Source organism: Bacillus sp. L75 (genome assembly GCF_003676355.1).
Classification (GTDB): domain Bacteria; phylum Bacillota; class Bacilli; order Bacillales; family Bacillaceae; genus Bacillus; species Bacillus velezensis.
This window is the reverse complement of the sequence record NZ_ML064902.1, coordinates 57,672-115,342: the sequence shown is the minus strand read 5'-3', so window position 1 is coordinate 115,342 and position 57,671 is coordinate 57,672. Positions and strand designations below refer to the sequence as shown.

Annotated in this window: 57 protein-coding genes (2 of these 57 cut by a window edge); 38 read left to right on the top strand and 19 right to left on the bottom strand. The window is 43.7% G+C overall.

Translation table 11 applies throughout. The annotated features are described in order from the left end of the window. On the top strand, positions 1-430 hold the 3' portion of the coding sequence (locus tag D5S11_RS04075) for a prohibitin family protein (protein WP_042635232.1). It extends 401 nt beyond the left edge of the window; only the last 430 of its 831 coding nucleotides appear in the window; the start codon falls outside the window, past its left edge; its stop codon occupies positions 428-430. Positions 431-457: 27 nt separating this feature from the next. Here the strand turns inward: D5S11_RS04075 and D5S11_RS04070 are convergent, their stop codons facing one another. Beyond that, entirely contained in the window at positions 458-907 is a 450-nt protein-coding gene (locus D5S11_RS04070) for a YndM family protein (protein ID WP_003154009.1), read from the bottom strand. A gap of 153 nt (positions 908-1,060) precedes the next feature. Here D5S11_RS04070 and D5S11_RS04065 point away from each other — a divergent pair, with 153 nt between their 5' ends. Then, positions 1,061-1,489: a hypothetical protein gene (locus D5S11_RS04065; protein WP_003154006.1), complete on the top strand. Its 429-nt coding sequence runs from the start codon at positions 1,061-1,063 to the stop codon at positions 1,487-1,489. A gap of 338 nt (positions 1,490-1,827) precedes the next feature. Here the strand turns inward: D5S11_RS04065 and lexA are convergent, their stop codons facing one another. Then, a complete protein-coding gene (gene lexA / locus D5S11_RS04060; RefSeq protein ID WP_003154004.1) occupies positions 1,828-2,448 on the bottom strand; it encodes a transcriptional repressor LexA in 621 nt (206 codons plus the stop codon). A gap of 156 nt (positions 2,449-2,604) precedes the next feature. On the opposite strand from lexA, the gene yneA reads away from it, so the two are divergent. From yneA to D5S11_RS04030, 6 genes are all read left to right on the top strand, one after another. Beyond that, positions 2,605-2,916, top strand: coding sequence for a cell division suppressor protein YneA (yneA, locus tag D5S11_RS04055; RefSeq protein WP_003154001.1), 312 nt, complete (start codon positions 2,605-2,607; stop codon positions 2,914-2,916). A gap of 15 nt (positions 2,917-2,931) precedes the next feature. Further along, positions 2,932-3,582, top strand: coding sequence for a YneB family resolvase-like protein (locus D5S11_RS04050; protein ID WP_007611724.1), 651 nt, complete (start codon positions 2,932-2,934; stop codon positions 3,580-3,582). A gap of 68 nt (positions 3,583-3,650) precedes the next feature. Further along, positions 3,651-3,884, top strand: a complete 234-nt coding sequence (locus tag D5S11_RS04045) for a DUF896 domain-containing protein (RefSeq protein ID WP_003153997.1) — start codon at positions 3,651-3,653, stop codon at positions 3,882-3,884. A 166-nt stretch (positions 3,885-4,050) separates the two neighbouring features. After that, a complete protein-coding gene (gene tkt, locus D5S11_RS04040) occupies positions 4,051-6,054 on the top strand; it encodes a transketolase (protein WP_032865999.1) in 2,004 nt (667 codons plus the stop codon). Between the two features lie 151 nt (positions 6,055-6,205). Further along, positions 6,206-6,652 (top strand): sporulation inhibitor of replication protein SirA, encoded by a 447-nt coding sequence (gene sirA / locus D5S11_RS04035; RefSeq protein ID WP_108724952.1) that lies wholly within the window; start codon positions 6,206-6,208, stop codon positions 6,650-6,652. Between the two features lie 85 nt (positions 6,653-6,737). Further along, positions 6,738-6,956 (top strand): YneF family protein, encoded by a 219-nt coding sequence (locus D5S11_RS04030; protein ID WP_003153994.1) that lies wholly within the window; start codon positions 6,738-6,740, stop codon positions 6,954-6,956. Between the two features lie 73 nt (positions 6,957-7,029). Here D5S11_RS04030 and D5S11_RS04025 read toward each other — a convergent pair whose 3' ends face one another. Beyond that, complete coding sequence (locus tag D5S11_RS04025) at positions 7,030-7,203, bottom strand: aspartyl-phosphate phosphatase Spo0E family protein (RefSeq protein WP_012117647.1); 174 nt, start codon at positions 7,201-7,203, stop codon at positions 7,030-7,032. A 201-nt stretch (positions 7,204-7,404) separates the two neighbouring features. Between D5S11_RS04025 and D5S11_RS04020 the strand changes: the two genes are divergently transcribed. From D5S11_RS04020 to D5S11_RS04010, 3 genes are all read left to right on the top strand, one after another. Further along, on the top strand, positions 7,405-8,112 hold the full coding sequence (locus tag D5S11_RS04020; RefSeq protein ID WP_088056486.1) for a cytochrome c biogenesis protein CcdA: 708 nt from the start codon (positions 7,405-7,407) through the stop codon (positions 8,110-8,112). Positions 8,113-8,196: 84 nt separating this feature from the next. Then, a complete protein-coding gene (locus tag D5S11_RS04015) occupies positions 8,197-8,559 on the top strand; it encodes a response regulator (protein ID WP_007410327.1) in 363 nt (120 codons plus the stop codon). 79 nt (positions 8,560-8,638) lie between these two features. Next, positions 8,639-9,130 (top strand): CcdC family protein, encoded by a 492-nt coding sequence (locus D5S11_RS04010; RefSeq protein WP_007611735.1) that lies wholly within the window; start codon positions 8,639-8,641, stop codon positions 9,128-9,130. A gap of 27 nt (positions 9,131-9,157) precedes the next feature. Here the strand turns inward: D5S11_RS04010 and D5S11_RS04005 are convergent, their stop codons facing one another. The 4 genes from D5S11_RS04005 to sspO all read right to left on the bottom strand — a co-directional run bounded on the left by D5S11_RS04005 (position 9,158) and on the right by sspO (position 10,607). Continuing rightward, positions 9,158-9,586 (bottom strand): DUF2621 domain-containing protein, encoded by a 429-nt coding sequence (locus D5S11_RS04005; protein ID WP_007410325.1) that lies wholly within the window; start codon positions 9,584-9,586, stop codon positions 9,158-9,160. 233 nt (positions 9,587-9,819) lie between these two features. Beyond that, a complete protein-coding gene (locus D5S11_RS04000; protein WP_007410324.1) occupies positions 9,820-10,191 on the bottom strand; it encodes an Hsp20/alpha crystallin family protein in 372 nt (123 codons plus the stop codon). Between the two features lie 93 nt (positions 10,192-10,284). After that, positions 10,285-10,431, bottom strand: coding sequence for a small acid-soluble spore protein P (locus tag D5S11_RS03995; protein WP_003153984.1), 147 nt, complete (start codon positions 10,429-10,431; stop codon positions 10,285-10,287). A 29-nt stretch (positions 10,432-10,460) separates the two neighbouring features. Beyond that, positions 10,461-10,607, bottom strand: coding sequence for a small acid-soluble spore protein SspO (gene sspO / locus D5S11_RS03990; protein WP_003153982.1), 147 nt, complete (start codon positions 10,605-10,607; stop codon positions 10,461-10,463). 231 nt (positions 10,608-10,838) lie between these two features. On the opposite strand from sspO, the gene acnA reads away from it, so the two are divergent. The 7 genes from acnA to D5S11_RS03955 all read left to right on the top strand — a co-directional run bounded on the left by acnA (position 10,839) and on the right by D5S11_RS03955 (position 15,636). Then, on the top strand, positions 10,839-13,565 hold the full coding sequence (gene acnA / locus D5S11_RS03985) for an aconitate hydratase AcnA (protein ID WP_007410323.1): 2,727 nt from the start codon (positions 10,839-10,841) through the stop codon (positions 13,563-13,565). Positions 13,566-13,626: 61 nt separating this feature from the next. Then, positions 13,627-14,136 carry a TlpA family protein disulfide reductase gene (locus D5S11_RS03980; protein WP_007410322.1) on the top strand — a complete coding sequence of 170 codons (510 nt, stop codon included), beginning with the start codon at positions 13,627-13,629 and terminating at the stop codon, positions 14,134-14,136. A 79-nt stretch (positions 14,137-14,215) separates the two neighbouring features. Then, positions 14,216-14,341 carry an FbpB family small basic protein gene (locus tag D5S11_RS03975; protein WP_012117651.1) on the top strand — a complete coding sequence of 42 codons (126 nt, stop codon included), beginning with the start codon at positions 14,216-14,218 and terminating at the stop codon, positions 14,339-14,341. A 63-nt stretch (positions 14,342-14,404) separates the two neighbouring features. After that, complete coding sequence (locus D5S11_RS03970) at positions 14,405-14,551, top strand: acid-soluble spore protein N (protein WP_003153977.1); 147 nt, start codon at positions 14,405-14,407, stop codon at positions 14,549-14,551. A gap of 24 nt (positions 14,552-14,575) precedes the next feature. Beyond that, the gene (tlp, locus tag D5S11_RS03965) at positions 14,576-14,818 is read left to right on the top strand and encodes a small acid-soluble spore protein Tlp (RefSeq protein WP_007410320.1); all 243 of its coding nucleotides are present in this window, start codon (positions 14,576-14,578) and stop codon (positions 14,816-14,818) included. A gap of 86 nt (positions 14,819-14,904) precedes the next feature. After that, positions 14,905-15,321, top strand: coding sequence for a YbgC/FadM family acyl-CoA thioesterase (locus D5S11_RS03960; protein WP_003153973.1), 417 nt, complete (start codon positions 14,905-14,907; stop codon positions 15,319-15,321). A gap of 15 nt (positions 15,322-15,336) precedes the next feature. Then, complete coding sequence (locus D5S11_RS03955) at positions 15,337-15,636, top strand: hypothetical protein (RefSeq protein WP_007410319.1); 300 nt, start codon at positions 15,337-15,339, stop codon at positions 15,634-15,636. 34 nt (positions 15,637-15,670) lie between these two features. On the opposite strand, the gene D5S11_RS03950 is transcribed toward D5S11_RS03955, so the two are convergent. Together D5S11_RS03950 and plsY are read right to left on the bottom strand one after the other, a co-directional pair. Next, complete coding sequence (locus tag D5S11_RS03950) at positions 15,671-15,958, bottom strand: HesB/YadR/YfhF family protein (RefSeq protein WP_007410318.1); 288 nt, start codon at positions 15,956-15,958, stop codon at positions 15,671-15,673. Between the two features lie 88 nt (positions 15,959-16,046). Further along, on the bottom strand, positions 16,047-16,628 hold the full coding sequence (plsY, locus tag D5S11_RS03945) for a glycerol-3-phosphate 1-O-acyltransferase PlsY (protein WP_108724951.1): 582 nt from the start codon (positions 16,626-16,628) through the stop codon (positions 16,047-16,049). Between the two features lie 151 nt (positions 16,629-16,779). Here plsY and D5S11_RS03940 point away from each other — a divergent pair, with 151 nt between their 5' ends. From D5S11_RS03940 to parC, 3 genes are all read left to right on the top strand, one after another. Next, positions 16,780-17,187, top strand: a complete 408-nt coding sequence (locus D5S11_RS03940) for a CoA-binding protein (protein ID WP_108724950.1) — start codon at positions 16,780-16,782, stop codon at positions 17,185-17,187. A gap of 423 nt (positions 17,188-17,610) precedes the next feature. Then, entirely contained in the window at positions 17,611-19,578 is a 1,968-nt protein-coding gene (gene parE, locus D5S11_RS03935) for a DNA topoisomerase IV subunit B (protein WP_007611767.1), read from the top strand. Between the two features lie 2 nt (positions 19,579-19,580). Then, positions 19,581-22,004: a DNA topoisomerase IV subunit A gene (parC, locus tag D5S11_RS03930; protein ID WP_012117653.1), complete on the top strand. Its 2,424-nt coding sequence runs from the start codon at positions 19,581-19,583 to the stop codon at positions 22,002-22,004. A 52-nt stretch (positions 22,005-22,056) separates the two neighbouring features. On the opposite strand, the gene D5S11_RS20335 is transcribed toward parC, so the two are convergent. Beyond that, on the bottom strand, positions 22,057-22,182 hold the full coding sequence (locus tag D5S11_RS20335; RefSeq protein ID WP_003153957.1) for a hypothetical protein: 126 nt from the start codon (positions 22,180-22,182) through the stop codon (positions 22,057-22,059). A 24-nt stretch (positions 22,183-22,206) separates the two neighbouring features. Continuing rightward, complete coding sequence (locus D5S11_RS03925) at positions 22,207-22,560, bottom strand: hypothetical protein (RefSeq protein ID WP_003153956.1); 354 nt, start codon at positions 22,558-22,560, stop codon at positions 22,207-22,209. 376 nt (positions 22,561-22,936) lie between these two features. Between D5S11_RS03925 and D5S11_RS03920 the strand changes: the two genes are divergently transcribed. The 16 genes from D5S11_RS03920 to D5S11_RS03845 all read left to right on the top strand — a co-directional run bounded on the left by D5S11_RS03920 (position 22,937) and on the right by D5S11_RS03845 (position 37,893). Then, positions 22,937-24,355, top strand: coding sequence for an alanine/glycine:cation symporter family protein (locus tag D5S11_RS03920; protein WP_007410311.1), 1,419 nt, complete (start codon positions 22,937-22,939; stop codon positions 24,353-24,355). A gap of 199 nt (positions 24,356-24,554) precedes the next feature. Further along, entirely contained in the window at positions 24,555-25,511 is a 957-nt protein-coding gene (locus tag D5S11_RS03915; RefSeq protein ID WP_032871576.1) for a sugar kinase, read from the top strand. A gap of 29 nt (positions 25,512-25,540) precedes the next feature. Continuing rightward, on the top strand, positions 25,541-26,560 hold the full coding sequence (locus tag D5S11_RS03910; protein WP_007410161.1) for a zinc-binding alcohol dehydrogenase family protein: 1,020 nt from the start codon (positions 25,541-25,543) through the stop codon (positions 26,558-26,560). A gap of 13 nt (positions 26,561-26,573) precedes the next feature. After that, positions 26,574-27,209, top strand: a complete 636-nt coding sequence (locus D5S11_RS03905; RefSeq protein WP_012117658.1) for a bifunctional 2-keto-4-hydroxyglutarate aldolase/2-keto-3-deoxy-6-phosphogluconate aldolase — start codon at positions 26,574-26,576, stop codon at positions 27,207-27,209. 1 nt (position 27,210) lies between these two features. Then, entirely contained in the window at positions 27,211-28,287 is a 1,077-nt protein-coding gene (gene uxuA, locus D5S11_RS03900) for a mannonate dehydratase (RefSeq protein WP_106080048.1), read from the top strand. Beyond that, positions 28,284-29,120 carry an SDR family oxidoreductase gene (locus D5S11_RS03895; protein ID WP_106080049.1) on the top strand — a complete coding sequence of 279 codons (837 nt, stop codon included), beginning with the start codon at positions 28,284-28,286 and terminating at the stop codon, positions 29,118-29,120. The genes uxuA and D5S11_RS03895 overlap by 4 nt, the downstream gene beginning before the upstream one ends. An 83-nt stretch (positions 29,121-29,203) precedes the next feature. Continuing rightward, the gene (locus D5S11_RS03890) at positions 29,204-30,205 is read left to right on the top strand and encodes a substrate-binding domain-containing protein (protein WP_007410157.1); all 1,002 of its coding nucleotides are present in this window, start codon (positions 29,204-29,206) and stop codon (positions 30,203-30,205) included. Positions 30,206-30,282: 77 nt separating this feature from the next. Next, entirely contained in the window at positions 30,283-31,554 is a 1,272-nt protein-coding gene (locus D5S11_RS03885; protein ID WP_108724949.1) for an MFS transporter, read from the top strand. A 118-nt stretch (positions 31,555-31,672) separates the two neighbouring features. Further along, positions 31,673-32,488 (top strand): hypothetical protein, encoded by an 816-nt coding sequence (locus tag D5S11_RS03880; RefSeq protein WP_108724948.1) that lies wholly within the window; start codon positions 31,673-31,675, stop codon positions 32,486-32,488. Continuing rightward, on the top strand, positions 32,485-33,093 hold the full coding sequence (locus tag D5S11_RS03875; RefSeq protein WP_007410154.1) for a DUF4166 domain-containing protein: 609 nt from the start codon (positions 32,485-32,487) through the stop codon (positions 33,091-33,093). Before D5S11_RS03880 ends, D5S11_RS03875 begins: the two co-directional genes overlap by 4 nt. Then, positions 33,087-34,724 (top strand): YndJ family protein, encoded by a 1,638-nt coding sequence (locus tag D5S11_RS03870; RefSeq protein WP_108724947.1) that lies wholly within the window; start codon positions 33,087-33,089, stop codon positions 34,722-34,724. Before D5S11_RS03875 ends, D5S11_RS03870 begins: the two co-directional genes overlap by 7 nt. A 163-nt stretch (positions 34,725-34,887) precedes the next feature. Further along, positions 34,888-35,367 carry a hypothetical protein gene (locus tag D5S11_RS03865; RefSeq protein ID WP_108724946.1) on the top strand — a complete coding sequence of 160 codons (480 nt, stop codon included), beginning with the start codon at positions 34,888-34,890 and terminating at the stop codon, positions 35,365-35,367. Between the two features lie 46 nt (positions 35,368-35,413). Next, on the top strand, positions 35,414-36,310 hold the full coding sequence (locus tag D5S11_RS03860; RefSeq protein ID WP_128424597.1) for a hypothetical protein: 897 nt from the start codon (positions 35,414-35,416) through the stop codon (positions 36,308-36,310). A gap of 65 nt (positions 36,311-36,375) precedes the next feature. Beyond that, the gene (locus tag D5S11_RS03855) at positions 36,376-37,053 is read left to right on the top strand and encodes a DUF1430 domain-containing protein (protein ID WP_159082277.1); all 678 of its coding nucleotides are present in this window, start codon (positions 36,376-36,378) and stop codon (positions 37,051-37,053) included. Further along, positions 37,050-37,670 carry an ATP-binding cassette domain-containing protein gene (locus D5S11_RS03850; RefSeq protein WP_106080051.1) on the top strand — a complete coding sequence of 207 codons (621 nt, stop codon included), beginning with the start codon at positions 37,050-37,052 and terminating at the stop codon, positions 37,668-37,670. Before D5S11_RS03855 ends, D5S11_RS03850 begins: the two co-directional genes overlap by 4 nt. 13 nt (positions 37,671-37,683) lie before the next feature. After that, positions 37,684-37,893: a bacteriocin-like WGxF protein gene (locus D5S11_RS03845; RefSeq protein ID WP_108724943.1), complete on the top strand. Its 210-nt coding sequence runs from the start codon at positions 37,684-37,686 to the stop codon at positions 37,891-37,893. An 828-nt stretch (positions 37,894-38,721) separates the two neighbouring features. On the opposite strand, the gene D5S11_RS03835 is transcribed toward D5S11_RS03845, so the two are convergent. Next, positions 38,722-39,858: an alpha/beta hydrolase gene (locus tag D5S11_RS03835; protein WP_007410149.1), complete on the bottom strand. Its 1,137-nt coding sequence runs from the start codon at positions 39,856-39,858 to the stop codon at positions 38,722-38,724. 259 nt (positions 39,859-40,117) lie between these two features. After that, positions 40,118-41,617, bottom strand: coding sequence for a cellulase family glycosylhydrolase (locus D5S11_RS03830; RefSeq protein ID WP_020955890.1), 1,500 nt, complete (start codon positions 41,615-41,617; stop codon positions 40,118-40,120). A gap of 459 nt (positions 41,618-42,076) precedes the next feature. Here D5S11_RS03830 and D5S11_RS03825 point away from each other — a divergent pair, with 459 nt between their 5' ends. Beyond that, complete coding sequence (locus tag D5S11_RS03825) at positions 42,077-42,388, top strand: magnetosome magnetite crystal formation protein family (protein WP_020955892.1); 312 nt, start codon at positions 42,077-42,079, stop codon at positions 42,386-42,388. Positions 42,389-42,438: 50 nt separating this feature from the next. On the opposite strand, the gene D5S11_RS03820 is transcribed toward D5S11_RS03825, so the two are convergent. From D5S11_RS03820 to D5S11_RS03795, 6 genes are all read right to left on the bottom strand, one after another. Beyond that, the gene (locus D5S11_RS03820; RefSeq protein ID WP_047935766.1) at positions 42,439-43,839 is read right to left on the bottom strand and encodes a sensor histidine kinase; all 1,401 of its coding nucleotides are present in this window, start codon (positions 43,837-43,839) and stop codon (positions 42,439-42,441) included. Between the two features lie 2 nt (positions 43,840-43,841). Next, positions 43,842-44,549, bottom strand: a complete 708-nt coding sequence (locus D5S11_RS03815) for a response regulator transcription factor (RefSeq protein ID WP_020955894.1) — start codon at positions 44,547-44,549, stop codon at positions 43,842-43,844. A 143-nt stretch (positions 44,550-44,692) separates the two neighbouring features. Then, on the bottom strand, positions 44,693-45,964 hold the full coding sequence (gene xynC / locus D5S11_RS03810; RefSeq protein ID WP_020955895.1) for a glucuronoarabinoxylan endo-1,4-beta-xylanase XynC: 1,272 nt from the start codon (positions 45,962-45,964) through the stop codon (positions 44,693-44,695). A gap of 61 nt (positions 45,965-46,025) precedes the next feature. Continuing rightward, the gene (locus D5S11_RS03805; RefSeq protein ID WP_041482494.1) at positions 46,026-47,564 is read right to left on the bottom strand and encodes a glycoside hydrolase family 43 protein; all 1,539 of its coding nucleotides are present in this window, start codon (positions 47,562-47,564) and stop codon (positions 46,026-46,028) included. Positions 47,565-47,734: 170 nt separating this feature from the next. Next, a complete protein-coding gene (gene bamC, locus D5S11_RS03800) occupies positions 47,735-55,594 on the bottom strand; it encodes a bacillomycin D non-ribosomal peptide synthetase BamC (RefSeq protein WP_108724942.1) in 7,860 nt (2,619 codons plus the stop codon). Positions 55,595-55,677: 83 nt separating this feature from the next. After that, positions 55,678-57,671, bottom strand: partial view of a non-ribosomal peptide synthase/polyketide synthase gene (locus D5S11_RS03795; protein WP_108724941.1) — the end only. The gene runs 14,131 nt beyond the window's last position; the window shows 1,994 of its 16,125 coding nt (coding positions 14,132-16,125); the start codon falls outside the window, past its right edge; its stop codon occupies positions 55,678-55,680.

Below are 57,671 nucleotides of genomic sequence, written 5' to 3'. Positions count from 1 at the left end.
GGATGCGGCGCGAAAATCAATCAGCAAATACTCGGTTATTGACACATACGGGCAAAAATCTGCAGAAGCCGCTGCCGATGTTCAAAAGAGATTTGCTGATGATATGAAGAGTCTTGGATTTTTAATTGATGATCTGACGCTTGGCGTACCGAAGCCGGATAAAGCCACACAGGAAGCTATCGATGCAAGGGTGAAGTCTTCACAGGAACTTGAACGGACACAAACTGAAATTAAAATAGCCGAAGCCGAAGCGAAAAAGAAAAAAATTGAAGCGGAAGGGATCGCTGATTATAACGAAATCATAAAGAAATCAATGTCCGATGAGATGATCAAATATAAATGGATTGAAAAATGGGACGGAAAAACGCCGAAAGCGACAGGCACAGACTCACTGCTGCAGCTGCCGCTGGACGATCAGAAGCAAAAATAAAATGAGAAGGAGGCGATTGCCTCCTTTTTATGTTTTTTCCTGAGGGTCTTTTTCCGGCACTAATTCTTCAGACGCCTCGGTTTGATAGCTCCATAGCGTGCTATCCGTCTCTGTTGTGTCCTGATAATCTTCGGGAAGTACATATTGCTGCAAATACCGGTGAAAAAATGCCTCAAAAACAGAAATGCAAAGTGCAGAGATAACCGATGCCGCGGCAGGAGAGACATTAAATCCGCCAATGTTCATAAGGAATATCCATAATATAATGAATGAAATCCCGAAATCAGCTGCAACGGCTGTGAAATTGCTTGTTCTCGGCAGAATCATGCAATCACCCGCAAAATAAGTGATTAAACTTAAGATCACTGTAATAAACAGAACGTTTAAAAAGGTTACTTGGTACATAAGATCCAGAACAATGTACAGTAAAGCAAGTGTGAGCGCCGTTTTAGAAGCGAAAGCAATTACGTGTTTCATTTGAACCACCTTCGTTATTTCGTTTAGTCTTCATTGTAAGCAATCCGCAAATTTTTAAACTGGTATATAGTGGTTATAAAGCATACGTTTTAATAAAATGTGAATAGACATCACAGGATTCACAAGTTAAAATATGTAAAAAGGGGGATGCAAATGAAAAAATACTGGATATGTATTGCTGTTTTTTTATTATGTTTTAGCGGAATACACTCAGCTAAAGCGGCTACCACTGAATTCGGATCAAAAACAAGCTTCACTTTGGAGGGAAATGCAAAAGAGTTTCATATTGAAAATCCGGGGGCTGTAGCTGCCGACGATTACTTTTTAGGATATAAGTTCACCATAATGAACAACTCTTCGTGCGGTTTAAGCATGAAACTCCAGCGGATGGCGCTGAACGGGAATTTTTATACATTAAGTTCTAAAAACTACAGCGGCAGCTGGTTAAACCTCAGTGCCCAGGATAAAAAATCAATTGATCCGTATCACAAATACAGAATTCTGGTTGAAAGTTCTTCAAACGTCTGTGGCCCCGTCTATATTAAAGGGTTTTACGGTGTAGAATATTATCATTTTGATTGAAAATAGATACTCGCTAAAGGCAGCGGGTTTTTTTATATTTAAATATAAATTATTGTACTATGTACTAAATATTCATATATAAATTTTAATGCACCCGCCCAAAGAAAACATAAACAAAAGTAAATTCATCACGCACAAATATACAAAGTTGAAAAATGAATGAAAAGTTTCTCGAGGGAAACATTATTAGTTGACTTCAAAAGTGTGATGTCGGATAATAAGAATGTAAGTTTTTCCTCCTTAGCAGATTCGTTTCTTAAGCCAGGGCGAATCTGCTTTTTTTATGCAAAAAAACCCCTCTGTAAGGGGTTTTTTACGATAAATGAAGTTTAATAGAATTAATGTACGGCTCTGAATACGCCGATAACTTTCCCCAAAATGCTTACGTTTTGCAGGATAATCGGCTCCATCGTCGGATTTTCCGGCTGCAGCCGCACATAATTGTCTTCTTTATAGAAGCGCTTGACCGTCGCTTCATCATCTTCGGTCATAGCTACGACGATTTCTCCGTTATTGGCCGTGTTCTGCTGTTTGACAATGACGTAATCTTTGTCAAAAATGCCGGCGTCGATCATACTTTCTCCCATGATTTCTAACATAAAGACATGTTCGCCCGGAGGAACCATCCGGTCAGGAAGCGGAAAATACTCGTCGATATTTTCAACAGCCGTAATCGGAATACCCGCCGTCACTTTCCCGATGACCGGAACGTTTACGACCTGGCTTTTCGGAATGTGGACTTCTTCTTCATCCAATACCTCAATCGCCCTCGGTTTAGTTGGGTCCCGTCTGATCAGGCCTTTTGTCTCCAGCCGCGCCAAATGGCCGTGCACGGTTGAACTGGAAGCCAGTCCTACTGCTTCTCCTATCTCTCTTACAGAAGGCGGATATCCTTTCGTTTTTACCTCTTCTTTAATAAAACGCAGGATATCAAGCTGCCTTTTTGATAGCTTCGTCATATTTCGCACCTCAAAACGTCGATTTTAAGTAGATTATAGCATGATTTTCCTGACAGTACAAACATAGGTTCGAAAAAAACGATTGACAGAAACGTTTGTTCGTATATACTAAAAGGTATAAAAAGCGAACAAACATTCTTATCGGAGGTTGTTTACATGGCGAAAGAATCTATTATATTTGTCGGACTGTTTACTGCGATTTTAAGTGCCGCTATTTTACTTGTCTCATGTGCGGGAAATGATCAGTCCCTCAGCCAATATGTTAAAATAAAGGTTCAGGACGGCGATACACTCTGGTCACTTGCGGATCATGTAGCAGAAAAGAAACACATTAATAAAGAAGATTTCATTGAGTGGGTGACGGAGAATAATCATCTCCAAACTGCTGATATAAAGCCCGGAGACGAACTTATTCTTCCGGTTAAGAAAAAGCATCCGGCCGTATATCAGCTGGCCATTGTCAATTAGAGAGGAAAGAGAGAAATGAAGGCGCTCATTTATGCCCGCGTAAGCACAAACAAAGAACAGCAGCAAACGTCATTAAAAAGACAGGAAGAGGAGCTCAGTGAGATTGCTGCTGCAAACGGCATGGAAGTCGTGAAAGTCATTTCTGAGAAAGCCAGCGGTTACGAAATGGACCGCGACGGAGTATTTGAAATGCTTGATGAAATTAAAAAATCACATATTGACGCGATATTGGTGCAGGACGAAACGAGATTGGGAAGAGGAAACGCCAAGATTGCGCTTTTGCATTGCATTTACAGGGAGAACGTAAAAATATATACGACGGCTCATAAAGGTGAACTGGAGCTTTCCGAAGCTGATTCGATGGTACTCGAAATCGTCAGTATTGTTGAGGAATATCAAAGGAAAATTCACAATATGAAAATCCGGCGGGGAATGAAAAGAGCCGTGAAAAACGGCTACAAACCTGAACGGAATCTGAAAAACAGACATGAAAACAGCGGAAAAGAAAAAAAAGAGGTTCCGGTTTCGGAAATTATCAGGCTGAGAGCCAACAAGCTTACCTTTGCAGAAATCGCAGCGACCTTAAGGGGATTCGGCTACGATGTGTCCAAAGCCACGGTTCACCGGCGGTTTCAGGAATATATCGCAGACACAGAAGGCAGCTGACGCGCATCAGTTGTAAAAAAGACTGCGTTTTAGTAGTATATAATCAACACGCACCAAAGGAGCTTATTATGATTTCTAAAGAAAAAATCGCAAGAATTAACGAATTGGCTCAAAAAGCTAAATCAAACACGATAACGGATGAGGAAAAAGCTGAACAGCAAAAGCTTCGCCAGGAGTATTTGAAAGGATTCCGCTCCTCAATGAAAAATACGTTAAAGAGCGTAAAAGTGATTGATCCGGAAGGCAACGATGTCACCCCTGAAAAATTAAAAAGAGAACAACAGAAAAATAATCTTCATTAAACAGAAAGAATACGGCAATACGTATTCTTTTTTCGTATATACTAATATCAGGATGTGCTTTACGACAATTTTCAACAAGTTTATCTCAAATTTAAGCTGAAAGAGTTGAGAAAAAGTCAGCATCGCTTTATGATGAAAAGGTACAACAATAAGGAAGGGGATTATAATGGATACAATTGAAAAGAAATCAGTTGCCACCATTCGTACACTATCTATAGACGCAATTGAAAAAGCGAATTCCGGACATCCGGGCATGCCGATGGGAGCCGCTCCGATGGCATACACGCTGTGGACGAAATTTATGAATGTAAACCCGCAGAATCCGGGCTGGTTTAACCGCGACCGCTTTGTTTTATCAGCAGGCCACGGTTCAATGCTTTTATACAGCATGCTGCATTTAAGCGGATATGACCTCAGCATTGAAGACTTGAAACAGTTCCGTCAATGGGGAAGCAAAACACCGGGACATCCGGAGTTCGGGCATACAGCCGGAGTAGACGCAACTACCGGGCCGCTTGGACAGGGTATTGCAATGGCAGTGGGAATGGCAATTGCAGAACGCCATCTGGCTGAGACATATAACCGTGATTCATTCAACGTAGTTGATCATTATACATACAGTATTTGCGGAGACGGCGATTTAATGGAAGGCATTTCTTCCGAAGCAGCTTCTCTTGCAGGCCATCTTGAATTAGGCCGCCTGATCGTATTATACGATTCTAATGACATTTCTTTAGACGGCGATTTAGACCGTTCTTTCTCTGAAAATGTAAAGCAGCGTTTTGAAGCAATGAACTGGGAAGTTCTTTATGTTGAGGATGGAAACAACATCGCTGAATTGACGGCTGCAATTGAAAAAGCGCGCCAGAATGATAAAAAACCGACATTGATCGAAGTGAAAACCACCATCGGTTTCGGTTCTCCAAACCGCGCGGGCACATCCGGCGTTCACGGCGCTCCGTTAGGACAAGAAGAGAGCAAGCTGACAAAAGAAGCGTATGCTTGGACGTTTGAAGAAGATTTTTATGTTCCGGAAGAAGTATACGGGCATTTCAATCAAGCTGTAAAAGAAGCAGGCTCGAAAAAAGAACAGGAATGGAATGAGCTGTTCGCGGCTTATAAAGAAAAATATCCTGAGCTTGCTGAACAGCTGTCACTCGGAATGAAAGGCGAGCTTCCTAAAGACTGGGATCAGGAAGTTCCCGTTTATGAAAAAGGCAGCAGCCTTGCTTCCCGCGCATCTTCAGGTGAGGTGCTGAACGGGATCGCCAAGAAAATTCCTTTCTTTGTGGGGGGATCTGCTGACCTTGCGGGTTCAAATAAAACGACAATCAAAAATGGAGGAGACTTCACGGCCAAAGACTACGCCGGGAAAAACTTCTGGTTCGGTGTCCGTGAATTTGCGATGGGCGCTGCATTAAACGGAATGGCGCTTCACGGCGGCCTCCGCGTATTCGGCGGCACATTCTTTGTGTTCTCTGATTATTTAAGACCTGCCATTCGTCTGGCGTCATTGATGGGTCTTCCCGTCACTTATGTATTCACGCATGACAGTATTGCCGTAGGAGAGGACGGGCCGACTCACGAACCGATTGAGCAGCTTGCTTCTTTACGCGCACTTCCTAACCTTTCTGTGATCAGACCTGCTGACGGAAATGAAACCGCAGCTGCATGGAAGGTTGCCGTTCAAAGCCAAGATCATCCGACAGCTCTTGTATTGACACGCCAAAACCTGCCGACGATTGATCAGCAGGCTGAAGAAGCGTATGCGGGCGTGGAAAAAGGGGCTTATATCGTTTCAAAAGCCCAAACGGAATCACCGGCCGCTCTTCTTTTAGCGACAGGTTCTGAAGTCGGACTTGCGATCGAAGCTCAAGCGAAACTGGCTGAAGAAAACATTCACGTATCTGTAGTCAGCATGCCGAGCTGGGACCGCTTTGAAAAACAATCGGCCGAGTACAAAAACAGCGTGCTTCCTCCGAATGTGACGAAACGTCTTGCGATCGAAATGGGTTCAAGCTTCGGATGGGGTAAATTTACCGGTCTTGAAGGAGACGTTCTCGCAATTGACCGTTTCGGTGCTTCAGCTCCGGGAGAAACAATTATGAAAGAATACGGGTTTACTGCAGAAAACGTGGTTGACCGCGTGAAAAAACTTCTAAACAAATAACGAGACAAAAGAGGATGAGTCAAATCATCCTCTTTTTCCTGTTTATGCGACAAAAATAGAAGGAGCGGCGTAACAGTAATAGACAATTCTTTCTTTTCTCCTTTTGTATAATAGAAAGCAATAACGAAGCGCTGTAAAAGGGGATGAGGAAATGGAACGTCATTACTATACGCACCTGATAAAGGATGAGTTTGCGAACCACTACTTCGGGCGGGAAACGGCTATGTTTGAGTTGTTTCGAGACTATCATTGGACAGATCTGACACTCCAGGAATATCAAATGACAGAAAAGCAAGTTCAATATATAACGGAACCGATTCCGGTGATACATATGCATCAGCGTCTCCAGCTGCATTTAAACCGAATGAGTTACAGCCGTTTGGATTCCATTTACCGGCTTACACTTCCCGGAGAAAAGGGCCGCGCCACCTTCATGATGAAAGACAGTTTAATTGAGATTGCGGCTTCGGGAGATTATGAGGCGGAAACGATTTTCTTTGAGATTCTGCGTAAAATCAGCCCCTGTTTTCTTGCAATGGATTTCAAGACACGGCGCTACGGGTGGTTAAATCCGGTCAGAGAAAGAAATTTTGTCTAAAAACGAGGAAAAAGAGATGTAAATGTTGTATAATAGCCTTTGGTTTAGTACACTTTAAACTAGACAACATGAAGGAGGAAATAAAATGACTTTATGGGTTGGCATCCTAGTGGGCGTTGTCGCATTGCTCATAGGTGTTGCACTCGGGTTTTTTATTGCTCGTAAATATATGATGAGCTATTTGAAAAAGAATCCGCCTATTAATGAACAAATGTTACGCATGATGATGATGCAAATGGGAATGAAACCTTCTCAAAAGAAAATTAATCAAATGATGAAAGCCATGAATAATCAAGCGAAATAATACGTACAGATTATGATATAGATATACATGGTTATAAAAATAAAAAACCCGGAGAGGGTTTTTTATTTTGGCGTCATGTTTCACCCCAACTGCCGGTGTGCAGTTCTTTTTGATATTGTATGAGAAGGTGGTCAAGCTCCTGGCTGAGTTCTATCGTAATGTTTGATGTCATTCCGTTTGTCATGACGATTTTAAGCAGCTCTGCCCGTTTTTTTTCAATTTCATTTAATAGATGCTCTCTAATCACAGGGATATATCCTTTCATACATAAATCTTTCACCTGAGTCGCTATTATTATATCCACATTTATACTGTTTTTCAAATAAGAAGGAGTATAATATCTCGATGTCAAATTAAATTATATAAGCTTTTTCTATAAAAAGTAATCCTTCTCGGGAAAGTGTTAAAAAAATGAAATGATTTTGTCATAACTCGAAGGGAGTGTGTCATCGTGAGTTTTAATTACTTTCTGACGTTTGGGGCCGGATTTTTGTCTTTCATTTCTCCATGCTGTCTGCCGTTGTACCCCGCCTTTTTATCTTACATAACTGGTGTCAGTATGGACGAGGTGAAAACAGAAAAGGTGATGCTGCAAAAGCGCGGCCTCGTGCATACACTTTGTTTTTTGCTTGGTTTCTCCGTGATTTTTATCGCATTGGGATATGGAACTTCGTTTATCGGCAGTTTTTTTACCCAATATCATGAAGCGATCCGCCAGTTTGGCGCTATCATGCTGATCCTTTTCGGGCTGATTACTGCCGGTGTGTTTCAGCCGAAATTCATGATGAAAGAGCGGCGCATTCACTTTAAGCGCCGTCCGGAGGGGTTTATCGGTTCGGTTCTGATCGGTCTTGCGTTTGCAGCCGGCTGGTCGCCGTGCAGCGGGCCTATTTTAGGAGCCGTGTTTTCGCTGGCCAATACAAATCCTTCTTCAGCAGTGCCGTATATGTTTTTATATGTTCTCGGATTTGCGATTCCTTTTCTTGTTCTTTCATTTTTTATTACCAGAATGAATTGGATTCGCAAGCATCAGCTGCTTATCATGAAAATCGGCGGCATTCTTATGATTCTGATCGGAGTTATGCTGTTTTTTAACTGGATGAGCTACATTCTGATCGTTCTGTCAAATCTTTTCGGAGGATTTACGGGTCTGTAACGGATTAATAACTTTTGAACTATTATATACCCTTTTGTTTTTGGTACAATAAGACTAGTTAATGTTAAATATGTGGAGGGGAATATGACACGAGTTTTAGTTGTAGATGACGCCAAGTTCATGAGGGTGAAAATCAGAGAGATTCTGGAATCGGCGAATTACACAGTGGCCGGGGAAGCGGCTGACGGTGAGGAAGCTCTGGCAGTATATCAAAAAATCCGTCCCGACCTGGTGACAATGGATATTACCATGCCGGTCAAAAACGGTATACAGGCCCTGCAGGATATTTTAGCTTTTGACCCGAAAGCCCGGATCATCATGTGCACCGCCATGCGGCAGCAGCGGATCGTTCTGGAAGCGATTGAATTAGGCGCTAAAGACTTTATCGTTAAACCGTTTGAAGCATCTAAAGTGCTGGAGGCCGTAGGCCGGGTAACGGGAACGTAAACGTGTTCTCTTTTCAAATTGGTTTTTTTTATGTTTTTGGAGTATAGTATATAGTATCAAACTCCGTGCAAGCAAAGGAATGATAAAGATGATGATTATAATTTCATCCGTTATTGCAGCGGCCATGGCAATTTCCGTGATGATCGTCAGGATTAAATCCTCCGACAAGCCCGCTTCACCTAAAAAAATAATTCTCCCGCCGATTTTCATGAGTACGGGAGCGCTTATGTTCCTTTTTCCGATTTTCAGAGTGACGGGCGAAGAATTTTTGGAGGCCATTACGCTGGGCGTGATCTTCTCTATTTTTCTGATTAAAACATCTAAATTTGAGATTAAAAATAATGAAATCTATTTAAAACGGTCAAAAGCGTTTGTGTTTATCCTGATTGGTCTCTTGGTTATCAGAATCGCTATGAAATCCATTTTGAGCACGACGATTGATTACGGAGCTTTAAGCGGAATGTTTTGGATTCTGGCTTTCGGAATGATTGTCCCGTGGCGCATCGCGATGTTTTTGTCTTACCGCAAACTTTCGAATGAACTGAAGACCGCTGATATTCAGATGAATTAAAACCTTTCCGTCCGCCGGAAAGGTTTTTTATTTGAGCAGAGCTTGATAAGGAGTAAGATCAATCTGTTTTTCACGGAGATGCTTTTTTAAAAATTGATGATCACGCTTAGGAGTGGCCAGTATGTAACCCCTGATGATTAAATCACGGTTTATTTGTTCAGCTTCCTCCGCTAAGGAAAGTTCACCGATTTTTCCGGCGATTTTCGCTTTGGCTACATCCCGAAAGAGCTCCGGCACGGGGGCGACCAATTCATCCAAAAACGCCTTGTCACCCTCATTCCATAAGTGCCTGCTTTTTTCAATATAATAGTCCTGCCAATCCAGTTCTGACCGGCCGTCTTCTTTCGGTAAGCGTTTTAAAAATTTTCGAAACATAAAAAACCCGCCGATAGACAGCAATCCGATCATCACGATGACCCAAAATAAAATAAACCACATAAACCAGCCTTCCAGCATTGTTCTATCTCCTCCTTACTTTAACCATATTGTAAACGAAGACAGAATAGAAGAACACATGAAAAAAAGAATAGAAAAAATGATAGATGTCCAGTCATTCCGGTTGGTAGAACATATTCTATCGTATAGTGATTCTGCTATTTGGCCATGGGAGTTTCACTTTGAGGGTATATGACTGATATGACCGGACAAAAAAGCCGCTTCCATTGAGGGATGAAAGCGGCTTTTTTATGTTATAGAGGAAATTGAAAGGAAAAAGAGGCAGGAGTCTCATTTGGCTCCTTGTTCATGGAGACGGTCAGAATATGGTTGGTGAAATCAGTGAAAATATGTTTGTCATTCAGATAAAAAGGAAGCATCATTTGTTTGTTTAACGTCCGTTCAAGCGTTTTAACAGAGAGCATAAACTCATTCCCCGAAAGAGTGACGGTTATCGCTTGCACCTGCTTCAGCGCCGTCAGGTCGGCTTCAATGATATATTGACGGCTTGTTTCATATAGATCGATCGGCAGCGTCTCGTCATACCAAGCATACGGGTCCTCGTAAAACTGCCGCAGCCATTCTTCCGTATCATCAAATTCTTCAGCGTTTTTTGAGTGATTCATGGAAGCATTCCTCCATATTAAAAAGCCTTGCTATAACGTATGCAGAAGCTTTGAATGGGTGAATGGCACAAAAAAACAGACACGGGGTCTGTTTTACATATCGTGGCTTGTATTATGTTTTTGTCTTGTATGGTTGCGGTTTTTCACTTTTTTGCTTCCGCTCAGCGGTTCCGGCTGGCCGGGGTTATGGCCCTTCGGAGCATTTTTATGCATATCTTTACTCGTATTTTTATTTGTCATGTTAAAGCCTCCTTTTTAAGGTGTTCCGGCTATTGGTTTGTTTTTCTTTTTTTATTGTTCTGCCGTTCTTCTTCTGTCAGGACGAGCTGGTCATTTTCTATATAACCCGCGCCTTTGCCTTGGCTTTTCGCATCATTCATGCCGTTAATGACATGATTGGCTTTCCGTTTTACCATGATCATCACCTCAACATTAATATGGCTCTTTACAGCCCGTTGTATGAGGCGGAAAATCGGACAAAATTTACCGAAAATCATGCTGATAAGACGATCTTATTGTATTTAATAAAAACATTGATATTTACTTATGTATGATTTTATACTAAGATGAAATTGTGAGAAAATTGTGATGGAATGTGAACATTCATCTAAAGGACGATCTTGATCATTGAAGGGGGATTTTGGGAAATGACAAATCAGCAAAAAGTCGCAACACAAGACGTTTTCCAAGCAAGAAAAACATTTTCTTCAAATGGGAAAACATACAACTACTATTCATTAAAAGCATTGGAAGACGCAGGGGTCGGCAATGTTTCAAAACTTCCTTATTCTATTAAGGTTCTTTTGGAATCCGTTTTGCGTCAGGTAGACGGACGCGTCATTACAAAAGAACATGTTGAAAATTTAGCAAGATGGGGTACTGCTGAATTAAAAGATATCGATGTGCCGTTTAAACCGTCAAGGGTTATTCTACAGGACTTTACCGGCGTTCCGGCCGTAGTTGACCTGGCATCTTTAAGAAAAGCCATGGCCTCTGTCGGCGGAGACCCTGATAAAATCAATCCTGAAATTCCGGTTGACCTGGTCATTGACCACTCCGTTCAAGTCGACAAAGCCGGTACGGAAGACGCGTTAGCCATTAATATGGACTTAGAATTCGAAAGAAATGCAGAACGTTATAAATTTTTAAGCTGGGCAAAGAAAGCGTTTAACAATTATCAGGCCGTTCCGCCTGCAACAGGTATCGTTCACCAGGTAAACCTTGAGTTTTTGGCAAGTGTCGTTCATACGAAAGAGGAAGACGGAGAACTTGTGACATATCCTGATACATTGGTGGGAACAGATTCCCATACAACAATGATTAACGGAATCGGCGTCCTCGGCTGGGGTGTCGGCGGTATTGAGGCGGAAGCGGGAATGCTCGGCCAGCCTTCATATTTCCCTGTTCCTGAGGTCATCGGCGCGAAACTTGTCGGAAAATTGCCTAACGGAACGACGGCGACTGACTTGGCGCTGAAAGTCACTCAAGTGCTGCGCGAAAAAGGCGTAGTCAATAAATTTGTTGAATTCTTCGGTCCTGGTGTTGCTGAGCTTCCGCTTGCGGATCGTGCGACTATTGCCAATATGGCGCCGGAATACGGAGCGACTTGCGGATTCTTCCCTGTTGACGAGGAAGCACTTTCTTACCTGCGTCTGACCGGCCGTGAAGAAGAGCAGATCGATATTGTGGAAGCATACTGCCGCAACAACGGTTTATTCTATACGCCTGACGCGGAAGAGCCGATTTTTACAGACGTTGTGGAAATTGATCTGTCAAAAATCGAAGCGAACCTTTCAGGACCGAAACGTCCGCAGGATTTAATCCCGCTTTCCGTTATGCAGGAAACGTTTAAAAAACATCTTGTCAGCCCGGCCGGCAACCAAGGATTCGGAGCGGATGCTGCTGAAGAGAACAAAGAAATTTCATTTAAACTTAACAGCGGCGAAGATGCGGTTATGAAAACGGGGGCGATTGCAATCGCCGCTATTACAAGCTGTACGAATACATCAAACCCTTATGTATTAATCGGTGCCGGATTGGTAGCCAAAAAAGCGGTAGAATTAGGCTTGAAAGTGCCGAATTATGTTAAAACATCACTTGCACCGGGGTCTAAGGTTGTTACTGGATACTTAGTCAACTCAGGCCTGCTTCCTTACATGAAGGAGCTCGGCTTTAACCTCGTAGGGTATGGCTGTACGACATGTATCGGGAACTCCGGCCCGCTTTCTCCAGAGATTGAAGAAGCGGTTGCTAAAAATGATCTCTTGATCACTTCTGTCTTGTCGGGTAACAGAAACTTTGAAGGCCGGATCCATCCGCTTGTCAAAGGAAACTACCTTGCGTCACCTCCGCTTGTTGTCGCATACGCATTAGCAGGCACTGTGAATATCAACCTGAAAACGGATCCGATCGGTGTCGGAAATGACGGACAAAATGTTTATTTCGATGACATCTGGCCGTCCATGGATGAAATCAATTCTCTCGTCAAACAGACTGTTACGCCGGAATTATTCCGCAAAGAGTATGAAACGGTATTTGACGACAACCAGCGCTGGAACGAAATCGAAACGACGGATGAAGCGCTGTACAAGTGGGATCAGGATTCCACTTACATTCAAAACCCGCCGTTCTTTGAGGAAATGTCTGTAGAGCCGGGAAAAGTTGAGCCTTTAAGAGGACTTCGTGTTGTCGGCAAATTCGGCGATTCTGTGACGACTGACCACATTTCTCCGGCCGGAGCGATCGGAAAAGACACACCGGCGGGCAAATACCTGCAGGAAAAAGGTGTTTCTCCTCGCGACTTTAACTCTTACGGCTCACGCCGCGGAAACCATGAAGTCATGATGAGAGGAACATTCGCCAATATCCGCATTAAAAACCAAATCGCACCGGGTACAGAAGGCGGATACACAACACATTGGCCTACCGGGGAAGTGACATCTATTTATGATGCCTGCATGCGGTATAAAGATGATAAAACGGGTCTTGTCGTCCTGGCCGGAAAAGATTACGGAATGGGCTCTTCACGTGACTGGGCTGCAAAAGGAACAAACCTGCTCGGCATCAGAACAGTCATTGCCGAAAGCTTTGAAAGAATTCACAGAAGCAACCTCGTCTTCATGGGTGTGCTGCCGCTTCAGTTCAAACAGGGTGAAAACGCGGATACACTCGGCTTAACCGGTAAGGAAGTCATCGAGGTGGATGTTGATGAATCTGTACGTCCGCGCGACTTGCTGAATGTCAGAGCAATCAGTGAAGACGGTACGGTAAAAACATTTGAAGTTGTTGTCCGTTTTGACAGTGAAGTGGAAATTGATTACTATCGCCACGGCGGCATTTTACAAATGGTGCTTCGCGATAAAATGAAACAGTAGCAGAATGAACAAAGGAGAGAAAGCAGTCTGCTTTCTCTCTTTTTATGCGGGAGGCCTTAAGATGCTTGCGAAATGGCTGGGCGGAATGTTACTTATCGGGTTGTTAGTATATGCGGGCTGGAACATTTATTCTGTACAAAAAAGTCCGAAAGAAGGGACAGAAGAAGGGATGAAAGCCCCTGACTTTACACTTGATACATTGTCAGGAAAAAGCATCTCCCTTTCTGATTATAAAGGAAAAAAAGTGCTCCTCAATTTCTGGGCGACGTGGTGCAAGCCGTGCCGAATGGAAATGCCCGATATGCAGGAGCTGCAGAAAGAATATCCTGATATTGCGGTAGCAGCCGTTAATTTTACGTCCTCTGAAAAAAATATACAGGCTGTGAAATCATTTGCTGATCATTATCAGCTGACCTTTCCTATTCTGATTGACAAAAGCGGAATTAACGGAGATTTCAACGTGCTTTCTTATCCGACAACATACATATTAGACGAAGAAGGAACCATTCAGCATATTCGCGTAGGCACGATGACAAAAAAAGAAATGAAAGAAAAACTGGATCTCAAATAGAGGTTCAGTTTTTTTATTTGTGGAGGGCTTAGGTTTTGAAAAATTGGAAAAAATGAATGAAAACACGGAGGTGAGAAGATTGAAAAAAATGCGAAAACGTTCTTTTCATGAATTGGTTATGGAAAATAAACGTGAGCTGATGACCAATACGGAATATTTGAATCAGCTTGAAGAAAAGCTGGAGCAGCGGTTCAAACAAAAATAACCTTTAATTTGCAGTCATGTTTGCACCTCCTTTTGCAAAATATACTCTTAAGGAGGGATGAACATGGGCATAAACAAGAAAGACGGCCAGCCGCAATACGCTCCGAGCCACTTAGGGACAAAACCCGTTAAATATAAACGCAACAAAGGGGAAAAGTTTCATGACAAGTCAAACGGACATCCGATTGTCATGCAGACGAAAGGCGAATAACATCATCAAAGGAGAGCAGACATTATGACAAACAATTATCAAAAACCGAATCCGGATGACCGTTCCGATAACGTTGAAAAGCTGCAGGATATGGTGCAGAATACAATTGAAAATATAGAAGAAGCCAAAGAATCAATGGAATTTGCGACAGATGAGGAAAAACAGCGCATTCAAGAGAAGAATGCCAGACGCAATGAAAGCATTGAATCGTTCCGCAGTGAAATCCAGGATGAATCGGCTGCAAGAGAAAACGGCTATCAATCATAATAAAAACCAGGGAAACCTGGTTTTTTTCTCTTTCCGGCTCGTTGTGATAAAATGGGGCTAATCTGATAATAAGGGAGCAGAGAACGTTGCATGTGTCAAAAAAAGAAATAGAAGTGCGTTATGCGGAAACAGATCAAATGGGCATCGTCTATCATGCCAATTACTTAGTCTGGATGGAGGTCGGCAGAACGGCGCTGATTAAGGAACTCGGATTCCTTTACAAGGATATGGAAGACAGAGGAGTGCTGTCCCCTGTATTGGATATCAGCATTTCTTATAAAAAGCCGCTCCGCTACGGAGAAACGGCTGTCGTACATACTTGGATTGAAGAATATAACGGATTTAAAACCGTTTACGGCTACCACATCTATAATCCGGATCAAGAACTTGCCATCAAAGCGACATCCTCTCATATATGCGTTGATAAAGAGAGCTTCAAACCGATTCAGTTTCGCAAGGCTTTTCCTGATTGGCATGCCGCTTACGAAAAGGCAAAAAAATAAGGAGCGGCTGCAGTTATGGCATTTGGAATTACGCGTAAGGAACTGGAAAGATGGAAGCGGGATGTATCGGAAGGGAAAATCGCTTTTTTAACGCATTACTGGCTGGACGACCGCTTTCCGGAGGCTAAGACCGTGACGAAGGCCGGTTCAAGCGATCTCAATAAACTGATCAGATGGGGAGCGGAGTACGGGCTGAAGCCGGAGTGGATTCACCATAAAAATGAATTTCCCCACTTTGACCTGCTCGGTGATACGCAAAGAAGCATATTAGAAAAAGAACATCTCACTGATCATCTCAAAAGGTTCAGGCTGTAAAAAAAAAGAACGCATCCGCTGCGTTCTTTTTTTCTTACACGTAATCAAATACCGGCTCTTCTGCCTGATCTGAATATGTGACTGACAAATCGTGATTATCAAAGTACCATAAGTCGCTTTCTTCAATAAAAAAGGTAATGCCTTCAACTTCCGTGCTGGTGCCGATGTTCATCGGCCGGTCTTTTAAAATGCCGAGAGAAAAGCCTTTCTGAACGTTGCTGCATCCCCCGTAACGGACAAAGAAACGGACATGGTCGCCTGTTTCCAGATCGAGCTCTTCTTTGTACCAATCCAGCGCGCCTTTCGTTACTTTCATGTTCATCCGGAACACTCCCTTTTTGTTTCTCATATAAAGAAATTATCTCTATTATAAACGCATATGGCATTTTGATGTCAAAATTGAAGTTTCATCAAAACCATTTGATCTTCGGTTCTGTTTTGTTTATAATCCGTTTGATGTTTGCCCTGTGTCTGTAGATAACAAACGCGGTCAAGAGCGTCACTACGACTAATAAATAAGGGTCTTTTACAAACAGACAGTAAATAATCGTATAAATCCCTGTTAACATTGAAGACAGAGAAACAAATTTCGTAAGGAATAAAAATACGAAAAATACTACAACCATCGTAACGAATAACAGCGGAGCATAAAACAACAGGACGCCCCCTGATGTGGCTACGGCTTTGCCTCCCTTAAACTTTGCGAACACGGGGAATACATGGCCGATTACTGCTGCCACCCCTGCGAGAAGAGGATGAATGGGGACGTGCAGTAAATATGGGAGCGCCGCGGCCAAGGTGCCTTTTAAAATATCGGCTGCGATGACAACAGATCCCGCTTTAACGCCAAGCGTGCGAAAAGCATTTGTAGCGCCCAAATTGCCGCTTCCGTGTTCTCTAATATCGATCCCTTTCGCAAGTTTGCCTACGATTAAACCTGACGGGATGCTGCCTATTACATAGGCCAAAATAATCAATAAAGCAATCAACATCTACATTTCTCCTTTTCAATGTCCCTTCACTCTATTTTAACACGAGTTGTTACCGTCTGATGACAAGTTTTTTGAGAATTAAGCTGACAAAGCGCTTTTTTTGATTCCGGCGAAGCGGTCATGTACAATATATCAAAAGGAGATGGTAAAGATGCAAAATCCTTCAAAATCAGAGATTAAAGAAATTCTGGACCGGAGCAAACGGATCGCAGTCGTCGGGCTGTCAGACCGTCCCGACCGGACTTCTTACATGGTTTCCAAAGCGATGCAGAATGAAGGGTATGAAATTATTCCCGTCAATCCAACGATTGATGAGGCGCTTGGCGTTAAAGCCGTCGCTTCATTAAAAGACGTGGAGGGACCGATTGATATCGTGAATGTGTTCAGACGCTCTGAGCAGCTTCCCGGCGTCGCTGAAGAATTTTTACAGACGGACGCTCCCGTTTTTTGGGCGCAGCAGGGCCTTGCAAATGAAGAAGCGTATCGCATGATTACAGACAAAGGACGGACGGCTGTTATGGATTTATGTATAAAAGTCGCCCGCGCTGTTATAAAATAGGAACAAAAAAGGCAAAAATCCTTGGCAAATCAGGGGTTTTTGCTTTTTTATTGAAAGAATACTCTTTGCGTATGATGATGAAACAGATACAATAAAGCATGAACAGCTTTTTTAGAAACCCCTTTATACAGGGGTTTACAGTCTGTTTGCGATGGCCCGCATAAAGCTATATAATAGAAAGCGAACTCATGTTCTTATTCGCCAAAAAGGGCACCAAAAAGATGAAAAGCCGTTCGAATGTATGTCTTGCGGCCTAAAAAACGAGCCATTCGCTTAAATATGTTGCGAAATCAAGCATATTGGTTATAATTGTGAGTCCGAGGAGAATTGGACCGAAGCTTGCGCATACTGAAAAACAAAGACATGAAAACATTTAAAAAAGAGAATGATTAAGAGCAGGTTTTTTGAAAGGGGTTTGTACGTTTGGCTAGAAAACAGCAATTTGATTACAACGAAGATGCCATACAGGTGCTTGAAGGCCTGGAAGCCGTCAGAAAACGACCGGGAATGTACATTGGTTCGACGGACGCACGCGGCCTGCACCATCTGGTATATGAGATCGTCGACAATTCCGTCGATGAAGTTCTTGCCGGCTACGGAGATCATATTATCGTAACGATACATAAGGACAACAGCATCTCCGTACAAGACAGAGGACGCGGAATGCCGACCGGGATGCATAAGCTCGGAAAGCCGACGCCGGAAGTTATTTTCACCGTGCTGCATGCCGGGGGGAAATTCGGACAGGGCGGCTATAAAACAAGCGGCGGTCTGCATGGTGTCGGCGCATCTGTCGTAAACGCATTATCGGAGTGGCTGACAGTTACTATTGAGCGTGACGGATATGTTTATAAACAGCGGTTTGAAAACGGCGGCAAGCCCGTGACTTCACTTGAAAAAATCGGAACGACCAAAAAAACGGGAACGCTTACCCATTTTAAACCTGATCCGTCAATGTTCAGCGCAACGGTTTATAATTTTGACACGCTGTCAGAACGTCTGCGCGAATCGGCTTTCTTGTTAAAAGGCTTGAAAATAGAATTAATTGATGAACGGAACGGCGTAAAAGAAGTATTTTATTATGAGAACGGAATTGAAGCATTTGTCGCTTATCTAAACGAGGAAAAAGACGCTTTATGCGAAGTGGTTTCCTTTGAAGGCGAGCATCATGACATTGAAGTCGATTTCGCGTTTCAGTTTAATGACGGGTATTCAGAAAATATGCTGTCATTCGTTAATAACGTCAGAACAAAGGACGGCGGCACCCACGAATCAGGAGCCAAAACGGCAATGACAAGAGCGTTTAACGAGTATGCGCGAAAGGTAGCCCTTTTAAAAGAGAAAGACAAGAACCTTGAAGGCGCCGATATCAGGGAAGGTTTGTCCGCAATCATTTCCGTGCGTATCCCGGAGGAACTGCTGCAATTTGAAGGCCAGACGAAAGGGAAGCTTGGAACAAGTGAGGCGAGATCCGCCGCGGATGCCGTCATTTCCGAGAATCTTGCTTATTTCCTGGAAGAAAACCGCGATACAGCAACCCTGCTTGTCAAAAAAGCGATTAAAGCAAGCCAGGCCCGTGAAGCGGCCCGTAAAGCGAGAGAAGAAGCGAGAAGCGGCAAAAAGCGCAAAAAATCAGAAGCGACGCTGAGCGGAAAACTCACACCGGCCGGTTCCAGAAATCCGGCGAAGAATGAATTGTATCTTGTGGAGGGAGACTCTGCGGGAGGTTCTGCAAAACAGGGAAGAGACCGGAAATTCCAAGCCGTGCTGCCCCTTCGCGGAAAGGTCATCAACACAGAGAAAGCAAAGCTTGCAGACATCTTCAAAAATGAAGAAATCAATACGATTATTCATGCGATCGGAGGCGGTGTCGGCGCAGATTTTGAGATAGACGACATCAATTATGACAAGATCATCATCATGACGGACGCGGATACCGACGGCGCGCACATTCAAGTCTTGCTGTTAACGTTTTTCTACCGCTATATGAAACCTTTAATCGAGCACGGAAAAGTCTTCATCGCCCTTCCGCCTCTTTACAAAGTGAGCAAAGGAAGCGGTAAGAAAGAGATTATTGAATATGCTTGGTCCGACGAAGAAATGGACGGCGTTTTAAAGAAAGTCGGCAAAGGGTATACCATCCAGCGCTATAAAGGTCTGGGAGAAATGAACGCAGACCAGCTCTGGGAAACGACGATGAATCCCGAATCGCGAACGCTCGTCAGAGTCAAGATCGACGATGCGGCACGGGTAGAGCGCCGTGTAACGACATTAATGGGAGACAAAGTAGAACCGAGAAGAAAATGGATTGAAAAAAATGTTGCCTTCGGATTAGATGAGGAAAGCAATATTTTAGAAAATGAAAACTTGTCGGTCGCTGAGGAGGTTTAATAGTGGCACAGCCAGAATTATTTCATGATTTACCGTTAGAAGAAGTAATCGGCGACCGTTTCGGACGCTATAGTAAATACATTATTCAAGACAGGGCGCTGCCTGATGCTCGTGACGGTTTAAAGCCGGTGCAGCGGAGAATTTTATACGCCATGCACGCAGACGGAAATACTTTCGATAAAAATTTCCGTAAAGCGGCGAAAACGGTCGGAAACGTTATCGGTAATTATCATCCGCACGGTGACAGCTCCGTTTATGAAGCGATGGTGCGGATGAGCCAGGATTGGAAAGTGCGGAATGTCCTGATTGAGATGCACGGCAACAATGGAAGCATTGACGGTGATCCGCCGGCTGCCATGCGTTATACGGAAGCGAGATTATCTTCTATCGCATCAGAGCTTTTGCGTGACATTGATAAAAATACGGTTGAATTCGTTCCGAACTTTGATGACACTAGTAAAGAACCGGTTGTTTTGCCCGCCATGTTCCCTAACTTGCTTGTCAACGGATCAACCGGGATTTCAGCGGGCTATGCGACTGATATTCCCCCTCATCATCTGGGTGAGGTCATTGATGCCGTCATTAAACGGATTGAATCTCCGGATTGCACCGTCGATGACTTGATGCAGGTGATTAAAGGGCCTGACTTTCCGACAGGAGGCATTATTCAAGGAGTCGACGGCATTCGGAAGGCTTATGAAACCGGGAAAGGCAAAATTATTATCCGCGGCAAGGCTGAAGTGGAATCCGTAAGAGGCGGACGGGAGCAGATCGTCATTACAGAAATTCCGTTTGAAGTAAACAAAGCCAATCTCGTAAAGAAAATGGATGAATACCGCATAGACAAAAAAGTCGAAGGCATTTCTGAAGTCCGGGATGAAACTGACCGCACGGGGCTTCGGGTGGTCGTTGAGTTAAAGAAAGAAGCCGATGCAAAAGGCATTTTGAATTTCTTATATAAAAACACTGATCTGCAGACAACTTATAACTTTAATATGGTCGCCATACATAACCGCCGGCCGATGCTGATGAGTCTTACGGCCATCCTGGATGCGTATATTTCCCACCAGAAGGAAGTGGTGACAAACCGCTCCGTCTTTGAATTGCAAAAAGCAAAAGAGCGGCACCACATCGTTGAAGGACTGATGAAGGCACTGTCTGTGTTAGATGAGGTCATAGCCGTCATCCGGGCAAGCAGCGACAAGAAAGATGCGAAACAAAACGTAATGTCTAAATTCACATTTACGGAGCCGCAGGCCGAAGCGATCGTATCCTTGCAGCTGTATCGTCTGACAAACACGGATATTACGGCGCTAAAAGAGGAAGCGGAAGAGCTCAGCAAGAAAATTCAGGAGCTCGAAGCCATTTTAAGTCATGATAAAAAGCTGTTAAAAGTCATTACAAGCAGCCTGAAAAAATTGAAAAAGACCTATGCTGACAGCAGACGGTCTGTCATTGAAGAAAAGATTGAGGAAATTAAAATCAATCTTGAAGTCATGGTAGCCTCTGAGGACGTATATGTGACAGTCACAAAAGACGGCTATGTAAAACGAACAAGTCAGCGGTCATTTGCCGCTTCTAACGGCCAGGATTTCGGTATGAAGGATACTGACAGGCTGATTCACCAATTTGAAATGAATACAACGGATGTTCTCCTGCTCTTTACCAATAAGGGAAGCTATGTTTATTGTCCGGTTCACCAGCTTCCCGATATCAGGTGGAAAGACATGGGGCAGCACGTAACGAACATCATCACGATTGACCGTGATGAAACCATCGTGAAAGCTATACCGGTAAAAGAATTTGATCCATCTTCATATTTATTGTTTATGACGAAAAACGGCATGGTGAAGAGAACTGAAATGACGCATTACAAAGCGCAGCGTTACTCGAAAGCGCTTGTTGCCCTTAACCTTAAAGGGGACGACGAGCTGATTGATGTTCATGTCACAGACGGCGGCAGCCAGCTGTTTATCGCCACCCGCCTCGGGTACGGTTTATGGTTCGGTGAAGATGAAGTAAATGTAGTCGGTGCCCGTGCGGCCGGCGTAAAGGGCATAAATGTAAAAGACGGTGATACCGTCGTATCAGGACAAATCCTGCATGAGACAGATTCGCTTGTCCTTGTCACACAGCGGGGAGCAATCAAGCGGATGAACCTATCTGAATTCGAAAAAACATCCAGGGCGAAGCGCGGTGTCATCATGCTGCGTGAGCTTAAAAAGAACCCGCATCGCGCAGTCGGCGTATTCGCGTGCGCTTTAGCCGACATGATCGCTGCGGAAACAGAAAAAGGCGAGAGAATTGAAATCGCCGTGAAGTCCTTGCGGGCGAATGACCGATACAGCAACGGCTCCTTCTTTACCGATGAAGATGAGACAGGGCCGGTAACAGATGTATGGCGTATCCCCGCGTCTGATGTTTAAGAGTAAAAATAAAATAAAAAAACCTCCGCTCATTGAGCGGAGGTTTTACTATTTAGCTTTCATGGCTGCCGAATAAGTCAGTGATAGCGTGAATGACTTCGATTCCCTGCCATACAAATAAATTCAATGCAGTGAATGAAAACAACCCTAAAATCACCATTCGTAAGATAAACAACATGTTTAACAACCTCCTCATTTTATGTTACATAGATAGGCGATGTTGAACATGAAGCTCATCGAAATACGAGGACTGATAAAATTTAGCGATTAAAAAGCTTTTCTTTCGCTGTCTTCTCCGGGAAGCGGGGCGTCTCCTGTCTGATATCACGATCAGTGAGACAGAAGCGGCAAAAAGCGCCGTCAAGATATATGAGCCCGTCAGCGATTTTTTCTCATCATCAGCATTTTGGCCGGCCTTCATTTCGTGCATTTCCTGCTGGTCGGCTACCGCTTTAAAATGATGAGCAGTATCAAACGCATGGGGAATGGAGAGCAAATGAAAGCTTGCAATCGCTAAAAATAAAATAGAAGCTTTTAAAAACAAGATTTTTTTCAAATGTTCTCCCCCCTTCATAAGTCTGAATATTTTTATTATAATACCCTAATTTAAATGTAAAGTAAACATATTTATTAAATTTAAAAAATTATTATCCTGGTTAAGTATATACCATTCCATCCATCTTTTCATCTCTTTTTTCTTAAAGACCTATTTGTTATGATATGCACGCATTCCTTATGACGTGACAACATTTTTCAGGCTGTAAGATAAAAAACGGGGCATGACAGCAAAAGACGTGATGAAGAAACCGAAACATTTTCTTAAAAAAACTTCTCAACCACTGTTGTTGTGATATAATAATACTCGTTGTGTTAAAAGATCTAACATATGCAGCAAAAATGACAGTAAAAGATATGTAAAAGGGAGGTTAAACATGGAGGCTTTCATCAGTGAAATCATAAATGTTCCAAATGATTTTATTTGGAAGTATCTTGTTTATATTTTAGTCGGGATCGGATTGTACTTTACGTTCCGTTTTCGCTTTATTCAATTCCAATACTTTATTGAAATGTTCAGAATCGTCGGGGAGAAGCCGCAAGGGAATAAAGGAGTGTCTTCAATGCAGGCATTCTTTATCTCAGCCGCTTCTCGTGTCGGAACCGGAAACTTGACCGGCGTCGCGCTGGCGATTGCAACAGGCGGTCCCGGCGCAGTATTTTGGATGTGGATCGTAGCGATTGTCGGTATGGCTTCCAGCTTTGTGGAAAGCACCTTGGCGCAGCTGTATAAAGTGCGTTCCGGTGACGAATTCCGCGGCGGTCCGGCATATTACATGGCTAAGGGACTGGGCGCCCGCTGGCTCGGTATTTTATTCGCCGTATTGATTACCGTTTCTTTCGGACTTATCTTTAACGCCGTGCAGTCAAATACGATTTCTGTGGCGTTTGACGAAGCATTCCATGTGAATAAAACAGTTATCGCAATCATTTTAGCTGTATTAACGGCTTTCATTATATTCGGCGGTCTGAAACGTGTTGTTTCCGTTTCGCAATTAATCGTTCCGGTCATGGCGGGCATGTATATTCTGATCGCGCTGTATGTCGTGATTGTAAATATTACAGCGGTACCTGAGCTGTTTGTTACGATTGTGAAAAATGCGTTCGGTCTTGAACAGATCGTCGGCGGAAGCTTAGGAAGCATCATTATTATCGGTGCGCAGCGCGGCCTGTTTTCAAACGAAGCGGGTATGGGAAGCGCGCCGAATGCCGCAGCGGCTGCACATGTGTCGCATCCGGCTAAGCAGGGATTAATTCAGACGCTCGGCGTGTTTTTTGATACATTTATTGTTTGTACATCGACTGCCTTTATCATTTTATTGTACAGCTTTACGCCTAAAGGCGACGGCATCCAAGTGACACAAGCCGCATTGCAGCACCACCTCGGCGGCTGGGCCCCGACATTTATTGCGATTGCGATGTTTTTATTCGCATTCAGCTCTGTGGTCGGCAACTATTACTATGGTGAAACGAATATTGAATTTATTAAAACAAGCAAAACATGGCTTAATATTTACCGCGTATTCGTCGTAGTGATGGTGGTATACGGATGTTTGGCTGACTTCCAGATCGTCTGGGACATGGCAAACTTGTTTATGGGACTCTTGGCTCTCATTAACTTAGTGGCAATTTTACTGCTGAGTAATGTAGCCTACAAGATCTATAAGGATTATGCCGCTCAGCGCAAAAAAGGTCTTGATCCCGTATTCAAAGCCGAGAATACCCCGGAGCTCAAGCATATTGAAACATGGGCGGAAGAAGAAGGTACAAGCCCCGAACGTAAGACTGCTAACTAAGGAAACATGCATACAATTTTCAAAAACCCCTTACATTTTGTTGTGAGGGTTTTTTCATGTGAAAAACCGGGTTATTTTTACCGAAAACAGTTTTTTGAATTTATTGTATTTTTCTCTTGCGTGTGTAAGGGTTTTCATATAAAGTTTGACTAAACCGGTTTACCAAACCGATTTAGTCTTAAAAGAAAGGAGTATTGATGTGGCTTCTGATTATGGCATTTTTACGATCGGTGATGCGATGATCACCTTAAATCCCGCAAGCACAGGACCTTTGCGTTTTGTTACCCATTTTGAACGAAAAGCAGGAGGAGCTGAACTGAATTTTGCGATTGCATGCGCCAGATTGAATCTGCACTCAAAGTGGGTCAGCAGACTGGGGAAGGATGAGTTCGGCAGAGTGATTTATCAGTTTGCCAAAGGAGAAGGAATTGATGTGACTGACGTCTCCTATGTTGAAGGCTTTCCTACATCTTTAAATGTCAAAGAGATCAGAAATGACGGTTCAGGCAAGACGTTTTATTATCGTTTCAATTCACCAATTCTGACTCTTGCACCGGAAGATATAACAGAGAATATGTTTGCCGGCATTCACATTGTTCATCTTACCGGTGTGTTCCTCGCGCTTGATAAGAAAAATCTTGAAATTGCTGAAAGGGTGCTTTCCATCGCCAAAGCAAGAGGGATTCCCGTATCTTTTGATCCGAATATCAGGCTGAAGCTGTGGACGATCGAGGAGGCGCGTGCGGCATTTCATCAAATCTTTCCGCATACTGATATTCTTCTGGCGGGCCGGGACGAAATGAAACAGCTGACAGGTATAGGGGAAAATGAAGCATTAGCCCGGTTTGCAGAGACCTATTCAATCAGTCAGCTTGTCATAAAAGACGGTGAAGCAGGTTCTGCGCTGTATCATGATCATAAGTGGATTCACAAAGAGGCTTTCCCGGTTGCGCCTGTTGACACGGTAGGAGCGGGTGACGGCTTTAATGCCGGCTACCTGTACAGTTATCTGCATGGTTTTGAACCGGAAAAACGTCTGGAGTTTGCCAATGCGGTCGGTGCGCTCGTCACCACAGTTTCCGGTGACAATGAAGGGCTTCCCTATCTAGAAGAGGTTCTGTCATTTGTAAACAAAGAGACTGTGATTGAACGGTAGCAAGCACAACTTAAAAAGCGGGTGAGAAAATGAAAGCGGTTCTAGTACGGAAAGCATTTGATCTGGTGGTGACGGAATGTGAGAAACCGTCTGTTGTCCACGCGGATGATGTTCTTGTCAAGGTGAAGCGGGTCGGAATTTGCGGATCAGATTTGCATATTTATCATGGGACAAATCCGTTAGCGTCCCTGCCGAGAGTAATCGGACATGAAGTTACAGGGGAAGTCGCAAATACCGGTTCTCATGTCCGGCGTTTCAAGCCGGGTGACCGCGTAGTGGTTGAACCGATATCTTATTGCGGAACATGCTATGCCTGCCGGAAAGGACGTCCGAACGTCTGCAAAGCGCTTTCGGTGTTCGGCGTTCATGAAGATGGCGGGATGCGGGAATATATCGTGGTTCCGGAAAAGCAGCTGCATGCCGTTTCCCCCGATCTGGCCTGGGAGGAAGCGGTCATGGCAGAACCATATACGATCGGCGCCCAGGCCGTTTGGAGAGGCCGTGTCGAGAAGGAAGATACCGTTTTGATTCAGGGAGCGGGACCGATCGGAATCTGCATATTAAAAATGGCAAAGTTCAAAGGCGCTACTGTCATGATAACCGACTTGAATGATGAACGCTTGGCATTCGCTGAAAAAAACGGTGCGGACGTTACCGTCAACGCGCAAAAAGAAGATCCCGTTTTGCGGGTGAACGAATGGACAAAAAAAGAAGGCGCCAATGTCGTCATTGATGCCGTCTGTCTCCCCTCAACGTTTGAAACGTCCATTGACGCGGTGTCTCCGGCCGGTCATGTGGTTGTGCTTGGTTTTGATGAGAGGACTGCCGGCATTTCTCAGCTTCCGATCACAAAAAAGGAAGTCACGATAACCGGTTCAAGATTGCAGACGAATCAGTTTCCGTACATTACAGACTTACTGAATAAAGGCCTGTTAACGCACGGCGGTCTTATTACACATACATTTTCAGCAGATGACGTCCATCAAGCATTTCAGTTGATCGAACAGCACCCGGACAAGGTGGGAAAAGCAATCATTACGTTTGATTAAAGGAGGAGCGAGAATGCTGCCTAAGTACGCCATTTACGAAAAACTTCTGCATGCACAAGTGGTGGCTGTCATAAGGGGACAAAACAGCCAAGAGGCGCTTGAAGTTTCAAAAGCGGCCATTTCAGGAGGTATCAGCGCCATTGAGCTTACATACACAACTCCTGAAGTGGAAGATGTCTTTAAGGAACTCCGGCATCAAGATATTCTTCTTGGAGCCGGTTCTGTAATGGATACAGAAACGGCGAGACACGCCATTTTATCAGGCGCCTCATTTATCGTCAGCTCTCATTTTGTAAAAGAGATAGCATCTCTATGCAACCAGTACAGCGTACCGTATCTTCCGGGATGCATGAGTGTGTCTGATATGGCTTTGGCCCTTGAAGCCGGATGTGATGTGGTAAAGCTGTTCCCCGCTAATTCGTTTGACCCTTCATTTATCAAGTCGGTCAACGGTCCTCTGCCGAATGTCCGCATTATGCCGACCGGGGGTATCTCATTAAACAGCATGAATGACTGGCTCTCTGCCGGAGCGGTCGCGGTCGGTGTGGGAAGCGACTTGACAAAAGCATATCAAAAGGGCGGCTATGAAGCTGCCGTATCCCTCAGCAAAGAATACGTCTGCCGAAAAAACGAATATACGGGGGTGTAACATGAATATCACGTTTCGCTGGTACGGCCAAGGTAATGATACGGTGACTCTTGAACATGTCAGACAAATTCCCGGGGTCAAAGGCATCGTCTGGGCTCTTCACCAGAAGCCCGCGGGCGAAGTATGGGAAAAGGAGGACATTGAAGCGGAAGTCAGAAACATTCAATCCTATGGGTTTCATGCAGAGATCGTGGAAAGCGTGAATGTTCATGAAGCCATTAAACTCGGTCATGAAGAACGCGGACAATATATTGAGCACTATAAACAGACCATTCGCAATCTGTCCGAATTCGGCGTGAAAGTCATCTGTTACAATTTCATGCCGATATTTGACTGGACGCGTACCGATATGTTCCGCGCGCTGGAGGATGGGTCAACCGCTTTGTTTTTTGAAAAAGCGAAAGTGGAAAGTCTCCCTCCGGAGGAACTCATCCGCACGGTTGAAGAATCTTCTGATTTGACGCTTCCCGGGTGGGAGCCGGAGAAAATGGCCCGGATCAAGGAACTGTTTGAGGCCTATCAAACGGTTGATGAAAAACAGCTTTGGGCCAATCTTGAGTTCTTTTTACATGAAATCCTTCCTGTAGCGGAGGAACACGGCATTCAAATGGCCATTCATCCGGATGATCCGCCCTGGTCAATTTTTGGCCTGCCCCGTATTATTACCGGTGAGAAAAGTTATGAAAAGCTGCGAGAGATTTCAGATTCACCCGCCAATTGTATTACGTTGTGCACGGGTTCGATGGGAGCGAATCCCGCCAATGATATGGTGAAGATCGCCAAACACTATGCGGGAGCTGCGCCGTTTGCCCATATACGAAATGTGAAAATCTGCGATAACGGTGATTTTACGGAAACTTCGCATCTTACCAGTGATGGGTCCATTGATATTACCGGTGTGGTAAAAGAATTGCACGGCCAAGGCTATAAAGGATATGTACGGCCTGATCACGGCCGTCATATCTGGGGCGAACAATGCCGGCCGGGTTATGGTTTATATGATCGTGCCTTAGGAATTATGTACTTGAACGGACTGTGGGATGCGTTCTCGTCTCATGAGAAAGAGGTGAAGGGATGAGACCGATTCATGAACGTTTATCAGGAAGAACCGCTGTCATAACAGGCGGGAGCGGTGTTCTCTGTTCAGCAATGGCAAAGGAGCTTTCACGGCAGGGGATGAAAATTGCGATCGTCAGCCGGAATGCTGATAAAGCAGAGCGTGCGGCGGGCGAGATTGCTGACGCTGGAGGAACCGCGATTTCTGTACCGGCTGATGTTTCAGCCCGTGATTCGCTCGAAAAGGCAAAAGACGAGATTATCAGCCGGTTCGGTTCTGTCAATCTTTTAATTAACGGAGCCGGGGGAAACCACCCTGATGCGATCACTGCCAGCGAGACGTATGAAGAGGATGAGCAGGGCACATCATTTTTTGATATGGACGAAACGGGGTTTTCCAGCGTATTTTCAACCAACTTTACCGGTGCATTTCTGGCATCGCAAGTGTTTGGAAAAGACCTTTTGAAGGCGGAATGTCCCGCGATTATTAATATTTCTTCTATGAGTGCGTATACACCGATGACAAAGGTGCCCGCCTACAGCGCGGCCAAGGCGGCGATTCAGAATTTTACGATGTGGATGGCTGTTCATTTCGCAAAAAAAGGGCTGCGGGTGAATGCCATCGCTCCGGGTTTCTTTTTGACAGCGCAAAACCGTGGGTTGTTATTACAGGAAGATGGAAGTCTGACAGACCGATCCAATAAGATTATGGCACATACACCGATGAAACGTTTCGGGAAACCGGAAGACCTTCTGGGAACGCTCCTGTGGTTTTCGGATGATTCATGCTCAGGCTTCGTCACCGGGGTCACCGTTCCCGTCGACGGAGGTTTTATGGCTTATTCCGGAGTGTGACAGAATCCATGTCCCTGTCAGATTGTAAACCATTTACTTCTGACTTATACTAGTGAAAAATGAAGACAGACGGGGATGAGTCTATGAAAACCATTACAATTTCTGATGTGGCGAAATATGCAAACGTATCTAAAAGCACCGTATCTCAATTTTTAAATCAGCGCTATGACTATATGAGCGAGAAAACGAAACAAAAAATAGAAGCGGCCATTCAAGAGCTGAACTATCAGCCGAATTTCGTCGCCCGCAGCTTAAAACAGAAATCAACATTTACAGTAGGTGTGGTGGTGGCTAATATTCTTCACACTTTTTCCACTCAGGTCATCAGGGCGGTGGAAGACTATTTTCATGAACAAGGATTTCATATTATTGTCTGCAATGCGGATGATGAACCGGAAAAAGAAAAGAAATATATTGAAATGCTGCGGGCTAAGCAGGTGGACGGAATTATTATTTTTCCGACGGGCGAAAATCTCTCTTTATATGAAAAGATGAAACGTGATACGTTTCCGGTCGTGTTTATGGACAGAACCATTGAAGAACTCGGGATTCCGACAGTGATGCTTGATAACCATCATGCAGCCGGTCTTGCCGTTGACCGGTTTATCGAAAGCGGCATTAAGAGAATTGCGATTATTACGACGTCTATTATTCGGGAAATCAGTCCGAGGGTAGAAAGGATTGAAGGGTATAAGAAGGCGCTTGACCGCCACGGAATGATGGTGCGGGACGAATATATCAAAACAGCCGATGCAGCTGATATTTCCAATGTTTTGTCAGAGCTGTTCTCACTTGAGGAGCCTCCGAAAGCGATATTGGCGGCAAACGATATCGTTCTTGTTGAGGTGCTGAAGTATATGAAGGAGCATGATATGACAATTCCGGATAAGGCAGCCGTCATCGGAATTGATGAAGTTCCTTTTGCGGGTTTTTTTACTCCTCCAATTACGACGATCGTCCAGCCTGCGGCAGAAATGGCACGAAAAGCGGGAAGCCTTCTTCTTCGCCAGATACAAGAAAAAGATGGCGGTGAAAAACGGATTTACCGCTATAAACCGGCGTTGCTCGCAAGGCAATCCGGATAACCGGTTTCATTGCATAAACCGGTTTACTCCGGCAATTTAAATGTCTGAATATTGCGAAATGAGAGGGGGATTTTTTTATGTTCTCAAAAGATAGATTCCCTATTCTTCTTCTTTTATTTTCAGCCGGGGTGATTAACTATTTAGACCGCTCAGCGCTGTCTATTGCAGCGCCGTTCATACAGCAGGATCTCACATTGTCGGCAACCCAAATGGGGCTGATTTTCAGCAGTTTTTCTGTCGGATACGCTGTGTTTAACTTTCTCGGCGGTGTTGCATCTGACCGGTACGGGGCTAAATTGACATTGTGTACGGCGATGATCGTTTGGTCTCTTTTCAGCGGAGCGGTTGCGCTTGCTTTCGGATTTGTAAGTCTTTTGATTATCCGTGTTTTATTCGGTATGGGAGAGGGGCCGCTGTCGGCTGCCATAAGCAAAATGGTCAACAATTGGTTTCCTCCGTCTCAGCGCGCCACGGTCATCGGCCTGACAAACAGCGGAACGCCGCTCGGCGGGGCGATTTCCGGCCCGATTGTCGGGATGATTGCTGTGGCGTTCAGCTGGAAAGTTTCCTTTGTCCTGATCATGATCATCGGTTTAGTCTGGGCGGTCATCTGGTTTAAATTTGTCAAAGAACGGCCGGCGCCGACGGAAGACGCCCCGGCAATGAAAGCGGAGATTCAACCGCATGAGCAGCATATCCCGATGACCTTTTATTTGAAACAAAAAACGGTTCTCTTCACAGCTTTTGCCTTTTTCGCCTACAATTACATCTTATTTTTCTTCTTAACATGGTTTCCGAGCTATCTGGTGAAAGAACGCGGTTTAAGTGTTGAATTTATGAGCGTGGTGACTGTTATTCCCTGGATTCTTGGATTTATCGGTTTGGCGGCAGGCGGAATGATTTCTGATTATGTATTCAAAAAAACCGCCGGAAAAGGGGTTTTGTTCTCACGGAAAGTCATTCTTGTCACTTGTTTGTTCGCTTCCGCTGTACTGATCGGATTTGCCGGACTTGTTACCACTACCGTAAGTGCCGTTATTCTCGTTGCTTTATCAGTCTTCTTTTTATATATAACGGGCTCTATCTATTGGGCGGTGATTCATGATGTGGTTGATCAAAGGAATGTCGGATCAGTCGGCGGCTTTATGCATTTTCTTGCAAACACGGCCGGTATTATCGGGCCTGCTTTAACCGGCTTTATCGCGGACAAAAGCGGATCATTCTCCGGGGCGTTTTTGCTTGCAGGCGGATTAGCCGCTTTGGCCTCGGCTGCGGTAATCCGTTTTGTGCGCCCGATTATCATTCAAACCGCTTCTGAAGATAAAAAAGACACGATACCTTATTCATAAGTCATCAAAGCCACTGAGGCTGTCCTGCCGATAACGGGATGGCCTTTTCGTTCTGCCGCTTGATCTGTTCCTATGATAATATAGGAATTGTTTACAAAAGAAGGGAAGAGGAGGGGGCATGAAACAGAAGCCGATATATGTCGAAATCAATATTGCATCTGATATAGAAACGCTTTGGGAATATACGCAAAACCCGCATCTTCATAAAGAATGGGATCTGCGTTTTTCTGACATTACATATCTTCATAGGCTGCCAGATGAACCGCAGAGATTTCTATATGAAACACGAATCGGTTTTGGGCTGAAGGTATCCGGCACGGGCGAATCAATAGGTGACATAAGGTCTCGCTCGTCAGAAAGAGTGTCTTCGCTCGCTTTTGCCTCTGATCATCCGCTGTCACTTATAAAAGAAGGCAGGGGCTACTGGAAGTATATAGAGCGGGATAACGGACAAACCGCATTTTTGACTCAATATCAATATGAAACGGCCCGCGGTCTGCCGGGAAGTTGGATAGACCGGTTTTTATTTCGTCCTCTGCTAAGCTGGGCTACCGCATGGAGCTTTGATGCGTTGCGGCTTTGGATAGAACAAAACAGACATCCGAAGATATCAGTCCGTTTCGGGTTTGTCTATGTCTTTATGTGTCTCGTATTCAGTCTGTATTGGTTTTTTCAAGGCTTTCATGATGGCTGTGCCGATGCAGAGATCGTGAGGGGAGCGCTGGAGACAGGGTTAGGGGTATTATGGCTGCTTCCCATGCGGAGAAAGTGGCTGATTCACACCGGGCAGTCAGTCTTCTTTTGTGTAACGGCACTGCTATATTCGGGCGGCGGATTCGTGATCTCATTAGGAATGCTTACGATAGCCGCAATGATTCTTAAGCTCAAGCTGCCGAGCGCCTGGCATACAAAACGAAAGAGAGAAGTGAAATGACGGATTCAATGTATGAAAAAGCGATTACTCATTATCAATCACTGCACCCGATGCTGCAGAAACGGTACAGATTTGACGGATCACGCACGTTTTGCGGAGAAGGCGTTATGTCAGAAATAAAGGGAGGTTCTTTTCTTGTCAGAATGCTTTTAAAGACAGGTGTTTTTTTCAGATGTTTTTTCTCAGAGAGGGGAAACGATATCCCTTTCACTATCGAAAACAAAAACAGGCAAAATGGCGTGGAATGGAATCGTACCTTTTTCTTTAAAAGCAAACCGCGTTTTTTTGATGCGGTCATGGAGTATGATGAGCGGGAAAACAGAATTCTTGATTACTTCGGCAAACCCCGCATCCTACTGTCTGAACTGCATTTAGAAGCGTCTTCAGACGGAGGGCTTGTTATTACATCCGGAAGGCAGTGGCTCCTGATAGTCGGAAAGAAAATCCCGCTTCCGGCATGGCTGTGCGGCAGTTCAACCGTTTATGAGGCTTATGATGAGGAAATGAATTGCTTCAGCATAAAGGTTCATGTAAAAAACCGGATACTCGGCACGCTTTTCTCTTACCGGGGGACTTTCCGGGAAACAGAGGGAGAAACATGCTGAAGCGTCATCTCATGGTAAGCGTGATTTGCTTTTTGGGATTTGCGGCGGCTGAAGCTCCGTATATATCAGCTGCTGAGATGTTTGTTTTATTTTCCGTACTTTTTTTCGTTCCCGCTGTATTCGATTTTGCTTTTCGACCGTCAAAGACCTTAGAGAATGTGTTATTACGGAGTTATCCTGTTGCCGCTTTATGTGCGGTGCTTGCGCTTGTCACAGACTTCAGTTTTTTTGCCGTTGTGTGGCTCATTTATACGGTTGGGCTGGCACTGTATGCTGTCCGGCGGCTGATGAAAACAAATATTCACAGAACAGAAGAGATGTCTGTTATGGCGGGTTTCATTTATTTGGCCGGGGGCGGATTCTGGTTCTTCGCATATGTCCTTGAGATTCCCGTCATGAATTTCGGCCCGCTTATCGTTCTGCTGACGGCGGTGCACTTTCACTATTCCGCTTTTCTCATTCCGATCTTTAACGGATTGCTCGGCAGGATCATACGGGAGAAACGGGTTCTTTACAGATGGAGCACGGTCATTATTTTGATTTCGCCGATCCTTATTGCCTTGGGGATTACATTTTCAAAGACACTTGATGTGATTGCTGTCGCTCTGTATCTGGCGGGTCTGTATGTAAATGCATATCTCGTCTTTACGGCGCCGTTTGTTACGAAAACAGGCAGGATCTTGATCAGGAGTTCTTCGGCTGTGTTAATGATCACAATTGCTTTTTCTTTGATATATTCGTACGGTGTCTACCGCGAGGAGGCAACGCTCACGATCAGCCAGATGATTTGGATTCACGGGGCCGTCAATGCATTCGGCGTTATCCTGCCGGCTTTGGCGGGGTGGAGGTTGGAAAATCCGAGACCGTTTGATGAGGGCAGCGAAAGAACGTTCAGCCGTATTTACGGGAAGAGAACGATAGGCAAAGACTTTTTGACTGATATTCATGCAGCAAATGACATCCATTATACCGGCCTTCTGGATCAGATGAGAGAACTGCATTCTGAAGACTTTTCAACTAAAAAACTGGCGCCGGCCGTTATTTCCTTTTATGAAAAAACAATTGATTATGACATCATGGCAAAAGTGACGTGGAGCGGATGGTTTCGTCCGTTCGCGCGCGTGTACGAGCCGTTCAGCAGAAGAGCGGGGCAGATTCACCTGTCCATGAATCCGGATTGGTATATCATGCACAGTGATATTATAGGAGTTGACTCTGATAAAGACGGCAGAAAAAATGTCCGTGCGTGGATCAGAACAAATGAAAAGCAGGAAACCGTTTTTACTGCGCTGTATTCAGCGTACAGGGCAAAAGGGGAAGGATACATGAATATCTCTCTTCCGCTGCCGTACGGCCAAATGACGGGCATTTTAAAGCCTTATGCGCGTAAGCAGAATCTTCTTTTGACAAGCAGACGGCGAAAAAGCGGAGCGGGTGATGAAGGGATTTATCTGCAGACGAAATGGGGGACGTGTCATCTTCCGCTGGCAGAGACATTTCTTATTTCAGCCCAGAGCGAAACAAGCCTGAAGGCCGTTCATCATATGTGGCTGTTCGGACTGAAATTTTTAACTGTGCATTATCGGATCACTCATGCTTCCGCAGGTAACCGAATGGAAGAAAAAAGATGAAGGGTATACCTACGCTTCCGTGTATCAAACCCTTTTTGGAAACAAGGCTTTTTGGGATACAAAATAAAGAAAACGATAGCAAAGTGATTTTTAAATTTTTCTTCCGGTGTGGTCAAACTTGAATACAAGACAGCACCGGATTTCTTTTTATGGAGGCTGTCCAATGAAGAAAACAATCTACATATTGTTCATTCTGGTTTTGCTCTCAATGAATATGTCAAGCTATCATTACACTCTTAACAAACAAATCTATTACACTTTATTCTCAAATAAAGAAGCATTGATAATCAATTATACTTCAGAATTTAAAAGTGAGGACTTTGTAAAGAGATTGGTCGCCTTCTCCAAAGAAAACAAAGTGAACATTTCTCAATACAATTTCTTAGATGAGAAGAGCTTAAACATCTATTCTACAAATCCTAAAAATGAACCATCAATATATAACGGCAATAAGCTTGTGTCAAATTTTCTAAGAGATCATTCAAATCAGAAGATGATCGGCAGCATTTCTTTTCCACTCTCGACATGGAAAATCAGATATTTTGATTTTAACCAAATAAAGAATATAGGCATAGGAAGCAAATTTTATATTTCATCTAACGATGACAAGGTATTGGAGAAAGCACAAAACCTTTTTTGCTGACTATGGTGAAGTAAGTTTTGAAAACATCACTGAGAATACTGCTTTTATGTTTAACAAAACTTTGCTTATGCTAGTGTTGCTTTCTATGCTGATTTTGTTTATTGGTGTCCTTTATTTTGTAATTAAAAATCGCAAACGGCTTCTGCTGCAAAAGTTATGGGGGTATTCCAAAGTTAAAACACTGCTTTCTTACCCAGCAATGTTTTTGAAGCCTCTAATTATAATCATATTTTGCGGTGCAATTATTGTAGCTTTACTAGCTTTTTCTTTCAATTTAAATGACTGGCTGGCTGCATATCTTAGAATTTATATTAGAAACGCGGTGATTGGTGCGCTTATCATGATGGTATACACCATCATGGTTACCCTCGTCTTGTATAACAACAGCGACATTAGTGGCTCGATCAAAGGCAGCACACCGATTAAAAAATTCCAATGGTTATCTGTAGGCTTTAAAATTGTTGTCACGATATTGCTCTTCAATATTGTTGCGTTTTCACTTTCTAACGTATTCGATCTCAAACAGCAGCTTGATAATCAATCGTACTGGAAAAAGACACAAAACACTTATAAGACAAGCTTTGCAAATACCGGGATAGACTATAGTGATTTAAAATTAGACAGGGAGAAAAATGTTAGAGTTCGCGCGTTGTATCATCAATTAGAGAAGCATAAAAATGCGTTCGTCATTGATGCACATAACTATGCTGTACTAAGGAAAGACGGAAAAAAACCTGTTTATTTTTACACCTTAAATACGACAAAGAAAAATGAAATTTACTCTCCTTCTGGACGAAGTATTACAATCAGCCCTAATTATTTAAAGGTGAATCCCATTATCGGCGCTAATGGGGAAGCCATAAGCCAAAAGCAATTAAGGGTTGATTCAAATACATTGAACCTGCTTGTTCCACAAAAGTATGAAAATTTAAAGAAAAAATAATAGCTACATACAGGGATCAGTTTTTCTTTGACAAAGTTGAATTAGATAATATGTATAACAAGGAGATGAATCAACCTTTAAACACCCTTAAAAAAGATGAATTGAAAATCAACATCATTTATACTAAAAATAGGCAGGAGTATTTCACCTTTAATAGTGAGTTTGGGGATGCCGGCAATAAAAATAACATTGTTGATCCAATAGCTGCAATTTTCACGGACAACGTTGATCCATCTGTTATAGGTGCTTACTCAACCTCAAGTTTATTCTTTTCAGATTCTTCAAAAGGCATGGCGTATGACCGCATAGTTCCTTATTTGGAGAAGACCAATACGAGAGATCTAATTGATTCATCAATTTCGGTTTATCAAGAACTAAGCGACGGTATAGCAAGAATTCAGAATCAATTCTTGCAGAATTTAATTGGACTAACAATAACAGTTATCCTCTCCATCGCCTTTCTTGTTGCTTATATTTGGTCGTATTACAGCGCGAATGCATATCGGCTGTACCTTAAAGAGCTTTTTGGATATTCATATTGGGCCAGAAATAAAAATTTAATCATCTTTTCTCTTCTATCCAATTGCCTTATTGGTTTAGGTATCAGTATATATTATAGAATCTTTGAATTAACAATTTTTGTTGGGCTGTTTATTGTAATCGAGCTGCTTATTCTTTATTTCCTGAGTGTCTATTTAAACAAGAAAAACATGCATAAGATCTTAAAAGGAGATAGAATATGATTACACTCAACAACATATCAAAGACGTTTAATGAAAAACCTGTTCTGTCGAATTTCTCTCTTCAGATAAAAGAAAATGAATTTGTTTCAATTGTTGGTAAGAGCGGTTCAGGGAAGACAACCCTTCTAAATATAATAGGCCTTCTTGATACTCCACACTCAGGAGATATTGAAATTTTAGGTTTTCGAAATCCTAAATCTAACGACGTGATGAAACTGCGGAGAGAGAACTTAGGGTATATCTTTCAAAATTACGTGCTTATGGACAATGAAACAGTATTAACAAACTTACTGCTTTCGACGGCTTATGCAAAAGACTTTAAGAAAGAAAAGTTGACAGAAGCTTTAGAAATGGTTGGTCTGGATAAAAGCTTTTTAAAGAAAAAGGTTTATCAACTGAGTGGCGGAGAGCAACAACGTGTGGCCATTGCAAGAATTATTTTGAAGCCTTGTGATATTATCCTGGCTGATGAACCGACAGGAAACTTAGACGAATATAACAAAAACATTATCTTGTCTTTATTCCATCAGTTAAAAGATATGGGGAAAACAATTATTTGTGTTACTCACGATCAAGAAATCGCCAATGGGTCTGACAGAGTTATTAATCTTTCATAAGGAGAGGTTTAAATTGAAACACATTACTTTTGCGTTATCAGCAAGCATCCTGGTCATTATTGCCGGAGTGGTACACAGAATAATTTTTAGAGTGTTTGGCTTCCCATTTGATCAGGCTATCTTCTTTTGGGGTGGATTCGTTGTTGTTTATTTTGTGTTAGCTCTGCTTTCTTCTTTACTCTTTAGGAATTTAGGTTCAAACAGCAGAAATTACGAGGCTTAATAAAGGCTTTAATGCTTCCTCACGAGTAATCAAGAAGGGTACATGTTGTCTAGAAGAAAGGACCGGCCAACACGCCGGTTTTTTTTATGTAAGCACATTTGCAAAGAGGATCGCTATCAGAAGCCCTCCGAAAAGTTTCAGAATTCAAGAATGGAAAATAATTGACATAATTTTGTATTTTTTCCGAAAGTAATACTCTTATCTACAAAATATGACAAATTTCCCTCTTGCAAGGTGATAAAATCAGATTGCCTGCTAAGTGAGTAAGCAGCAGGCAACAAATCAAAAGGGGGCAATAAAAATGTTAAAAAGTAAATTCAAGAAGATAGCAGGAGCTACAGCACTGGTGGGTCCTTGCTAGTATCTGGATCACCAGCAATGGCGGAGACTCTGCCAGGATTAATTTGGGTAAGAGATAAATATCCGAATGCTTACGATTTTGATTACTTCAAAAGAGACGGTGAAAATTGGGTTTATGTGTACACAAGATTATCCAATGGCAAAACTGATGTAGACGAAGTAAAGTGCGAGGTGATTATTAAAGATGGTGTTATGTTCAAGGTTAATTATAAATCGTAATACATCTGATTTTTTTAATTCTGTCTCACCAACTAAGTATACTTAAGATAACGAGACAGAATTTTCATTGAAGATTTTACTTCCTAGAATATATATTATGTAAACTAGAAATTATGTAGAGAATATAAAAGTGGATCCATATTCTAAGAACATCCCCTTTTTGTAAGGTAATATTAAAAAACCTCTACGTCCTTAATAAATTAAATTGGTCATAAAGGTTTTTCAGTTTGAGTATTTTAATCGGTTATGTCACTTGTTGCTGGTCTTCTTAATCAAGTCCACGCCATCGTATGCCAGACTTTCCATACTTGCAGCCTTCTGCAGTATGTAATGATCAAAAAAGTTCTTCGTATAGTCTGTAACAAGATTTCGCATCTCCATGGCATCCCGTTCGCCTCTAAGTTCCTTATTCACACTGGTAAACACGATGTCGCAGTAATCTAAATGCGCAGCACGATCAACAGAGAAATAATAGGTATCCATGCTATTGTTAGCGCCAATGATCGCATTCATGTTATAGTTCGGTTCAGAAAACAGCAGCAAAAAGGGTTTCTTAATGTCGCTGCCCTGAAGGCCGAACGCTCCGCTATCCAAGCCAATCCCGCAGGCGAACCGTTCGTCGTCCCGGCAAACAATCGCCGTCGTAGGCCCTCCATAAGAATGTCCGACTATGCCCATGCCGATATCAAGCAACAATCTGCCCTTAAAGATGGAATTCAGCTCTCCAGAATCCAATTTGACAAGATAATCGGCTACATACCTTACATCTTCTGCCTGTAATTCACTATACTCTGTTAACTTGTCAAGTATCGGCAGTGTAAGCACGTTTTGGCACATCTCAATGGCAGTTTCATCGTCGGGCCGTATCTCCATCTTACCAGCCAAAGCCAGCATCTCCGGATCTTCAGAAAACGCCATAATGACATCCGAAAAATCCTTTGATACATTAAACAGGCGCCCATCTTTACGCTTATACATCGTGCTATTTTGATGGCCGATGCTTACTACAACATATCCCATGCTTGCCAAGTCTGTACAGATCACTGTACCCCATTCTGGAGAACCGCCCCCGCCGCAAACATAGAATAACACCGGATAGCGTTTTTCCTTCCCGGAGAGAGCAAGGTCGTCGTAACATTGGGTCTTGATATCTATAGAGTAAGCATCCTTCAACGCAGTGAGAAGCGGCTGCTCATCAAGCATTTCGCAGACTTCAGGAAACATGTACGCTGATGTAGTCTTCCCTTCGCTGCTGTCGGACGGATAGTACACAAACGCCGTCAGTTCTCTTTTTGTATGATCTGATGCCGTGTACTCAAAATCCATCTGGGTTCGGCCGACAGTATAGCCGCCAATTGGCTCTGGAAATGCGTCATACTTTTTCATTCTCTTGTTCCCCCTTACGTAATAAAAGTGGCGGATGTGAAATACACACATTGCGCTATAAACGCTTTTCAAAACTGTGAAACGATTACATCATATGTTCAGTGAATCATAGCTACTCCTTGGCTTTCTTGAGATTGCTAACAACATTTGTACAGGCCCAAATACTGTTTCAGAGTTTCATCCGCTACGTAAACCTCCTTGTATTGCTGTTTAAGATGACAAAAGCGGACATCGTTGCTGATGTCCGCCTAAAGCTTAACTAATTGGGTTCTGTTCCCCAAATCAGTTTTCCTTGATGATATAATGTGATTTTTTTCGTTGTTTTAAACGTATTTGATTGGAAAAAGGAATAATCGCCGCTTTGTGCATAATTGCTCCAGTCATCATTGTGAAGACGAAGCTGAATATTCCCTGTGCTTGCTCCCGGTGACAGCGTTCCTGTTTTAAACCCCAGTTCCAGATAGGTATCTGCACCTTGCTTAGGTTTATGCAGCGTCACAAACTTGTGGGTCAGATTGCCGCATCCCATCTGCGCGTAGTCACAGTCAAAGTTTTGGCCTTTGTTTTTCACGTTATACCAGTAACGGGCAGTGACATCTTTTAAATCAACCGTCGCATTGCCGTTATTTTTTATGTGAAGCTGCGGGCGGATTTGATTGCTGTTCACACGCCCATCCCCTGCTTTGTATTGTACAGAAACGCCTTTTTCCTGTGCGGGGTTATCTTGTGCTGGCGTTTCAGGGACGTCCTTCGTCGAATCTTTAGTGCCGCGAATGTTTTCTCTTACGAATGTTCCTGAAGCAGTTAAATCTGTAAGCGGCCAGCCGCCTGTTTTAGATGCTCCCGGCTTTAAAGCCGAAGATGATTCCTGCTTATCAGAAAGATTCCAGTTCACCCAGCTGATGTTCTTACTGTCGAGATAATTCAGCCATTCCCGCGACTGGTCAAGGAATACACCGCCATTTCCAGACGCGTCGCTTGTTCCCCATTCCGTCACGAAAATAGGCGCTCCTTTACTGAGTGCATAGTTTGCTTTATCCCGTAAAGATTGGCCATGTGTGCCGGCATAAAAATGAAGCGCGTACATGACGTTTGCATCTTTTAGCTGATCATCGGCTGCATCATTCACATCTTGGCTCCATGTACCGGTGCCGACAATGATGATGTTGTCTGGATCATTTTTGCGGATAACGGAAATCACTTCTTCCGCATACGGTTTAATATCACGCTTCCAGTTCACGTCACCGTTTGGTTCGTTTGCAATTTCATAAATGACGTTTGGCGTGTTTCCGTAAAGACTTGACATCTCCTTGAAAAATTCTTTTGCCTTCTCTTTATTTTGGTTTGGGTTGCCGTCATTTAAAATATGCCAGTCAATGATGACATATATCCCAAGTTCTTTTGCCGCTTCAACCGCTTCTTTTACTTTATTTTTCACGGACGGGTTGTCAATATAACCGCCATCTGCCGTATACATCGCCGCGCGGAAAACGGTTATGCCCCAATCGTCTCTCAGCCATTTTAAGCTGTCTTTATTGACGAAATCGCCATACCATTGCAATCCATGTGAACTGATCCCTTTCAGTTGTACCGCTTTGCCGTCTCGGTTTACAAGTTGTGTACCTTTTATGCTAAGCTGACCATTCTTGGCTACTGGCGTTTTTGTCTCTGCTGCTGATGCCGGCGAAGGCAGCAAGCCGCCCATTGTCAATACCGCAATCAATAAACACGTAATAAAAATAGAAATTGCCCGTTTCATATCTGATCTTTTCCTCCTTCGCATCATTTTGGCTCTTTCTTATGAGCTCGAACTCATTGTAAAAATCTTTCTCATGATTGTCTATCAATCTATTTTCTTGTTTTTGGGAGGTGTAAAAGCCTGTCAATTTGCTCTATCTCTATTGAATAAGACACACCTGACACATATAGAACAAAGAAAACCGGACTGAATCGGGACTTTACACGTCATTTTTCAATCGAATCGAAAAATTAAATGTATTTCCAACGTAGACACGCTGAATGTGATGAGTCTCAATATGGCATTGAATCTTATGATTGCTGTAAGAAGACGAGTCCTTGCCCGTCCTTGTTAATTTAAGGTTGATGTAAGGTTCGGATTAATACGGGTTAAGGTTGGAGTTGTACAATAAGATTGTACTTCAGTGAGGGATTCAGCCAGAAGAATTCCCCCTTCAATAAATCATAGAGGTGAAAAGGTTTGAGAGAAAATAAAATGTTGTCTTCATTATGTTACTTCAGTATATTTTTTGCGCCGTTTCTGTTTCCGATTATCGTCTATTTCTTAGGCCAGGACGATGTGAAATATCATGCGAAAAAATCTTTGTGGACGCATCTGATTCCTTATTTGATTTTTGGGATTGGCATCATCGCTTCAGGTTTACTTGGTATGAATGACATCAGGCACGCCGGGCCTTTCCTGCTTGCGACGTATGCTGTTACATTCCTTGTGGCGATCTATTTTTTCATTTGGAACATTGTCAAAGGAATCAAATTGTTTTCGGAACAATAGGAAAAAACGGTTCTGTTATTAATCAACAGAACCGTTTTTTTGTATAGCCATTATGATAATTGTATATCTATCGTTGTCCCTTCTCCCGCGGTGCTGTGAATGGTGATGTCCCCTCCGTGCTTTTGGATAATATCCTTTGCTATGGCCATTCCAAGACCAGAGCCTGCATGCGTCGTTCCTGTATTTGTGCCCCTGTAATAGCGATCAAACACTTTTTCCAGCTCCTCTTCTTCTATCCCTTTGCCGTTGTCCTTAATTGTCACATGAGTCCGTTCTTTTTGTTCAAGCTGTACAACGATCTTCACATCAGGATCATTGTGAACGAGGGCATTTAAAATGAGATTCGTGACCGCTCTCCTAATCAATATCGCATCAAGGTTCAGCATCAGCTTTTCCACGTTCGTTTGGAGTTCAATGGACTTATCCGTATATCTAGAATCGTTTAACATATCAATTAACGTTTCCCGCAGCAGCGATACAAGGTTTACCCGTTCTGTATGTAACATCACATCGTTGTTTTTCAGCCTTGTCGTTAAATTTAAATCTTCCATCACATCTTTCATATAGAGGGATTTACTCTCAATGATCTGGGCGTACTCTCTGACCTGTTCGGCTGTGAGATGGTAATTTGGATCTTGGATGATTTCTGCATAGCCTTGAATAGATGCTAATGGTGTTTTAATGTCATGAGAAATATGACTGATCCACTCTTCACGCATTTGCTCTAATTTATCTTTTTCTTTTGTGCTTGAAGATAGTTGTTCCGATAAATGATTGACATTATAGAAGACATCTTTATAAATGCCTTTGGATTTCATTTTGATCGTATAATCTCCATTAGCTAACCGCTGAATTCCTTGAATGACACGGCCGAGCGGTTTTGTGAGCTGCCGGCTGAATAGATAGCCAATGAGTAACGCGATCAATGCATCTATTGATAATAATATGATGGTTCCTGCATTGAACTTCGTCACAAATTCCTTGGTATCATATGAGAGGACAAATTTTCCGAGAGAGGGATTTTTAAACCCTATAAAGTAACTGTACTCCTTGCCATTTACTTTTTTCCCGCCAGCGTAAATGGTTGATAATAATTGTTCATCCTTATATTTATGTAAATTTACAATTTCAATAGGCGTATATTTTTTCTTCAGTCCTTTAGGTTCTCTATCATGATAAACATCCTGTCCGTTTTCATCTAATATTTGAATCCATGCATTCTGCTCTTTTAAAGCTTTTTGGCCCTCTTTGTTTACTGTGATACCATTGTTCGATAACGTGACATATTGTCGGAATGATCTTGTGAAAGTTTCCGGTGTACTTTCTTCGTCATGTTGGCTGTTCGCCTGGAAAACGAGCCAAAACATAAAAATAAATAAATTAATGAAGACTGTAATGATGGTCACTATGATGACAGATACCATGTATCTGCCTGTTAATCGCCAATTCATCCTTACGCATCCTTTACAACAAATTTGTAGCCTAACCCTTTCACAGTGACGAGAAAGTCTGGTTTTGATGGGACAGTTTCTATTTTCTCACGGAGCCTGCGTATATGAACCATCACCGTATTGTCAGAACCGAAGAAATCTTCTCCCCATACAGCTTGATAAAGTGTTTCTTTACTGATCACCCGATTGGGATGCTGCAGAAAATAGGTCATAAGCATAAGTTCTTTAGGTGTTAACTCAATAGCCGCTTCATTTTTGGTGAGCTCGGCTTGTTGTTGGTTTAATTCAAATGGTCCTTTTTTTATCACGGTTCCGGTTTGAGAAGGCTGTAAGTAAGAGACCCGTCTCAGCTGCGCTTTGACTCGATATGCAACTTCCTTAGGGCTGAAGGGTTTTGTAATGTAGTCGTCCCCGCCGATGGCAAGTCCTACAATTTTATCCGTTTCCTCCCCCTTTGCAGACAAAAAGATAATAGGAACGTGTGAAATGTCTCTTATTTGCTTGCAGATATCATAGCCTTCACCGTCTGGCAGCATGATATCCAATATCACCAGATCGGGATTTTCTTGATGAAATTGAGCCAATCCGTCACGGGCAGTCGAAGCTGTCACTACGCGATCAATGCCTTCTCTTATTAATACGGTTTTGATCAGTTCCAAAATTTCTTTTTCGTCGTCTATGATTAATACTTTGCTGTGAAGCCGTGACATATATTGATCACTCCTTGAAGTCATTGTCATTATTATACCCAATGTCTGTGTATCGTTAAAAAAATCAACACTTCTCTCCCACAGAAAATAAGCCAATTTTCTTTTTTGAGTAAGAAAATTGGCTTATTGCGATGCTGATGCCTTTAACGCTTTACAACAAATGTTGTCACGCTTTGAGCCGGAAGATGGGCCCAAAAATGATTGTCCGTTACTTTGAGATCCGTTCCAGGTTGAAGATTGCTGCTGCTGCTCGTGATCCATCTGGATACTTGCGAAGCAGTTCCATTCTGCAACACGAAGTTTTGGTTGACCCCTGTGTTATTTTTATTAATGGCAACAATCACGACTTTATTGTCTCCTTTATAGGCTGACACGTAAACATTCGGTTCAGGATTTTTCGTTGCATCAATCCTTACATAGCCTGGGCGCACAAATTTTGAGAAATGAGCCATATTGTATCCGCGTTTGCTGATCATCCCATCTTCTTTCATAGGGCCGTATGATCTGCGGATGTACCACCACACATAAGCTTGAAAATCTCCCTCTACCATTGAATGATGAATATGCTCTGAAACACCTAAAGCCTCAGGCCAGCGATCCGCTGAATTGTTGTCACTATTCGGATAGTATACCTCCGTCATCCATAGCTCTTTCCCTCCTCCTTTTTGTTTGAAAAGAGGATAAGGAAACTGACTGACCTGAGTGCCGTACAGGTGGGTTCCGAGGATATCCATATTCCTAAGCGCCTGCGGATCGTTTAAAATGGGGTCCGATATATTTTTCAGGTATTGAAATGATTCCGGCGCAATCACGCGGGCATTAATGGAACCGGCATTCTCTCTCATGAAACGCAGGATTTCTTGGGGCGTCCACCATGTCCATTCGTGAGCGTAATCAGGCTCGTTTTGCATAGAAATCGCATACAGATTCACACCATTACTCTTCATGAAATTAACGAAATCGTTAAGATGCTGCGCGTATGCGGCGTACTTATCGTATCTCAGCCGCTTAGCTGTTGTGTCACCATTATGATTGAAAGTCTCAACCATATCGTTTGGCGGATTCCAAGGGGAAGCAAAAACGATTGCTCCATGTTTGATCGCACTCTTTGCAGTCTCCACTTCCTTGTACCAATTATTTCTATTTTCATCTACATGAATTCTTAAGACCGAAAAACCTAACTGATTCTGTCCATTGCCAAAAGCGGTCTCCCGTTGAGCCGCAGTCAAGTCTCCAATCCAAGCCGGGTGGTTCATTCCTCCAAAACCGCGAATCACTTGTCTTTCTGCAGATATATTAACTGTTGCATCACTTGCTGCTGAAACTTCAGTAACTCCCGGTCCTAAGAGCATGACGGACAGCATTGTGAAACATACCAATAATACACAAATTGTTTTTTTTACGCTCGATATCATTTTTTCCTCTCCTTCATATGTCGTTTATGGACTTAGAAAACGTACCTTTGTCTCCCTTTGCTTATCTTTGTGTAAACTGCCAGTAATCGAAATTAAACAAGTTTCCTGTACCAGTTCCGGTAAATACAAAGAATACGTTGTGAACACCGGATGCGCCGCTTACCGCAGTTTCTATTTCTCTCCAAGATTGCGTTCCGCCTGTGGAAGGGACATTCAAGGTTCCGACAAGCTTACCGTTTGCAGTATCTAGCCGCACTTCTATTTTCCCGCCAAGAGCGGACGCTACATTTGCTTTAAACGTCCTGGCACCGCCTGACCCGAAATCTGCATTTCCAACAGCAATCCAGTCTCCGTTATGAATGTTTGTGACATGTTGATTATTGACCGGGCCGCCGGGTGCTGAGGATGCCTCTGTCAAAATCCGTCCGTTCCAGGCAAACGTTTCCGCTTCTACGCGGTGATATGGATTCAAATTGGATAGCTGTTTGACACCTGCAAAATTTGCCGCTACCTCTTGCAGGGAGCCATCTGGATTATGCACAAGCTTATTAATATGGGGAGAACGGTAACCTTTGCCGGCCCCGTAAAGAGCGGAGCTGACAGTTTGAGTATGATACACCACATACCACTCGTTTTTAAAATTGAAAACAGCATGATGATTGTTCCCGCCGCCTCCGAAAAATGCTCCCGGATTTTTCAGAAAGTGCCCTCTATACGAAAAAGAATCCATAGGACTTGAGCTGGTCATATAGCCGATCTCACCTGGAGGTTTATCGGCCGGGTGCGCGCCCCCGAAATTGATACAATAGGAATAGTAATATTTTCCGTTATACTTATGCATTCCCGAATCTTCAAACATAAAAGGCGCATCAATCGTAGACGCACTTCCGGCAACACTGGTCATATCAGGACCTAATTTCATGACTCTTGCTGTTTTAGGATTGGCCCATTGCCCCTGCGTTGGATTTGAACCGCCCGGAACGCCTCCGCCGGCATATAGGTAACCGGTACCGTCATCATCTACGAATACTGCAGGATCAAAAAGCCATACAACACCGGACATTCCTGGCGTATTTGGCGTTACCAGCGCTTTTCCGATGGGATCTGTCCATGGGCCGGTCGGGCTGTCTGCGGTGAGAACCCCGATACCTCCGCCGCCGTTTGCGAAATAAAGGAAAAATTTATCCTTACCGTTGATCTTTTTCACCGCGGCTGACGGGGCCCATGATGCTCCTGCCCATTTGGCAATCCCCCGGCCGCCATTCAGCCCATTGGCACCCGCTGCGGGAATCGTTCCGTGATCTGTCCAGTTCACCATATCCGCTGAAGATATGACGGATATTTTATTCAAATTGGCAAATGAATTATCCTTAATCGTGCCGTCGCTATTATATTCATAGTCATCGCTTGACATATAGATGTAGACTCTTCCGTTATAGGTCAGCGCAAACGGATCTGCGCCCAGATGATGGTCGATAAGCGGATTTGAATTCCCAACATGTTTTGCAATTGGAGTGCTTACCGCATTCGCATATTCCCCAGGTAAACAGCTCAATAATAAAGCAAGAATCAATAAACATACGCTGCACTTTTTCATCAGCTTAACATCCTCCTGTTTCCGCATATTAGGTTTTTAAAAAATATGATAACAACAGGTCATGAAGAATGCGTAAAATGAATGATTTTTAGAGTGAAAACGTTGCAAATATCTGACCCTCTTTTATGAAAAATGCCGCCGGTTACAGTCAGCGGCATTTTGCCCTGAATCACTTACATTTTGTCAAACTTCGTGTCGCCAGCAAACGATCCCATTGACAGTTGTTCTTCAAGAACAAGTCCGTGATGATGCCGCTCTTCAATCCTTTTAATAATAGATCGAATTGTATCCGTATTTTCTTCAATATTGTGAGGGTCAAAGATCGTCACATGGTCTCCTTTTAATTTGTACTCAAGGTAATGCTGTGCGGTTGATTGCTTCCATCCTCTATCGGTCAACTCGCCGCATAGAAAATGATGAATGTTGGCGTTCACCGCGCCGGAATTGATCAGTTTATTGTGATATGTGAGATAGCTTCTGATTTTTTCCTTAATCGAAGGAATGGTTAATAATTCTCTATAATAATCCGGAATGATATCCAGATTCCGATGAATGATCTCTTCGGTTTCCTCTTCCGAAAAATAATTCACCGAAACGGCTCTTTTAGAATCAAGCATCATAATGTCCGATACGATGCGTCCGCGCTTCTCTAAGGCTTTGGTAACCTCAAAAGCCAAATTCGACCCCGAGGAGTAACCAAGTAAAACAAAGGGCCCTTGTTCCTGAATGCCTATCATGCTTTCTGCATACCGGTCAACGATCTCTTGCTCGTAAGACGGCTCTTCTAGGAAATCAGCGGCATAGACGGTGCAGCGGCCGTCAAGTCTTTTCGCCATTTCATTATAGACCAGCCCGTATCCGATTAAAGGCGGGAAACAGAACACAGGGATTAAACCGTTCTGATTCATCTTGACGAATACGTTATCCGTCTTGGACTCGAAAACTGCCGCTTGAATGGCGCGTGCCATTGTTTCGATGGTAGGAAAATCGTATACGGCTTGATAATGCATTTTGATTCCCATACGGTCGTTGATTTGATGAATTACTTGCAATACTTTGAGCGAATGGCCGCCAACGTCAAAGAAGTTATCTTTAATTCCCGGGTCGCTGAGAGCTAAAATGTTCTTCCATATCTCGGCCAGCTGCTTTTCAATTAACGTTCCGGGCGCTTCGTATTCGGTTCCGGTGAGCCTATTTCCCTCAGGAGCCGGCAAAGCTTTTCGATCGATTTTTCCATTTGCGGTTATCGGCATCTTCTCCATTTGGACAAAGTAAGCCGGTATCATATAAGCGGGCAGTTTATTCAGCAAATGGCTCTTCAGCTGCGCCGTATTTAATGAATCGTCTCCTGACAAGTAGGCGCACAGCTGCTTTGAGCCCTCTTCTTCAATTGCGATGACGACCGCTTCTTTGACAGATTCCGATTGCAATAAAGCCGCTTCGACCTCGCCAATTTCAATCCGGTAGCCTCGGATTTTCACCTGATGATCAATTCTTCCCAAATACTCGATATTGCCGTCAGGCAGCCACCGGGCGACATCTCCCGTTTTGTACATTTTTTCGCCTGCGGCAAACGGGTGTTCAACAAATTTCTCAGCCGTTAATTCCGGGCGGTTCAAATATCCTCTGGCCAGTCCCTCTCCTGCCACATAGAGTTCGCCCGGTATGCCCATTACCTGAATGCGCTGATATTCGTCCAAAATATACGCTTGCAGAGTAGGAATAGGTTGTCCGATGTTGCTTCTGCCCTCGTCGATTTCCCGTTCCGTGATTTCTTTATATGTGACATGAACGGTAGTTTCGGTGATGCCGTACATATTGATTAATTGTGTTAAAGGATATTTAAGCTTCCAGTCTTTCAAGAAGGATGGATTTAACGCCTCTCCGCCAAATATGATTTTTCGGATGTTTAAATTGGATTCGGGATCTGCTCTCTCTTCCTGCATCAGTTGATAGAAATAACTTGGCGTTTGATTTAAAATGGTCACAGCTTCCGATTTTAACAATTGCAAATACCTTTCCGGGTTTTTTGCTATTTGTTTCGGAACAATCACTAATTTGCCCCCATACAGCAGCGCTCCGTACATTTCCCATACTGAAAAGTCAAAGCAGAAGGAATGAAACAAAGTCCATGTGTCCGATGCATTAAAATCAAAAACATTTTTATTATTAAATAACAGACGAACCACGTTTTTATGTTCAATGAGCGTGCCTTTCGGATTCCCCGTTGTTCCTGATGTATAAATAATGTAGGCTAATTGATTTGGCATCACGTTCAGATTGAGATTAGATGCTTCGGCGCCGTATGATGACGGATCGTCAAGGAAGATAGTATGACTTTGATAATCGGTACCTTCCAGAAGATGATGTTGCAATAATAAGATAGAGACGTTAGAATCCTCAAGCATATAATGGATGCGTTCTTTCGGATAATCCGGATCGATCGGTACGTAAACGCCCCCGGCTTTCAAAATAGCAAGGATGCCTATCACCATCTCCGGTGAACGTTCCGCCATAATGCCGACAAGCTCCTCGGCCTGAAGTCCTTTGGCAACCAAGGTTCGGGCCAGCTGATTGGCGCGTTCATTTACTACCCGATACGTCAGCTTCTTATCTTCAAAAACAATCGCCGCTTGCTCCGGCGTTCGCTCCGCTTGTTCTTCAAACAATTGATGAATCGTCTTTTCCTTTGGATACTCAGCCGCCGTATCGTTGAACTTATCTATCAGGAGCGATCGCTCATCCGCTGTTACGATATCAAGGTCTTGAACGCGAATTTCCTGATCGTCCGCCATTTGCTTCATGATTTGCATGAAATGCGTCTGCATCCGTTCGACGCTTGCTTGGTCATAAACATCGCGATTGTATACAAAACGAATGTCAATTTCTCCATCCGGCATCACTATAAAAGTAAAGTCGTAATGAGTGTGTTCTTCCATATGAAAATCGAGAATGTCTAATGCGTTGTCATCCTGCTTCATATGTTCTATTTGTTTCTCAACCGGGTAATTTTCAAATACCATAATATGATTGATCAACTGCTGCTTTTGCTCAGTTTGAGCCTGAATGTCATACAACGGAAATGTATCATATTTTTGAGAAGCCAGTGCCCGCTCCTGGTTCATTTTCAATACTTGTGCAGCTGTCATTTCAGGCTGCGTATGAATACGTACGGGAATGGTATTGATAAATAAACCGACCATGGTTTCAATTCCCGGAATTTCTGCCGGTCTGCCGGATACGACAGTGCCGAAGACGACATCCTGACTCCCGTTGTATCTTTGCAGCAATAAGCCCCATGCGGTTTGTATCCATGTATTGACGGTGACTTGCTGGCGGCTTGCGGCCCGTTTGATTTCGTCTGTGAGCCGCTTTCCTAAACGAAACTCATGCTCACCTTTTTCGTATCCTTTCGCCCGGTCGGAAGTTTGTTCTTGTAACAAAACAGTCTGCCCTTCATAACCTTCTAAATAGTTACGCCAATAGGCTGACGCCTGCTTGTGATCTTGTTGATCCAGCCATTCGATATATCGGCTGTATGGAGTGACGGCTCCCCGCTTCGGCTGCCTTTGCTCGAGTATCGCATAATAGGTTTCAAACACTTCTTTCGTAACAAGAGGCAAACACCAGCCATCCATTAAAATATGATGAAAGCTCCATATCAATCGCGCTTGGTCTTCTTCTGTCCGCAGGATCGATACGCGCATTAAAGCATCCCGGGTGAGATTGAATCCCCGCGCCTTATCTCTTCTTGCAAAATCGGCAATAAACTCGCTGCGCTGATGACTGTTCATGCTGCGAATATCTTCAACGGCCGTTTCAATCGGCTTTTGCCGGAATACAATCTGCAAAGGCTGATCTTTCCATTCTGTATAAAAAAGAGTCCGAAGAATGTCATATTTTTCGGCCAGATGCGCCAAACTCATCCTGAATGCATCGATATCCAAGAAACCTTTCAGATCAAAAGCGGCTTGTTCAAAGTAAGCTTCGGAAGCCGAATCGATCAAGCTGTGGAACAACATTCCTTTCTGCATCGGGGTTAATGGGTATATATTTTCAATGTCACCGAGATGACTCGTTTGCTGCACAAATTGATCTAATTCACCGATCGTTATACCTTTTAACGAAATATCGCTTGGCGTCAGGTGAATTTGATCTTGAGCATCACAATGTGCGATGACTTGCTGCAGGCTGCTTTTTAAGAGATCGGCACAGGCTTCCATTGTTTCTCTTTGATATTGTTTACCGCAATAGCTGATGGCCAGCGACAATCGGCCGTCTGAAATCATGCCGTTGATATCAAGTGTATAGGTCATGGGACGATTGTCACTGGCTGTTTTCCCGCTTGAGTAAGGGGATATCTCCATCCTGCCGTTCCGGACATCTTGATCAAATTGACCCAAATAATTGAAACGTATTTCCGGATGTCCGGTCCATTCATGTGCCTTCGGGTGATCGGACAAATATTTGATCAGGCCGTAACCTATTCCTTTTTGGGGGATCTGACGCAAATTTTCTTTCACTGTTTTAATCCGCTGCGGGATATCCTGATCAGCTTTGATTTGAAGCGAAACCGGATATAGACTTGTGAACCATCCCACCGTACGCGAAATATCGAGATCCGGAATGATAGACTCTCTGCCGTGTCCTTCAAGATCAATGAGAATGTCTTCATATCCGGTCCAACGATGAATAGCAGTTCCCAGACCGGTCAGTAATAAATCGTTCATATCGGTCGAATAAGCCCGGTGAGCGTTTTTTAATAAACGTTCGGTTTCCTCAACGGTCCATTGAACGATGACCGTTTCCTTGTCTTTGGCCAGACCGGTCTCCTGTTCATTGTCCTTTGGCAATGTAAGTTGCGGATTATGTTTCTGTCTGAACCAGTATTGATTTTCCGCTTCGAATTCCTGACTTTCTGCATAACGATTCAACTGTTCAGCCCATAACAGGTAAGAGTCCGTTTTCTTCGGAAGCCGGATCGCTTCGCCGTTTTGAAGCTGCTCATAAGCTGCTGCTATATCCTCAAGTAAAATCCTCCACGATACGCCGTCGATGACCAGATGATGAACCGCAATCAGCAAATGATCTCCCTCTTGACACCGGAACAATCCCAGTTTCATGAGCGGTCCTTCGGCTAAATGAATGGATTGCTGAATCTCATTGGAAATGGTTTCTATCGTCTGGGACACATTTTTTTCTTCGCGTAGTGAGATCACTTCAAGGCTGAACAGATCACCTTCATCGATCCCGCGATTTCGGGCTTCATATCCATCTTCTGTCGGAACATAGACCATGCGCAAAGCATCGTGATGCTCTGTGATCTTCTTCATGACGTCCCGAAGCTTTGATTCATCCAGTCCCTCTTTCCAATAAAGCATAACCGCTTGATTGTAATGGTGTAATTCCGGGTATTTCTGGTCAAAAAACCAATGCTGAATCGGTGTCAGCAGCGCCCGGCCTTTAATTTCCCCTTGTTCTGCGATTCGGGTTACCGGCTCTACGTATGGAACAAGCTCAGAGATCGTTGGGTATTTAAACAAGTGTTTGATTTCAAACTTATACCCGGCTTGGTATAATCTTGAGGACACTTGAATCGACTTAATGGAATCGCCCCCCAATTCGAAAAAATGATCTGAGATTCCGACCCGTTCTAAGCCTAAGACCGACTCCCACACCGCGGCCAGTATTTTTTCCAGTTCTGTTCGAGGAGCTTCATAGTTCATGCCTGTAAGATTCTCTCTTGGAGAAGGAAGGGATTTACGGTCTATTTTCCCGTTGAAAGTAAGCGGCATCTCTTCCAGCTGAACGAAATACGCAGGTATCATATAGGATGGAAGCTGGCGGGACAGCTCTTCACGGAGCTCGCCTGCAGTTAAAGCATGTTGTGCGGTATAATAGGCGCACAAGGATGTTTCCCCCTCGATTTCCCGGGCGATAACGATGGCTTCTTTGATCGCCGGCAGCTGAAAAAAAGCGCCTTCGACTTCGCCGATTTCAATGCGGTAACCGCGGATTTTCACCTGGTGATCAATCCGGCCCAAATACTCGATATTGCCGTCAGGCAGCCATCTTGCCAAGTCTCCCGTCCGGTATATCCGTTCTCCTGATGCAATCGGATGGTTTACAAACTTCTCGGCCGTCAGTTCGGGACGATTCAAGTAGCCCCTTGCAAGCCCATCGCCCGCAATGCACAGTTCTCCCGCCACACCGATCGGCTGCATATGTTCCAAATCAGCATGTAATATATACAATTGAATGTTGGAAATCGGTTTGCCTATCGGAATCGATGCATATGTTTCTTCCGTCTGGCAATCAAAGTATGATACATCAATTGTTGCCTCAGTCGGTCCGTACAAGTTGATGATTTGAGCCTGGCTCACCGATGTGATGATGTGTTTAAAGCCTGCGACATGTACAGGCTTCAAAGCCTCACCGCTTGCAAACACATGTCTTAATGACGCTAATTTTTGTTTCAACATCCCGCTTGGCTTCTGATCCATGGATTCCAGGAAGGCATGCAGCATCGCCGGTACAAAATGCATTGTGCTGACACCTTTTTGTGCAATTGTATCTAAAATCAGCTCGGGATTCTTTTCTCCTCCGTTTGGCAACAGAACCAATCTGGAACCTGATATCGTCCACCAGAACAGTTCCCACACTGATACATCAAAGGTGATCGCAGTTTTTTGCAGAATCGCATCCCGCTCATCGAGAGGGTATTTTTCCTGCATCCACACCAGCCGATTGATGACCGACCGATGCTCAACCATAACCCCTTTCGGCTTGCCCGTTGAACCCGATGTATAAATAACATAGGCCAGATGATCCGGACCAGCAGCCGGCTCTACATTCGACCCGTCTTCACAAAAGTTTTGCGGATCTTTCATATCCAGCACTTTTCCCGTAAAAGGTACTCTCTCTTGCGATTGATTCTGCACGAGTAACAACTTCGTATCCGAATCCTCCAATATGTATCGAACCCGTTCCTCGGGATAGCCCGGGTCAATCGGTACATACGCCCCGCCGGCTTTCAAGATCCCGAAGATCCCTACAATCATATCCAGGGCGCGTTCGGCCATAATCCCGACCGGCTGATCCGGCTGTACGCCCTCAGATTGCAGTGTCCGAGCGAGTTGATTCGCCCTTTCATTCAATTCACGGTACGTCAGACGGCTATCCTCGTAGACAACAGCCGTTTGATCAGGGGTACGTTCCGCTTGTTCCTCCAAAAATTGATGAATCGTTTTTTCTCTTGGATACTCTGCAGCCGTTTGATTATAGGCGATGAGTTGATTTGTCTCTGAGTCTGACAGAATATTAAGCTGGCGGATCATAAGGTCGGGTTGGAATAACAAAATCGAAAAAATCCGGTTTACATGTTCGATCACTTGCATCATATACTGGCGATCATAAGCTTGTTCATTATAAGTTAACTTTAAATGAATCGAATCATTTTCTATGGAAAACTGAAATAACGTATCAGAAGCAGCCGTTTCTCTAAAACGAATGGGGTGAAGCTGATCTAGTGATACAATCGTGTGGATCATTGGCAAATGATTTGAATCGTAGTTCAGATTTAATGGACCGGCCATTTTATCGAAAGGAACGTGCTGATGTAAGATGGCTCCGTTCAGCGTATGCTTGAATTCATTAAAAATGGATTTAAACGTGCTGTCCGCATTTATGTTTTGTTTGATTAACATGACTTGGTCTAAACGAAGGTCTTCATCGGTTTCGTCTTCAAAGGTCGGTACACCTACAATAACGCCCTCTTCCCCCGTATATTTGTACAAAAGACACTCGATTCCAACCAGGAGAACCATATAAACGGCCATTGGCGATTTATTCGTCATCTTCATGATGCGCAGGGATACATCGGGGCTCAATGAACTGTGAATACGGTTGGGTGCACTCGACGCATCATGCTCTATTGCTGAGTCCGACATTTGAAACGAAGGGATTGCACTGGGACGATCTTCCGCATCGAACATGCTGCTCCAGAACAACTCCTGTTGCTTAAATTCTGACATTAATATCCCTCCAGTAAGTTTTAGCCGGCTGACCGCTGTCCCCGTAAAAACATCATGCCGGGGACAGCCGGTTTCGGCCGTTTTTAGAAATTCAATTCGATTTCGCTTGCAAAGTGTTCACTTTTGTTTACTTTCTCACTTAATTGAATTTCTTTTAAAGGAATCGATGGGTCTTTTATGATCGCCGACAGAATCATGGCGTAATCCTTGCTCAGCGTAGCGATGGTTTTCTGTTTAAACAGCTTCGTGCAATACTCAAAGCTTCCTTGAATCTCGTGCGGATTCATCACGAAGGTCAGCTGCAAATCAAATTTGGCCGCCGTATTCGTTTGTTCATATGGTCTGACCGCGAGAGAGTCCAATTCGATATCCGTTTGTTCCGTATTTTGCAGAACAAACATCGTATCGAATAACGGATTACGGCTTAAGTCCCGTTTCACTCCCAGTTTCTCGACTAATTCTTCAAAAGGGTACTCTTGATTTTCATAAGCTTTCAGCATCGTTTCTTTTGTTTCCGTTACATAGTCCATAAAGGTTTTTTCTCCAGCCGGGGCCGTACGGATGGCCAGCGTATTCACAAACATCCCGATAATATGCTGTAAATCTTCATGCATTCTTCCCGCAATAGGCGTACCGACGACGATATCTTCCTGACCGCTGTATTTGGCCAGCAGTATGTTATAGGCTGACAGCAAGATCATGTAAGCGGTCGATCCGGTCAATTCTTCCATCTGTTTTATCCCCTGGATCACAGTCTCATCGAGGGCGAAATTGTATCGCTTGCCTTCAAAGCTTCGAATTCGCGGTCTGGCAAAATCTTTCGGCAGCTCAAATGGCGGGAGTTCCTCATGAAATACATTCAGCCAATAGCTCTCCTGCCTTTTGATTCGTTCCCTCTGCTCCGCCTGCTGCTGCCATACAGTGTAATCTTTGTATTGAATCCGGAGCGGGGTTAATTCTTTGCCGTCATACAATTGAATCAGTTCTTCAACAAAAATATTCATAGAAGCGCCGTCTGAAACGATATGATGCATGTCAAACATGAAAACATGTCTGTCCTGTTCTAATTCGATGAGTCCGGCCCGAAGCAATGGAGCCTGACTGAGATCGAAAGGCCGCACGAAATTGCGGAACAGCTCCTCGACCTCTTCATCAGCTGCTTTGTACCTTTCTATAGAGAAATCCGCCTGCGGCTTGATCACCTGCACCAGCTCTCCGCGGACCATTTCAAATCCGGTTCGTAGCGATTCATGGCGCTGGATCAGACTTTGGAACGCAGATTGTAAACGATTCATGTCGATCCTGCCTTCCAATGTCAAAATCCCCGGCATGTTGTAACTTAGTTCTCCGCCTTCAATTTGTGTAGACAGGTAAACCATCTTTTGCACAGAAGATACAGGATAAACATCTTTGGCTTCTGCAACAGGGATTTCATCCGGACCGCTGGTTTCCGCGCCTGCAATGACCCTCGCCATTTCTTCAATCGTCGGGTATTGAAACACTTCTCTCAATGAAATGCTTTTGTCGAATTGCTTATGGATCTTGGTAACGAGCGTCATCCCCCGTAACGAATGCCCGCCGAGATCGAAAAAGTTATCTTTCACGCCGACTTGTTCTACCTTCAATACTTCTTTCCAGATGTGAACCAGCTGCTCTTCCGGTCTTGTCCTTGGAGCAACATAGTCAATCCCGGTCTGCAAGCCTGCTTCAGGCAGCGGTAACGCGCTGCGATTCACTTTTCCATTGGAGGTTAACGGCATTTGCTCCAGTTGCATCAAGTATGAAGGAACCATATAGCCTGGTATTTGATCGGAGAGTTTTTCTTTAAGCTGATTGATCGGCAGTGACTTCTCCCCTGTAAAATAGGCATACAAATCGCTTTGCCCCTCTGCATTTTCTCTGGCCACGATCACCGCTTCTTGTACATGCTCGATGTTGAGAAGAGCGGCTTCCACCTCGCCAAGTTCGATCCGGTAACCGCGAATTTTGACCTGGTGATCCTTTCTTCCGGCATATTCAATGTTTCCATCCGGCAGGTAACGGGCAAGGTCGCCTGTTTTATACATCCGCTCTCCGA

Bases quoted from the DNA above. Each gene is read 5' to 3' on its own strand.
- D5S11_RS04070 (WP_003154009.1), bottom strand. From the start codon at position 907: ATGAAACACGTAATTGCTTTCGCTTCTAAAACGGCGCTCACACTTGCT.
- D5S11_RS04065 (WP_003154006.1), top strand. From the start codon at position 1,061: ATGAAAAAATACTGGATATGTATTGCTGTTTTTTTATTATGTTTTAGC.
- lexA (WP_003154004.1), bottom strand. From the start codon at position 2,448: ATGACGAAGCTATCAAAAAGGCAGCTTGATATCCTGCGTTTTATTAAA.
- yneA (WP_003154001.1), top strand. From the start codon at position 2,605: ATGGCGAAAGAATCTATTATATTTGTCGGACTGTTTACTGCGATTTTA.
- D5S11_RS04050 (WP_007611724.1), top strand. From the start codon at position 2,932: ATGAAGGCGCTCATTTATGCCCGCGTAAGCACAAACAAAGAACAGCAG.
- D5S11_RS04045 (WP_003153997.1), top strand. From the start codon at position 3,651: ATGATTTCTAAAGAAAAAATCGCAAGAATTAACGAATTGGCTCAAAAA.
- tkt (WP_032865999.1), top strand. From the start codon at position 4,051: ATGGATACAATTGAAAAGAAATCAGTTGCCACCATTCGTACACTATCT.
- sirA (WP_108724952.1), top strand. From the start codon at position 6,206: ATGGAACGTCATTACTATACGCACCTGATAAAGGATGAGTTTGCGAAC.
- D5S11_RS04030 (WP_003153994.1), top strand. From the start codon at position 6,738: ATGACTTTATGGGTTGGCATCCTAGTGGGCGTTGTCGCATTGCTCATA.
- D5S11_RS04015 (WP_007410327.1), top strand. From the start codon at position 8,197: ATGACACGAGTTTTAGTTGTAGATGACGCCAAGTTCATGAGGGTGAAA.
- D5S11_RS04010 (WP_007611735.1), top strand. From the start codon at position 8,639: ATGATAAAGATGATGATTATAATTTCATCCGTTATTGCAGCGGCCATG.
- D5S11_RS04005 (WP_007410325.1), bottom strand. From the start codon at position 9,586: ATGCTGGAAGGCTGGTTTATGTGGTTTATTTTATTTTGGGTCATCGTG.
- D5S11_RS04000 (WP_007410324.1), bottom strand. From the start codon at position 10,191: ATGAATCACTCAAAAAACGCTGAAGAATTTGATGATACGGAAGAATGG.
- D5S11_RS03995 (WP_003153984.1), bottom strand. From the start codon at position 10,431: ATGACAAATAAAAATACGAGTAAAGATATGCATAAAAATGCTCCGAAG.
- sspO (WP_003153982.1), bottom strand. From the start codon at position 10,607: ATGGTAAAACGGAAAGCCAATCATGTCATTAACGGCATGAATGATGCG.
- acnA (WP_007410323.1), top strand. From the start codon at position 10,839: ATGACAAATCAGCAAAAAGTCGCAACACAAGACGTTTTCCAAGCAAGA.
- D5S11_RS03980 (WP_007410322.1), top strand. From the start codon at position 13,627: ATGCTTGCGAAATGGCTGGGCGGAATGTTACTTATCGGGTTGTTAGTA.
- D5S11_RS03970 (WP_003153977.1), top strand. From the start codon at position 14,405: ATGGGCATAAACAAGAAAGACGGCCAGCCGCAATACGCTCCGAGCCAC.
- tlp (WP_007410320.1), top strand. From the start codon at position 14,576: ATGACAAACAATTATCAAAAACCGAATCCGGATGACCGTTCCGATAAC.
- D5S11_RS03955 (WP_007410319.1), top strand. From the start codon at position 15,337: ATGGCATTTGGAATTACGCGTAAGGAACTGGAAAGATGGAAGCGGGAT.
- D5S11_RS03950 (WP_007410318.1), bottom strand. From the start codon at position 15,958: ATGAACATGAAAGTAACGAAAGGCGCGCTGGATTGGTACAAAGAAGAG.
- plsY (WP_108724951.1), bottom strand. From the start codon at position 16,628: ATGTTGATTGCTTTATTGATTATTTTGGCCTATGTAATAGGCAGCATC.
- D5S11_RS03940 (WP_108724950.1), top strand. From the start codon at position 16,780: ATGCAAAATCCTTCAAAATCAGAGATTAAAGAAATTCTGGACCGGAGC.
- D5S11_RS20335 (WP_003153957.1), bottom strand. From the start codon at position 22,182: ATGTTGTTTATCTTACGAATGGTGATTTTAGGGTTGTTTTCATTCACT.
- D5S11_RS03920 (WP_007410311.1), top strand. From the start codon at position 22,937: ATGGAGGCTTTCATCAGTGAAATCATAAATGTTCCAAATGATTTTATT.
- D5S11_RS03910 (WP_007410161.1), top strand. From the start codon at position 25,541: ATGAAAGCGGTTCTAGTACGGAAAGCATTTGATCTGGTGGTGACGGAA.
- D5S11_RS03905 (WP_012117658.1), top strand. From the start codon at position 26,574: ATGCTGCCTAAGTACGCCATTTACGAAAAACTTCTGCATGCACAAGTG.
- uxuA (WP_106080048.1), top strand. From the start codon at position 27,211: ATGAATATCACGTTTCGCTGGTACGGCCAAGGTAATGATACGGTGACT.
- D5S11_RS03895 (WP_106080049.1), top strand. From the start codon at position 28,284: ATGAGACCGATTCATGAACGTTTATCAGGAAGAACCGCTGTCATAACA.
- D5S11_RS03890 (WP_007410157.1), top strand. From the start codon at position 29,204: ATGAAAACCATTACAATTTCTGATGTGGCGAAATATGCAAACGTATCT.
- D5S11_RS03885 (WP_108724949.1), top strand. From the start codon at position 30,283: ATGTTCTCAAAAGATAGATTCCCTATTCTTCTTCTTTTATTTTCAGCC.
- D5S11_RS03880 (WP_108724948.1), top strand. From the start codon at position 31,673: ATGAAACAGAAGCCGATATATGTCGAAATCAATATTGCATCTGATATA.
- D5S11_RS03875 (WP_007410154.1), top strand. From the start codon at position 32,485: ATGACGGATTCAATGTATGAAAAAGCGATTACTCATTATCAATCACTG.
- D5S11_RS03870 (WP_108724947.1), top strand. From the start codon at position 33,087: ATGCTGAAGCGTCATCTCATGGTAAGCGTGATTTGCTTTTTGGGATTT.
- D5S11_RS03865 (WP_108724946.1), top strand. From the start codon at position 34,888: ATGAAGAAAACAATCTACATATTGTTCATTCTGGTTTTGCTCTCAATG.
- D5S11_RS03860 (WP_128424597.1), top strand. From the start codon at position 35,414: ATGTTTAACAAAACTTTGCTTATGCTAGTGTTGCTTTCTATGCTGATT.
- D5S11_RS03855 (WP_159082277.1), top strand. From the start codon at position 36,376: ATGAATCAACCTTTAAACACCCTTAAAAAAGATGAATTGAAAATCAAC.
- D5S11_RS03850 (WP_106080051.1), top strand. From the start codon at position 37,050: ATGATTACACTCAACAACATATCAAAGACGTTTAATGAAAAACCTGTT.
- D5S11_RS03835 (WP_007410149.1), bottom strand. From the start codon at position 39,858: ATGAAAAAGTATGACGCATTTCCAGAGCCAATTGGCGGCTATACTGTC.
- D5S11_RS03830 (WP_020955890.1), bottom strand. From the start codon at position 41,617: ATGAAACGGGCAATTTCTATTTTTATTACGTGTTTATTGATTGCGGTA.
- D5S11_RS03820 (WP_047935766.1), bottom strand. From the start codon at position 43,839: ATGAATTGGCGATTAACAGGCAGATACATGGTATCTGTCATCATAGTG.
- D5S11_RS03815 (WP_020955894.1), bottom strand. From the start codon at position 44,549: ATGTCACGGCTTCACAGCAAAGTATTAATCATAGACGACGAAAAAGAA.
- xynC (WP_020955895.1), bottom strand. From the start codon at position 45,964: ATGATATCGAGCGTAAAAAAAACAATTTGTGTATTATTGGTATGTTTC.
- bamC (WP_108724942.1), bottom strand. From the start codon at position 55,594: ATGTCAGAATTTAAGCAACAGGAGTTGTTCTGGAGCAGCATGTTCGAT.